The sequence below is a fragment of the Xanthomonas theicola genome (assembly GCF_014236795.1).
Classification (GTDB): Bacteria; Pseudomonadota; Gammaproteobacteria; order Xanthomonadales; family Xanthomonadaceae; genus Xanthomonas_A; species Xanthomonas_A theicola.
In genome coordinates this window covers 2,541,339-2,595,939 of the sequence record NZ_CP049017.1, presented here as the reverse complement: position 1 = coordinate 2,595,939, position 54,601 = coordinate 2,541,339, and the positions used below count along the sequence as shown (strand labels likewise).

Annotated in this window: 48 protein-coding genes, 14 pseudogenes and 2 other annotated features (2 of these 64 only partly in view); of the genes and pseudogenes, 30 read left to right on the top strand and 32 right to left on the bottom strand. The window is 69.1% G+C overall.

What is annotated here, in order from left to right:
* A protein-coding gene (rph, locus tag G4Q83_RS12180) for a ribonuclease PH (RefSeq protein WP_128421576.1) crosses the window boundary here: on the bottom strand, positions 1-693 show its 5' portion. 33 nt of this gene lie to the left of the window's left edge; the window shows 693 of its 726 coding nt (coding positions 1-693); it begins with the start codon at positions 691-693; the stop codon falls past the left edge of the window.
* Between the two features lie 104 nt (positions 694-797).
* Here rph and G4Q83_RS12175 point away from each other — a divergent pair, with 104 nt between their 5' ends.
* Positions 798-1,658 (top strand): YicC/YloC family endoribonuclease, encoded by an 861-nt coding sequence (locus tag G4Q83_RS12175; RefSeq protein ID WP_128421577.1) that lies wholly within the window; start codon positions 798-800, stop codon positions 1,656-1,658.
* A gap of 685 nt (positions 1,659-2,343) precedes the next feature.
* Here G4Q83_RS12175 and G4Q83_RS12170 read toward each other — a convergent pair.
* Positions 2,344-2,586, bottom strand: a pseudogene (locus G4Q83_RS12170) (transposase); the annotation flags it as partial.
* 151 nt (positions 2,587-2,737) lie between these two features.
* On the opposite strand from G4Q83_RS12170, the gene G4Q83_RS12165 reads away from it, so the two are divergent.
* The 3 genes and pseudogenes from G4Q83_RS12165 to G4Q83_RS12155 all read left to right on the top strand — a co-directional run.
* A complete protein-coding gene (locus G4Q83_RS12165) occupies positions 2,738-3,793 on the top strand; it encodes a glycosylasparaginase (RefSeq protein ID WP_128421578.1) in 1,056 nt (351 codons plus the stop codon).
* A 14-nt stretch (positions 3,794-3,807) separates the two neighbouring features.
* Positions 3,808-4,530, top strand: coding sequence for a copper homeostasis protein CutC (locus G4Q83_RS12160; protein ID WP_128421579.1), 723 nt, complete (start codon positions 3,808-3,810; stop codon positions 4,528-4,530).
* Between the two features lie 103 nt (positions 4,531-4,633).
* Positions 4,634-5,424 (top strand): annotated as a pseudogene (locus G4Q83_RS12155) (transposase); the annotation flags it as partial.
* Positions 4,919-5,039, top strand: a sequence feature (AL1L pseudoknot). Its footprint overlaps the pseudogene before it by 121 nt.
* Before the next feature lie 111 nt (positions 5,425-5,535).
* Here G4Q83_RS12155 and G4Q83_RS12150 read toward each other — a convergent pair.
* Positions 5,536-6,417 (bottom strand): leucine-rich repeat domain-containing protein, encoded by an 882-nt coding sequence (locus G4Q83_RS12150; RefSeq protein ID WP_128420883.1) that lies wholly within the window; start codon positions 6,415-6,417, stop codon positions 5,536-5,538.
* A 144-nt stretch (positions 6,418-6,561) separates the two neighbouring features.
* Positions 6,562-7,650: a sialidase family protein gene (locus G4Q83_RS12145; protein WP_128420884.1), complete on the bottom strand. Its 1,089-nt coding sequence runs from the start codon at positions 7,648-7,650 to the stop codon at positions 6,562-6,564.
* Positions 7,651-7,761: 111 nt separating this feature from the next.
* Here G4Q83_RS12145 and G4Q83_RS12140 point away from each other — a divergent pair, with 111 nt between their 5' ends.
* From G4Q83_RS12140 to G4Q83_RS12095, 10 genes are all read left to right on the top strand, one after another.
* Positions 7,762-9,144 (top strand): alpha-L-fucosidase, encoded by a 1,383-nt coding sequence (locus tag G4Q83_RS12140; RefSeq protein WP_128420885.1) that lies wholly within the window; start codon positions 7,762-7,764, stop codon positions 9,142-9,144.
* Positions 9,145-9,716: 572 nt separating this feature from the next.
* A complete protein-coding gene (locus G4Q83_RS12135; protein ID WP_128420886.1) occupies positions 9,717-11,933 on the top strand; it encodes a hypothetical protein in 2,217 nt (738 codons plus the stop codon).
* Positions 11,930-12,166 (top strand): hypothetical protein, encoded by a 237-nt coding sequence (locus tag G4Q83_RS12130; protein ID WP_128420887.1) that lies wholly within the window; start codon positions 11,930-11,932, stop codon positions 12,164-12,166. Before G4Q83_RS12135 ends, G4Q83_RS12130 begins: the two co-directional genes overlap by 4 nt.
* A gap of 332 nt (positions 12,167-12,498) precedes the next feature.
* Positions 12,499-13,002 carry an RNA polymerase sigma factor gene (locus G4Q83_RS12125; RefSeq protein WP_211288315.1) on the top strand — a complete coding sequence of 168 codons (504 nt, stop codon included), beginning with the start codon at positions 12,499-12,501 and terminating at the stop codon, positions 13,000-13,002.
* A gap of 158 nt (positions 13,003-13,160) precedes the next feature.
* The gene (locus tag G4Q83_RS12120) at positions 13,161-13,394 is read left to right on the top strand and encodes a RebB family R body protein (protein WP_128420889.1); all 234 of its coding nucleotides are present in this window, start codon (positions 13,161-13,163) and stop codon (positions 13,392-13,394) included.
* A 415-nt stretch (positions 13,395-13,809) separates the two neighbouring features.
* On the top strand, positions 13,810-14,283 hold the full coding sequence (locus G4Q83_RS12115) for a hypothetical protein (RefSeq protein ID WP_128420890.1): 474 nt from the start codon (positions 13,810-13,812) through the stop codon (positions 14,281-14,283).
* A gap of 43 nt (positions 14,284-14,326) precedes the next feature.
* Positions 14,327-14,896 (top strand): hypothetical protein, encoded by a 570-nt coding sequence (locus G4Q83_RS12110; RefSeq protein ID WP_128420891.1) that lies wholly within the window; start codon positions 14,327-14,329, stop codon positions 14,894-14,896.
* Positions 14,897-15,209: 313 nt separating this feature from the next.
* Positions 15,210-15,530 carry a RebB family R body protein gene (locus tag G4Q83_RS12105; RefSeq protein ID WP_128420892.1) on the top strand — a complete coding sequence of 107 codons (321 nt, stop codon included), beginning with the start codon at positions 15,210-15,212 and terminating at the stop codon, positions 15,528-15,530.
* An 86-nt stretch (positions 15,531-15,616) separates the two neighbouring features.
* Positions 15,617-15,967, top strand: coding sequence for a RebB family R body protein (locus tag G4Q83_RS12100; RefSeq protein WP_128420893.1), 351 nt, complete (start codon positions 15,617-15,619; stop codon positions 15,965-15,967).
* Positions 15,968-16,177: 210 nt separating this feature from the next.
* Positions 16,178-17,041, top strand: coding sequence for a Crp/Fnr family transcriptional regulator (locus G4Q83_RS12095; RefSeq protein ID WP_128420894.1), 864 nt, complete (start codon positions 16,178-16,180; stop codon positions 17,039-17,041).
* Between the two features lie 286 nt (positions 17,042-17,327).
* On the opposite strand, the pseudogene G4Q83_RS12090 reads toward G4Q83_RS12095, so the two are convergent.
* The 3 genes and pseudogenes from G4Q83_RS12090 to G4Q83_RS12080 form a co-directional block, all read right to left on the bottom strand.
* Positions 17,328-17,571: pseudogene (locus tag G4Q83_RS12090) on the bottom strand (glycoside hydrolase family 15 protein); the annotation flags it as partial.
* Positions 17,572-17,614: 43 nt separating this feature from the next.
* On the bottom strand, positions 17,615-18,517 hold the full coding sequence (locus G4Q83_RS12085; RefSeq protein ID WP_128420896.1) for an SDR family oxidoreductase: 903 nt from the start codon (positions 18,515-18,517) through the stop codon (positions 17,615-17,617).
* 473 nt (positions 18,518-18,990) lie between these two features.
* A complete protein-coding gene (locus G4Q83_RS12080) occupies positions 18,991-19,287 on the bottom strand; it encodes a hypothetical protein (RefSeq protein WP_128420897.1) in 297 nt (98 codons plus the stop codon).
* Between the two features lie 177 nt (positions 19,288-19,464).
* On the opposite strand from G4Q83_RS12080, the pseudogene G4Q83_RS12075 reads away from it, so the two are divergent.
* The 3 pseudogenes from G4Q83_RS12075 to G4Q83_RS12065 form a co-directional block, all read left to right on the top strand.
* Positions 19,465-19,971, top strand: a pseudogene (locus tag G4Q83_RS12075) (alpha-ketoglutarate-dependent dioxygenase AlkB); the annotation flags it as partial.
* Positions 19,972-20,020: 49 nt separating this feature from the next.
* Positions 20,021-21,247, top strand: a pseudogene (locus G4Q83_RS12070) (IS3 family transposase).
* Positions 20,299-20,415, top strand: a sequence feature (AL1L pseudoknot). (Overlaps the previous pseudogene by 117 nt.)
* Positions 21,248-21,419: 172 nt before the next feature.
* Positions 21,420-22,046, top strand: a pseudogene (locus G4Q83_RS12065) (HD domain-containing protein).
* Positions 22,047-22,238: 192 nt separating this feature from the next.
* Here G4Q83_RS12065 and G4Q83_RS12060 read toward each other — a convergent pair.
* From G4Q83_RS12060 to G4Q83_RS12045, 4 genes are all read right to left on the bottom strand, one after another.
* Positions 22,239-23,339 carry a Glu/Leu/Phe/Val dehydrogenase dimerization domain-containing protein gene (locus tag G4Q83_RS12060; RefSeq protein ID WP_128420898.1) on the bottom strand — a complete coding sequence of 367 codons (1,101 nt, stop codon included), beginning with the start codon at positions 23,337-23,339 and terminating at the stop codon, positions 22,239-22,241.
* 248 nt (positions 23,340-23,587) lie between these two features.
* A complete protein-coding gene (locus tag G4Q83_RS12055) occupies positions 23,588-25,180 on the bottom strand; it encodes a S53 family peptidase (protein WP_128420899.1) in 1,593 nt (530 codons plus the stop codon).
* A 164-nt stretch (positions 25,181-25,344) separates the two neighbouring features.
* Positions 25,345-25,896 (bottom strand): hypothetical protein, encoded by a 552-nt coding sequence (locus G4Q83_RS12050; protein WP_128420900.1) that lies wholly within the window; start codon positions 25,894-25,896, stop codon positions 25,345-25,347.
* A 130-nt stretch (positions 25,897-26,026) separates the two neighbouring features.
* Positions 26,027-26,482 carry a hypothetical protein gene (locus G4Q83_RS12045; protein WP_246432077.1) on the bottom strand — a complete coding sequence of 152 codons (456 nt, stop codon included), beginning with the start codon at positions 26,480-26,482 and terminating at the stop codon, positions 26,027-26,029.
* 214 nt (positions 26,483-26,696) lie between these two features.
* Between G4Q83_RS12045 and G4Q83_RS12040 the strand changes: the two are divergent.
* The 4 genes and pseudogenes from G4Q83_RS12040 to G4Q83_RS12025 form a co-directional block, all read left to right on the top strand.
* Positions 26,697-28,385 (top strand): annotated as a pseudogene (locus tag G4Q83_RS12040) (cobalamin-dependent protein); the annotation flags it as partial.
* Between the two features lie 22 nt (positions 28,386-28,407).
* Positions 28,408-29,391 carry an IS5 family transposase gene (locus G4Q83_RS12035; RefSeq protein ID WP_185817191.1) on the top strand — a complete coding sequence of 328 codons (984 nt, stop codon included), beginning with the start codon at positions 28,408-28,410 and terminating at the stop codon, positions 29,389-29,391.
* A gap of 106 nt (positions 29,392-29,497) precedes the next feature.
* Positions 29,498-31,486, top strand: a pseudogene (locus G4Q83_RS12030) (methylmalonyl-CoA mutase family protein); the annotation flags it as partial.
* Positions 31,487-31,671: 185 nt separating this feature from the next.
* Positions 31,672-32,724 carry an HDOD domain-containing protein gene (locus G4Q83_RS12025; protein ID WP_128421064.1) on the top strand — a complete coding sequence of 351 codons (1,053 nt, stop codon included), beginning with the start codon at positions 31,672-31,674 and terminating at the stop codon, positions 32,722-32,724.
* 328 nt (positions 32,725-33,052) lie between these two features.
* On the opposite strand, the gene G4Q83_RS12020 is transcribed toward G4Q83_RS12025, so the two are convergent.
* Positions 33,053-33,604: a pyridoxamine 5'-phosphate oxidase family protein gene (locus G4Q83_RS12020; RefSeq protein ID WP_386273234.1), complete on the bottom strand. Its 552-nt coding sequence runs from the start codon at positions 33,602-33,604 to the stop codon at positions 33,053-33,055.
* A gap of 333 nt (positions 33,605-33,937) precedes the next feature.
* Here G4Q83_RS12020 and G4Q83_RS12015 point away from each other — a divergent pair, with 333 nt between their 5' ends.
* Both G4Q83_RS12015 and G4Q83_RS12010 read left to right on the top strand, forming a co-directional pair.
* The gene (locus tag G4Q83_RS12015; RefSeq protein WP_128421066.1) at positions 33,938-34,513 is read left to right on the top strand and encodes a glycoside hydrolase family 108 protein; all 576 of its coding nucleotides are present in this window, start codon (positions 33,938-33,940) and stop codon (positions 34,511-34,513) included.
* A gap of 147 nt (positions 34,514-34,660) precedes the next feature.
* The gene (locus tag G4Q83_RS12010) at positions 34,661-34,834 is read left to right on the top strand and encodes a DUF1328 family protein (RefSeq protein WP_128421067.1); all 174 of its coding nucleotides are present in this window, start codon (positions 34,661-34,663) and stop codon (positions 34,832-34,834) included.
* A gap of 282 nt (positions 34,835-35,116) precedes the next feature.
* Here the strand turns inward: G4Q83_RS12010 and G4Q83_RS12005 are convergent, their stop codons facing one another.
* The 3 genes and pseudogenes from G4Q83_RS12005 to G4Q83_RS11995 all read right to left on the bottom strand — a co-directional run bounded on the left by G4Q83_RS12005 (position 35,117) and on the right by G4Q83_RS11995 (position 37,702).
* Positions 35,117-35,269: a hypothetical protein gene (locus G4Q83_RS12005; RefSeq protein ID WP_170069187.1), complete on the bottom strand. Its 153-nt coding sequence runs from the start codon at positions 35,267-35,269 to the stop codon at positions 35,117-35,119.
* 245 nt (positions 35,270-35,514) lie between these two features.
* Positions 35,515-35,820: pseudogene (locus G4Q83_RS12000) on the bottom strand (trypsin-like serine peptidase); the annotation flags it as partial.
* Positions 35,821-35,932: 112 nt separating this feature from the next.
* Positions 35,933-37,702 carry an outer membrane protein assembly factor BamB family protein gene (locus G4Q83_RS11995; RefSeq protein ID WP_128421068.1) on the bottom strand — a complete coding sequence of 590 codons (1,770 nt, stop codon included), beginning with the start codon at positions 37,700-37,702 and terminating at the stop codon, positions 35,933-35,935.
* A gap of 506 nt (positions 37,703-38,208) precedes the next feature.
* Here G4Q83_RS11995 and G4Q83_RS11990 point away from each other — a divergent pair.
* A pseudogene (locus G4Q83_RS11990) lies at positions 38,209-39,011 on the top strand (GDSL-type esterase/lipase family protein).
* Between the two features lie 31 nt (positions 39,012-39,042).
* Here the strand turns inward: G4Q83_RS11990 and G4Q83_RS11985 are convergent.
* Complete coding sequence (locus G4Q83_RS11985; RefSeq protein WP_128421069.1) at positions 39,043-39,753, bottom strand: rRNA pseudouridine synthase; 711 nt, start codon at positions 39,751-39,753, stop codon at positions 39,043-39,045.
* 132 nt (positions 39,754-39,885) lie between these two features.
* Here G4Q83_RS11985 and G4Q83_RS11980 point away from each other — a divergent pair, with 132 nt between their 5' ends.
* From G4Q83_RS11980 to G4Q83_RS11970, 3 genes are all read left to right on the top strand, one after another.
* Entirely contained in the window at positions 39,886-40,419 is a 534-nt protein-coding gene (locus G4Q83_RS11980) for a DUF2058 domain-containing protein (protein ID WP_128421070.1), read from the top strand.
* Between the two features lie 76 nt (positions 40,420-40,495).
* Positions 40,496-41,509 (top strand): DUF2268 domain-containing putative Zn-dependent protease, encoded by a 1,014-nt coding sequence (locus G4Q83_RS11975; RefSeq protein ID WP_128421071.1) that lies wholly within the window; start codon positions 40,496-40,498, stop codon positions 41,507-41,509.
* 113 nt (positions 41,510-41,622) lie between these two features.
* Complete coding sequence (locus tag G4Q83_RS11970) at positions 41,623-41,889, top strand: DksA/TraR family C4-type zinc finger protein (protein ID WP_128421072.1); 267 nt, start codon at positions 41,623-41,625, stop codon at positions 41,887-41,889.
* Between the two features lie 5 nt (positions 41,890-41,894).
* On the opposite strand, the gene G4Q83_RS11965 is transcribed toward G4Q83_RS11970, so the two are convergent.
* The 9 genes and pseudogenes from G4Q83_RS11965 to G4Q83_RS11925 all read right to left on the bottom strand — a co-directional run.
* Complete coding sequence (locus G4Q83_RS11965) at positions 41,895-42,167, bottom strand: DUF2789 domain-containing protein (protein ID WP_128421073.1); 273 nt, start codon at positions 42,165-42,167, stop codon at positions 41,895-41,897.
* A 110-nt stretch (positions 42,168-42,277) separates the two neighbouring features.
* Positions 42,278-42,856 carry a mechanosensitive ion channel domain-containing protein gene (locus G4Q83_RS11960; protein ID WP_128421074.1) on the bottom strand — a complete coding sequence of 193 codons (579 nt, stop codon included), beginning with the start codon at positions 42,854-42,856 and terminating at the stop codon, positions 42,278-42,280.
* Positions 42,857-42,991: 135 nt separating this feature from the next.
* Complete coding sequence (locus G4Q83_RS11955; protein ID WP_185817205.1) at positions 42,992-43,486, bottom strand: hypothetical protein; 495 nt, start codon at positions 43,484-43,486, stop codon at positions 42,992-42,994.
* Between the two features lie 100 nt (positions 43,487-43,586).
* The gene (locus G4Q83_RS11950; protein WP_128421076.1) at positions 43,587-44,381 is read right to left on the bottom strand and encodes an EAL domain-containing protein; all 795 of its coding nucleotides are present in this window, start codon (positions 44,379-44,381) and stop codon (positions 43,587-43,589) included.
* 94 nt (positions 44,382-44,475) lie between these two features.
* On the bottom strand, positions 44,476-44,673 hold the full coding sequence (locus G4Q83_RS11945) for a hypothetical protein (protein ID WP_128421077.1): 198 nt from the start codon (positions 44,671-44,673) through the stop codon (positions 44,476-44,478).
* Positions 44,674-44,689: 16 nt separating this feature from the next.
* Positions 44,690-45,022 carry a YkgJ family cysteine cluster protein gene (locus tag G4Q83_RS11940; RefSeq protein ID WP_128421078.1) on the bottom strand — a complete coding sequence of 111 codons (333 nt, stop codon included), beginning with the start codon at positions 45,020-45,022 and terminating at the stop codon, positions 44,690-44,692.
* A complete protein-coding gene (locus G4Q83_RS11935) occupies positions 45,019-45,699 on the bottom strand; it encodes a class I SAM-dependent methyltransferase (protein ID WP_128421079.1) in 681 nt (226 codons plus the stop codon). The genes G4Q83_RS11940 and G4Q83_RS11935 overlap by 4 nt, the downstream gene beginning before the upstream one ends.
* 233 nt (positions 45,700-45,932) lie before the next feature.
* The gene (locus G4Q83_RS11930) at positions 45,933-47,291 is read right to left on the bottom strand and encodes an Hsp70 family protein (protein WP_128421080.1); all 1,359 of its coding nucleotides are present in this window, start codon (positions 47,289-47,291) and stop codon (positions 45,933-45,935) included.
* Between the two features lie 148 nt (positions 47,292-47,439).
* Positions 47,440-47,706: pseudogene (locus G4Q83_RS11925) on the bottom strand (FKBP-type peptidyl-prolyl cis-trans isomerase); the annotation flags it as partial.
* 1 nt (position 47,707) lies between these two features.
* On the opposite strand from G4Q83_RS11925, the gene G4Q83_RS11920 reads away from it, so the two are divergent.
* Positions 47,708-47,941, top strand: coding sequence for a hypothetical protein (locus tag G4Q83_RS11920; protein ID WP_185817455.1), 234 nt, complete (start codon positions 47,708-47,710; stop codon positions 47,939-47,941).
* Here the strand turns inward: G4Q83_RS11920 and G4Q83_RS24640 are convergent.
* Positions 47,891-48,151 (bottom strand): annotated as a pseudogene (locus G4Q83_RS24640) (methyltransferase domain-containing protein); the annotation flags it as partial. The gene G4Q83_RS11920 and the pseudogene G4Q83_RS24640 sit on opposite strands and share 51 nt — an antisense overlap.
* Before the next feature lie 198 nt (positions 48,152-48,349).
* Here G4Q83_RS24640 and G4Q83_RS11910 point away from each other — a divergent pair.
* Complete coding sequence (locus G4Q83_RS11910; protein ID WP_185817191.1) at positions 48,350-49,333, top strand: IS5 family transposase; 984 nt, start codon at positions 48,350-48,352, stop codon at positions 49,331-49,333.
* 193 nt (positions 49,334-49,526) lie between these two features.
* Here the strand turns inward: G4Q83_RS11910 and G4Q83_RS11905 are convergent, their stop codons facing one another.
* The 5 genes and pseudogenes from G4Q83_RS11905 to G4Q83_RS11885 all read right to left on the bottom strand — a co-directional run bounded on the left by G4Q83_RS11905 (position 49,527) and on the right by G4Q83_RS11885 (position 52,880).
* Positions 49,527-49,883: a DUF1801 domain-containing protein gene (locus G4Q83_RS11905; protein WP_128422001.1), complete on the bottom strand. Its 357-nt coding sequence runs from the start codon at positions 49,881-49,883 to the stop codon at positions 49,527-49,529.
* A 36-nt stretch (positions 49,884-49,919) separates the two neighbouring features.
* Positions 49,920-50,312, bottom strand: coding sequence for a VOC family protein (locus G4Q83_RS11900; RefSeq protein WP_128422002.1), 393 nt, complete (start codon positions 50,310-50,312; stop codon positions 49,920-49,922).
* Between the two features lie 129 nt (positions 50,313-50,441).
* Positions 50,442-51,425 carry an IS5 family transposase gene (locus tag G4Q83_RS11895; RefSeq protein WP_185817191.1) on the bottom strand — a complete coding sequence of 328 codons (984 nt, stop codon included), beginning with the start codon at positions 51,423-51,425 and terminating at the stop codon, positions 50,442-50,444.
* A gap of 163 nt (positions 51,426-51,588) precedes the next feature.
* Positions 51,589-51,792: pseudogene (locus tag G4Q83_RS11890) on the bottom strand (FKBP-type peptidyl-prolyl cis-trans isomerase); the annotation flags it as partial.
* 129 nt (positions 51,793-51,921) lie between these two features.
* Positions 51,922-52,880 (bottom strand): annotated as a pseudogene (locus tag G4Q83_RS11885) (cation diffusion facilitator family transporter).
* Between the two features lie 92 nt (positions 52,881-52,972).
* On the opposite strand from G4Q83_RS11885, the gene G4Q83_RS11880 reads away from it, so the two are divergent.
* Positions 52,973-53,311, top strand: a complete 339-nt coding sequence (locus G4Q83_RS11880; protein WP_128421278.1) for a zinc ribbon domain-containing protein YjdM — start codon at positions 52,973-52,975, stop codon at positions 53,309-53,311.
* Between the two features lie 154 nt (positions 53,312-53,465).
* Here G4Q83_RS11880 and G4Q83_RS11875 read toward each other — a convergent pair whose 3' ends face one another.
* Positions 53,466-54,601 carry the 3' portion of a serine hydrolase domain-containing protein gene (locus tag G4Q83_RS11875; protein ID WP_343068351.1) on the bottom strand. The gene runs 79 nt beyond the window's last position, so only the last 1,136 of its 1,215 coding nucleotides appear in the window; its start codon lies beyond the right edge, outside the window; its stop codon occupies positions 53,466-53,468.

Below are 54,601 nucleotides of genomic sequence, written 5' to 3'. Positions count from 1 at the left end.
CAGCTCGGCGATGCCGCGCTCGGCCAGGCCGAGCAGCGCATCCAGTTCGTCGCGGCGGAACGCATGGCCCTCGGCGGTGCCCTGCACCTCGATGAAACCGCCGCCATCGTTCATCACCACGTTCATGTCGGTGTCGCAGTCGCTGTCCTCGGCGTAGTCCAGGTCCAGCACCGGGGCGCCGCGGTAGACGCCGACCGAGACCGCGGCGACCGCGCCGAGCACCACCGGCTTCTTCAGGTCGCCGCGCTGCTGCAGCCAGCTCACCGCATCCATCAGCGCCACGTAGGCGCCGGTGATGGCGGCGGTGCGGGTGCCGCCGTCGGCCTGCAGCACGTCGCAGTCCAGGGTGATGGTGCGCTCGCCGAGCGCGTTGCGGTTCACGCAGGCGCGCAGCGCGCGGCCGATCAGGCGCTGGATCTCCAGCGTGCGCCCGCCTTGCTTGCCGCGCGACGCCTCGCGGTCGGAGCGCGAATGGGTGGCGCGCGGTAGCATGCCGTACTCGGCGGTGACCCAGCCTTCGCCCTTGCCGCGCAGGAAACCCGGCACGCGGTTCTCGACGCTGGCGTTGCACAGCACGCGGGTGTCGCCGAAGCTGACCAGAACCGAACCTTCGGCATGACGGGTGAAGGCGCGCTCGATGCGCACCGGGCGCAACTGATCGGCCGTGCGGCCACTGGGACGGGAAAAGGACATGGGGGTCGATCCGGAAGTGTGGTGAGGGCCGGCGCGGCATCGGGCAGGCCGGGCCGGCGGAGCGCTAGGTTACCATTCGCGTTTGGCAGGCATCGGAACACCGCATGATCCGCAGCATGACCGCTTTCGCCGGTGCCGAGCGCATCACTCCCTGGGGCACGCTGGGCTGCGAACTGCGCTCGGTCAACCACCGCTTTCTGGAAATGGGGGTGCGGCTGCCGGAGGAACTGCGCGCGCTGGAACCGCAGTTGCGCGAACGTCTGGCCGCGCGCATCAGCCGCGGCAAGCTGGACCTGATGCTGCGCCTGCGCGCGCCGGAGGCCGCGCAGGCGCTGGCGGTGAACGAGTCGCTGGTCGAACAACTGGCCGTGCTCGCGCAGCGGCTCGGCGCGCGCTTCCCGCAGTTGCAGGTGCAGTTCGCCGACCTGCTGCAGCTGCCCGGCGTGCTGCAGGGGCAGGCGGTCGATCCAGCCGCGCTGCAGGCGCAGGCACTGGAACTGCTGGACGAGGTGGTGGCCGAACTGGTCGCCGCGCGCGAGCGCGAGGGCGGCAAGCTCGCCGCGGCCATCGTCGAGCGGATCGATGCGGTCGAGCGCATCGCCGCCGAGGTGAAGGCACTGATCCCTGCCATCCGCGAAGGCCAGCGCGCCAAGCTGGCCGCGCGCCTGGCCGACCTGCCGCATCCGGTCGATCCGGGTCGCGCCGAGCAGGAACTGGTGCTGTGGCTGCAGAAACTGGACGTTGACGAGGAACTGGACCGGCTCGGCAGCCACATCAAGGAAATCCGTCGTGTGCTGCGCCAGCCCGAGCCGGCTGGCCGGCGGCTGGATTTCCTGCTGCAGGAATTCAACCGCGAAGCCAATACGCTGGGGTCCAAGTCGGTGGATAGCCGCACCTCCAGCGCGGCGGTGGAGCTGAAGGTGCTGATCGACCAGATCCGCGAGCAGGTGCAGAACCTTGAATAGGCGCCTAACAGGCTGTTGAAATACTTATTTCTGGGGTGAATTTTGATACTTTGTCCTGCCTAAAACGACGCACGTCAAACGAAAAGATCAACTCTGATTCCCCACCAGATCCAGTCGCACCACGCCTACCGGGGCGGCGAGCGTCGCGGCCGGGCCAGTCCGGGCAAGACGCCCTTCGTGACCGCCGTGCAGTGCAGCCCTGAAGGCCATCCGATCGCCATGCGCATGGACCGGCTGGCCGGTTTCCGCACAACCCACCTGGCCGCTTGGGCCAATCGCGCGCTGCTGCCCGGTAGCCGCGGGGCGTCCGACCGGCTGCGCAGCGTTGCGGCGATTACCCAGGCCCGCTGCCTGCGCACGGCCATCGTCACCGGCAGCGGGGGGGCCGACCGAGCCGGCCTTGGCCTGGGTCAATACCTTAGCTGGGCAACGTCAAAAGCGCCTTGCATGGCACCTATCATGCACGGCGGCCCAAGGACCTGCAGCGCTGCCTGTCCGAATTGTGCTGCCGCTTCAACCGGCCCTTGGACTTGGCCGCCATGGTGCGGCGATGGATCTTCGCGGCGGGGCCTACGCCACCGCTGCCGTATCCAAGGGCAACGCTGGATGCATGATGTGGGGAATCAGGAATTCATTTCATCTATCTGGCATTCCTGACGCTGCTGCTCAAAAGATCGTGAACAGGCTCTTGGATCAGGTCGTTCTCGAAGAACTGTTCGGCCAGCAGCTTCTTCCGCCGTGCGTTATCGGCCTCCAATTCCTTGAGCCGCTTGGCATCGGGCACGCTCATCCCGCTTAGCTTGCTGCGCCGCAGGGAGTACGAGACCTCGCTGACGCCATGGCGCCGGCACAGGTCCTCGATCGCCACCCCGGCTTCGGCCTCGCGCAGGAAGCCGAGGATCTGCTCTTCGGTAAAACGCTTTTCCACGTCTGATCTCCTTCTCGTGGGGCATTGGCCTCCAAACCGCTGCGCTACTCAAAACCGGGGGGACGTCGATTCAATCCCATCCCACTCTGCCGCATGATGCGAGGCTCGGCGCGCGCTGTCCTGTGCGCGCTTCCAACGCCGGAGTCTCCCCATGCCCCAACGCCGCCATTTCCTGAAAACCGCCGCCTTTGGCGCCCTGGCCGCCGGGTTGGGCGGGATGTTGCCGGGGGCGCGTGCCGCGTCCGGGGTCAAGTCCGGGGTGGCGCCGCTGCCGCGTGGCGCGGCGCGGGTGGTCTCGACCTGGGATTTCGGGATCGCGGCGAACCAAGCGGCGTGGCAGGTGCTGTCGCGCGGCGGCGCGGCGCTGGATGCGGTGGAGGCAGGGGTGAAGGTGCCGGAGGCCGATCCGAACAATCCCACAGTCGGGCTGGGTGGCTATCCCGATCGCGATGGGCGGGTCACGCTCGATGCCTGCATCATGGATCATACCGGCGGCTGCGGGTCGGTGGCGGCGCTGGAGGACATCGTGCATGCGATCTCGGTGGCGCGGCGGGTGATGGAGAAGACGCCGCACGTGATGCTGGTCGGCGACGGAGCGCTACAGTTCGCGCTGGCGCAGGGCTTCGAGCGCACCAACCTGCTCACGCCGTCGTCGGAGAAAGCGTGGAAGGAGTGGCTGAAGAAATCCGAGTACAAGCCGGAAGCGAACATCGAGAACCGCGCCTACCAGCAGGGCGCGCTGCCCGGCGGCAAGGACAACCACGACACCATCGGCATGCTGGCGCTGGACGCGCACGGCAATCTGTCCGGGGCGTGCACCACCAGCGGGATGGCGTGGAAGATGCACGGGCGGGTCGGCGACAGTCCGATCATCGGTGCCGGGCTGTACGTGGACAACGAGGTGGGCGGTGCGACATCCACCGGCGTCGGCGAGGAGGTAATCCGCAATGTCGGCAGTTTCGCGGTGGTGGAGATGATGCGCCAGGGCAAGCGTCCGGCCGAGGCGTGCCGCGAGGTGGTGATGCGCATCGTGCGGCGCAAGCCGCAGCTGACCCGCGACCTGCAGGTGGGGTTCCTGGCGATGAACCGGCGCGGCGAGGTCGGCGCGTTCGCGATCCAGCCCGGTTTCAGTTATGCAGTCTGCGATGCCCAGCGACAGGACCTGTTGCTGCAGGGGCCGAGCCATTTCGCGGGGCCGGCGGCATGAGCGGGGCGGCGCCGATGGGACTGGAAGTGGCGGCCGGTTCGATCGGCTCGGCGCTGGCGGCGCAGGCCGGCGGGGCGATGCGGGTGGAGTTGTGCGGCGGCCTGGACGGCGGTGGGTTGACGCCTTCGTTCGGTACGCTGGCGGTGTTGCGCGATCGCGTGACCATTCCGCTGTACGTGCTGATCCGCCCGCGGGTCGGCGATTTCGTGTTCGACGAGGCGGACGTGGAGGCGATGCGCCGCGATGTGGAGCAGTGCGTGCGGCTGGGCTGCGACGGGGTAGTGCTCGGTGCACTGGACCCGGCCGGCGAGGTCGACATGGCGACGATGCGCGTGCTGATCGCCGCCGCCGCATCGCTCGGCGTCACCTTCCACCGTGCGATCGATGTCAGCGCCGATCCGTCGCGGGCGCTGGAGGATGCCATTGCGCTGGGCTGCGAACGCGTCCTGACCTCGGGTGGGCGGGCAACGGCACTGGAAGGCATCGACACCATCGCGGCGCTGGTGCGCCAGGCCGGTGGGCGCATCGGCGTGATGCCGGGAGCCGGCATATCCGAGCAGAATGCGCACGCATTGCGCGTGCGCACCGGGGCGCGCGAGTTCCATGCCTCGGCGCGCGGTCCGGTCGTCGCGCAGGTGCATGCGCCGCATCCGTCTATTCGCGACCTGGGCGGCGACTATCAGCGGACCGACGTTGCGCGCGTGCGCCGCATCGTCGCGGTGTTGCAGGAGTCCTAGCGCCCTGGCAGCGTGCTGTGGTCGGTCTGCACAACAGCGCCCGATCTGCGGGCTGAACCGCCGCGGGATTCCAGGAGGCTCCAACTGTTGAGAGGATGGCGTCATGAGCAAGCCAGTGAAGTATTCCCCCGGACGTGCGGGGGCGGTCGGCGCCGATGGTGCTGGAGCGCCAGGACAGGCACGGCTCGCCGTGGGCGGCGATCGAATCGATGGCCGGGAAGATCGGTTGCACGGCCGAGACGTTGCGCTGGTGGGTGCGCCGAGCCGAGCGTGACCAAGGCCAAGGGCTGCGGCCTGGCCTGACGGCGCAGGCGCGGGCGCGGATGAAGGCGCTGGAGCGCCAGGTCCAGGAGCTGCGGCAGGCCAACGGGATCCTGCGCAAGGCATCGGCGTCTTTCGCCCAGGCGGAGCTGGACCGCCGCTTCACGCCATGACCGGGTTCGTCGCCGCGCATCGCGATGCCGACGGGGTCGAGCCGATCTGCCGGGGACTTCGTGCTCGATGCGCTGGAGCAGGCCGCGCAGGCCCGGGCGCGGGTCGGAAACCAGGCACTGATCCATCACCGCGACCGCGGCGTGCAATACGTCGGCATTGGCGACAGCGAACGGCCGACCGAGGCCAGGATCGCGCCGTCGGTGGGCCGCGTCGGTGACAGCTGCGAGCGCGAAGCCTGCCCTGGGGCACACCGCGCTGGCCGAGACGATCAACGGTCTGTACAAGGCCGGGGTGATCCACCGCAGGACGTGGGGCAACCGCGAGCAGGTGGAACCGGCCGCGCTGGATGGGGTGCACGGGTACAACCACAAACGACGGCTGGGGCCGATCGGGCACAGCCGGCCGGCAGAAGCCGAAGCGGCTTACCCTCGGCAGCAAGCCGGTCGGGCCGAGGCGGCCGGACTCAAACCGAACGGCCTCCAGAAAAGCCGGGGCGGTTCAGTTCTGCACAGCGCCAGCGTCAGACGGTCAGGCCCTGTGTCCCAGAGAGAAGCGTCGAGGCGCGCGAGATTATCGGGAAGCGCTCAGTCCACTGTTGTTGGTAATGAAGAGCGTCTTCGGGTTGCCGAGGTCGCACAGCGACTCAGGCAGGGCCGTCAGCAGGCTGTTGCAGAGTTGCAGGTGGCGAAGATTGCGCAGGTCCCCGATCGATTCCGGAAGCGACTGCAGGCAAGCGGTGTTGATGTATATGTTCGTCAGGTGAGCGAGAGGCGATATGTCCCGGGGGAACTGTGGAAGCGGACTGAGCTCCACCTTCAAGGAAGGGTGGTCTGGTCTTGACGCTGTTGCGAGGATGCGTGCCGTCTCCTGCAGCACCGTGGGGATGTGCGCTTGGACGTCATTGATCTGTCCAGCCATCCGTTCCCAATGTGGACCCCATGAGGCGAGATTCCGTTCGCACGCGTGCTGCCATTGCTGCAGGTGCTCCCGCAACGGAACGGCCCCGCTGTCCGTGGTGCGCTGTTGACCTGCACTCTGGACCTGCGGCGATGCGGTGGCGACGCGCGGCAACAGCTGCGGCGAATCGACAGCGTCGAGGTGGAATCGCCTGCGCTCGGTGTCGTTCAGGCGTGGCGGCCCGCGGCTGTCAACTGGCTCTGGGGCCGGCCTCGCGGATGCAGGGAGGGACGGGTTCCTTGCCAACTGATTCAGCCTGCGCAGCGTTCGCGTGGCCGGTGGTGCGGCCGAGGACGAAGCGCCGGAGTGCGGCTGGCGCTGCTGCCGGTCCGGCACACGCAGGGAAAAACCCGCGTGCTCCATCGCTGCGGCAGCCCCAAAATCGGGCGGCGAGCCTGCGCCAGGCGCAGGCGTTCGTGCCGGCGCATCCGCTCGCCAAGGATCGGCACTGCTGTGCCGGCTCGAGGATGCGCTGGGGCGGTCGATGCGGTGCATGGACGGCCCTCACTGTGCCGGTTGTGCGGTCAGCGAGTGGCCTGCTTCGATGGGTCGTGTCCACGCCGGGGGACGAGGCATTGATGCTCGAGGCGAACTGTCCACGCGTCGATCGGTGCGGACAGCGCCAGCCCGTCGCGGCGGTCAGTGCGCGGCGGGCGTGATCGCGCGGCCGCCAAGCCGTGCCGGATCCAGCGCCACGTGGCGGATGCGCTGGCGTTTCCAGGTGTAGCTGATGTGCACCAGGCCGTCGCGGGTCTGGATCACCGCCGGATAGGAGAATTCGTCCTTGGGGCTGTCCTCCAGGGTCAGCACGCGGGTCCAATGCGTGCCGTCGTCGGACAGCGCCACCGCCAGCGTGCCGCGGCCGTCCCACCAGTCCTTGCCGGCCTGGGTGGGGTTGTAGACCAGCAGCGCGCGGCCATCGGCCAGCATCACCGCATCGGTGCCGGCATTGGGATTGGCCAGGTCGAGCAGGGTCATCGGTTCCCAGCTGCGGCCGTGGTCGCGCGACCAGACGCTGAACACGTGGTTCTGCCGGCTGCGGCCGATCGCCTGCACGCTGCCGTCCGCATGCACCAGCACGCTGGGCTGGATCGCGCCGATCCGCTCGGGGGCGTTCAACGCCGGGCCGCGGGTCCAGTGCGCGCCGTCGTCGTCGGACCATTCCATGTGCGCGACCCAGCCGGCGTCCTCGCTGCTGCTGGGGCTGAGGATGCGGCCGTCGGCCAGTTGCACCGGCTTGTTCTTGATCGGGCCGAGGATGCCGTCGGGCAGGCGAGAGGGCGCGGACCAGTGCGCGCCGCCATCGGCGGAGGTGGTCTGCATGCCCCACCAGCGCTTCGGGTCCGGGCCGACCTTGTAGAACAGCCGCAGCGGCCCTTGCGCAGGCTGGAACAGCACCGGATTCCACGCCGGCAGCGACTTGCCCTGCGGCTGCGCGCCGTCGGCCACGCGCTGCGCCGGCTGCCAGCCGTGCGCGTCGCGTCGCGCGACCCAGATGCCGACGTCGTCGGCGCCTTCGTGGCGTCCGCCGAACCAGGCGGCGAGCAGCCCGTCGCGGGTTTCCACCAGCGTCGAGGCGTGGCATTGCGCGGTCGGCGGGTGGGCGTCGACGAATTCGCTATAGACGATCGGCGACGGCAGGCCAGGCGACGGCATGGCCGGCGCAGGGGCGGCGATCGCGCGCACGGCGAACAGCCACAGCAACGGGAGTCGCGAGGGGGGCAGCATGGTGGTCCGGTCCTGCGTCGATTTGGAAGATACCTATTTATCATCAATTAAATACCATATGCTGTTTGTGCCGGCAGCAACGGCTGCCCCCGACGACTGCGAGGACCCGCGATGCCGAACCGCCCGCTCTCTCCGATCCGCTGGCTGGCCGCCCTTGGCCTGACCGCGCTGGCCGCGCTGGCCGCGCCGAATGCGCTGGCGGACAGTTTCTCCGAGGTGAAACCGTCGCCGCAGCAGGTCGCCTGGCAGGACCTGGAGTTCGGCGTGATCGTGCACTTCGGCACCAATACCTTTCTGGACCGCGAGTGGGGCGACGGCACCGCCAGCCCGGCGGTGTTCAATCCGGACCAGGTGGATCCCGCGCAATGGGCGCGCGCGTCCAAGGCGGCCGGCGCCAAGTACCTGATCCTGGTCGCCAAGCACCACGACGGCTTTTCGCTGTGGCCGACCAGCGAGAGCGAGTACTCGGTGAAGAACAGCCCGTGGCTGGGCGGCAAGGGCGACCTGGTGAAGATGACCAGCGAGGCGGTGCGCAAGCAGGGCATGGGCTTCGGCATCTACCTGTCGCCGTGGGATCGCCACGAGCCCAGGTACGCCGATCCCAAGGCCTACGACAAGTACTACGCCGCGCAACTGGTGGACCTGGCCTCGCACTACGGCCCGCTGACCGAATGGTGGCTGGACGGCGCCGGCAGCGCCGGCCATGTCTACGACTTCGACAAGTACCTGGAAGAGCTGCGCACCTACCAGCCCAACGCGATGGTGTTCGCCGACACCGCGTTGTTCGAATACGGCGACGTGCGCTGGGTCGGCAACGAGGCCGGGGTGATCGAAGGCGAGAACTGGAACGTGATCGATCGCCACGGCTACCTGCGCTGGCGCCCGGTGGAAGTGGACACGCCGCTGCACAAGCTGCAGTGGTTCTGGCACCCTAACAGCGCCGCGACGCTGAAGAGCGTGGACGAATTGGTGCAGATCTGGGAAGACAGCGTCGGCCGCGGCGGCCAGTTGGTGCTCGGCATCGCCCCGGACAAGCGCGGCCTGCTGCCCGATGCCGACGTCAAGCGGCTGGAGGAGATGGGCCAGGCGCTGCAGGCGCGCTACGGCGCCGAGCGCAACCTGGTGCGCGGCCGGCTCAAGGCCGACGCCGCGATCGCCGCGGCGGTGGACGGCGACCGCGACACCTTCTGGAGCGCACCGGCCGGTTCGCACCACGCCACGCTGGAACTGCAGTTCAAGCAACCGGTGACCTTCGACAGCGCGATGTCGATGGAATGGCTCAACGCCGGCCAACTGGTGCAGAAGTACGCGGTAGAAGTGTTCCGCGACGGCGCATGGGTCAAGGTGGCGCAGGCCGAGGCGATCGGGCACATGAAGATCGACCGCTTCCCGGCGGTCACCGCCTCGCGCGTGCGCCTGAACATCCTGTCCAGTGCCGATGCGGCGCACATCCGCGAGTTCCAGCTGTTCGATGTGGGCGCCGCCGCGCGCTGACCGCACCCGACCGCGACACCTCCAGGCCGTACCCGGTGCCAAGCCGGGTGCGGCTTTTTTTTCACATCGCGCCCGCGGCAGCGTTTGGGAAGGTGTCGCCGAGCACTGCGATTGCCCGCCGCCGCGCACCGCGCGGGAGCGGCATGCGCATGATCGAAGCGATCCCTTCCCCTGCGGAGGAGTGCCATGCTCGATACCAACGGTGGCCGCCGATCCCGTGCCCGATCGGCATGGACGCGCGCCAGGCGCCTGCGCCGTATGCGCCTGCGCCAGGCCTGCTGCGTGACGCTGGCCTGCATCGCGGTGGTGCTGGCGCCGTCCTGGGATGGGCGTGCGCGGGCACCGCCGCCGCCCGCGATCCACGGCGCGCCGCCCGATAGCGGCGAACGCCGCGGCGATCGCGCGCCGCTTCCCCGGGTGCCGCCATGGCCGTCGCCGCTGTGTCGCGCCGCCCCATGCCTGCCTCCGGATTCCCGCATCGCCGCGCTGCCGGAGGCGCCAGCCAACCGGGTTGCGGCCCTGTCCCGCGGCGGTGGGTGCCGCTGCCGTTCTCTTCCTTCCAAGGATCCGCCATGGCCTATTTCAAGCTCGCCGAACAGACCCAGCTGAACCGCTACGTCTGCGATTTCCACAGCCACTTCACCGGCATCCTGCCGACGCAGCGCAAGCGTCCCGACGACGCGCGGCCGTCGCTGGCGCAGTTGCTGGCGCAGCGCTTCTACGCCAACGATGCACACGCGCAGGTCAAGGGCGAACTGCGGCTGTTCGGCTATGCGCTGATGCTGATGATCGAGCGCACCGGCAACTCGTTCGCGCGGCTGTTGCACAGGCCCGACCGCGCCGAGTACGAACGCGCAGAATGCGTGGCGGAGAACGTGTACATCGCATGCCAGGTGATGGCGGCCGACGCTGGCTACGTGCGCGATGAACTGGCGCTCCCGCCGCAGGCGCCGACGCTCTACGAACTGGTCGACCACGAGATCATCGCGCCTGCGCTGGCCTCGGCGCAAGGCCCTGCCGACAGTCTGCGCACGCTGGTGCGCTACTTCAACAACAAGATCTACGGCGCCAGCAAGTACACCCCGTTCGACGATGCCTACAAGTTGCGCGGTCATTTCGTGAAGCAACTGTGCCAGGGCGATCCCGCCAAGTACGACAGCTGGAGCGAATCGCAGAAGGCCGACTACCGCATGTGGGTGCGGGCGACCTTCGACTTCCTGCGCGAGGACGGCGTGCTGTTGATCCAGGCCGCCGCCGCCGAGGACGAGATCCCGCAGCTGGCGCAGCTGGCGCAGGGATATAACGAAGACTACGGCACCGACTACCGCCTGCTGGTGCACTCGCCCCATCACTACATGCGCGACGGCGCGTTGAGCGCGCACCTGACCGAGAAGGTCGCGCCGCTGCTCACCGGGCAGGGAAACGGCCATGCGACCATCGTCGGGCTGGATCTGCTGGGCGCGGAGAACAAGGTCGGCAATTACGCTGAGCTGTTCGCGTGGTTGCAGGCGAACGCCGGCGCGCTGGGCGGCAACTTCGGCGCCGGCGCCGGCGCCGGCGCCGGCAAGCGCGCCTTGCGCGCGATCGTGCACATCCACTGCGGCGAGGGCAGCGGCTTCGGCACCGAGAACCGCTCGGTGGTGGGCTACTACATGCACCAGGTGGGCGACCCGGATCGGCGGTTTTACGCCGCGCTGTCCGCGTACGTCCTCGATGCGTGGTCCGCGGCACAGGCCAGGCGCCGCGACAGCCGGCGCGGTAGCCGCGGGACCGCGGTCCCGCAGGGCCTGTTCGAGGAGCTGTTCGCCAATACCGCCTTCAGCCACGGCGGGCATGTGCTGCGCCGCTTCGACGTCAATGCGCCGCTGTCGCGCGAGCTGGCCGGGTACCACGCCAAGCGCAACGTGATGGCGCTGAGCCAGACGCTGGACCAGCCATCGGCAACTCCCGGGACCGATTGCTACCACGCGCTGGTGCACGGCAACGCGCTGTTCGCGTTCCGTCTGGGCCACGATTACTACTACCGCAGCTACATGGCCGCGCGCTATCCGTGGCTGGCTTTCGACACCAACCTGGGCAGCAATGTGATCACCGGTGCGTCGGGGGTGTTCGACTCGGTGCAGGGCTACCGGCTCAACCGCGGATACCGGCAGTTGGACGGGTACATCGATACCGATGTGCTGGAGGCGGTCGGCAATGCCGTGCTCAGCATGGAGTCGCAGGGCCTGGATCGTGCACAGATCGCCAGGTTCCTCGCCCTCGGCCAGGCGCAGGGCGACCTGGCGACCACGCTGCAGCAGAACCGGCAGTGGTTGCAAGAGCAACTGCGGGCGGCGCTGGGGCCGATCTACGAGCCGGCGCAGGGCGATTTCCTGTTCGATACCTACTGCAAACTGGCGCTGTACTGCGCCGGCGACGCGCCCGCCGCGGCGCTGCGCTATCAAGCGATGGTGCGCGTCCTGCTGGTGTTCCAGAACTGGCGCTCCTACCTGCTCGGCGCCGATGGCCAGGGCGTGGAGCATACCGGCATACAGCACGAGTACCTGCGCATGCTGGTGCTGTTGGTCTACAAGCTGCTGCCGAACAACCAGAACGAACTGCAGGTGGATCTGCTGCAAACCCTGTCGGCGCTGTTGCGCAGGCTGGCGCTGGGCTACTGGCGGGTCACCATCGGCCAGCCCGCCACGCTGGAAAGCAAGGGCGGCCCGCTCGGGCTGGAATCGCTGGACGGCTTCAAGGGCCCGGCTTCGGTGGTGGTGGTGCGGCGCGCGCCGCCGGCCAAGCCATGATGGCCGCGCACGCGGCGGCGATGGACGAGATCGCCGAGTACCTGTGGCAAGCGCCGTTGGCGCCGCCACCGTCCACCGCCGCCGCACCGCCGCCGGTGGACGTGGTGGACGCGGCGGCGCCGGCAGCCGCACCGCCAGTGCAGCCCTGTTCGCCGAAGCTGGATCAGCTGCTGCATGCACTGAGCGATCCCAACGTCCTCGACGCCCTGATCAAGCTGCTGCGACCGCGCTGATCCGCGCCACGCCACGCCTGCACGCCAGACATGCCGATCCGGGCCTGATTGCATCCGCAGCAGGCCCTGTTTTTTTGCTTGCGCGCGCAGCAGCGGCACCGCCGCCGGCGTGCACCGGCGTATGCATGCGTAGACAAAACGGCGCCGCATGGCGCGCGCGACGCGATCGCCGGCCGCCGCGGCGTGGCGTTGTCACCCAGGGAACAGCTATCGCCCGCACCCGCCGCGGAGACTCGATGCACAGGGGATTTTGTGGGGAGTGTGCGATGGATGTGGCAAAGGGGAAGGGAAAGGGGAATGCGGATGGCGGCCGTTTCGCCAGGGCCGACGAGATGTTCACGCATGCGTGGCGCACCGCCTTGCCGGATCTGCGCAGGCGTGCGTTGCGGCTGGTGAACGGGCGCCTGGATGCGGCCGAGGACCTGCTGTCCGATACCGCGGTGAAGGCGCTGCTGTTCATACGCCGCTCGCCGGACGCGATGACCGATCCGCAGGGCTTCCTGTTCGTGGTGTTGCGGCATGTGTTCCTGGATGCGGTCAGGCGCCGCCGCAGCGGCGCCGGGCCGCTGGACCAGCAGCAGGCCAAGGACGTGGACACCGTGGCCGATCGGGCGATGACGGCGTTGCAGCGTGCCGAACTGGACGACCAACTGCAGCGGGTGGTCGCCGCGGTGGCGGCGCTGACCCGCGCGCAACGCCGCCTGTTCGCCTACCGCTTCGTCGACGAGTTGCCGTACCCGATGATCGCCACGCTGCTCAGCATCAACCAGCCGCTGGTGCGCAAGCGCGTGGAATTGCTGCGCAAGCGCCTGCGCCTGGCGCTGGTGGCGGAATGAGCGCAGCGACCGCGGTTTCACAAGCCGCCCATGGCGGCGTTTCATTCAACGCCGGGCCGGCTAGGGCCGCGGCAACGCGGGCGCCGCGTCCGACCCACGGCATGGCGCCGTGATCGCCGCGGCGCTTCCCGGCATGCGACTTACGAAGGAACAGGTTCATGGCAGACAACACGCTCGTCAATTCGCAGATCACCGACGCGGTCACCCAGACCAACGTCAAGGTGGTGGCCGAAGCGCCCGCTCAGGCGATCGCGTCGCTGTACCAGGTCGCCAGCCACTCCACCGGGCTGGCGTTGCAGAACGCGGTGCACAGCCAGCAGGCGTTGAATCAGGTGTCCAACGCGGTGGTGTCCAAGGCCGTGGCACTGATCATGGCGATCGGCGAGAAGTGACGCGGCGGCGCCGTTCGCGTGGGGTCCGGTGAAGATACGGCGTCGATCCATCCTCCAGGAGAGTGGTATGTGGCCTTTCGGAAGCAAGCAGACCCCGCCGTCGTCGCCCACGGCCGCCGTGGCGTTGCCGGCGCCGGCCGCCCAGGCGCCTGCGCCCGCCGCGCCAGGTGCAGCGCCTGCGCCGAGCGCCGCGTCGGCAGGCGTCGCGCCAGCGGCCGCATCCGCGGCGCCGTCTCCCGCGGATGCGGCGCCCGCCGCGCCTGCCGCCACGGACAGGTCCGCCGCCGCGCCGACCGGCACGGGCGGGGGCGGGGACAGCAGCGACGCGGCTGCCGCGTCCGCGGCCGCCGGCGGCGCCCCGCCGCCGCCAGTGGCACCGGCCGCTCCGTCGCCATCGCCATCGCCGTCGCCGTCGATGCTCAAGACGCTCAACGCGCGCATGCTCGCTCAGGCCGCGGCGCCGACCCCGGCCAGCGATGCGCTCAACGGCAAGATCGTGCAGGCGGTGCAGCTCAGCAACGCCGAGACGATGGCCTACGCGCCATCGCAGATCGTGGTCGGTCCGAACATGCTGGTCAGCCAGGCGGCCGGCCTGATCGCGCAGTCGGCGGCGGTGTACTTCGACGGCGTCAGCAAGATGGCGTTGGCCAGCCAGGGCGTGCTGATCAAGCAGATGACCGAGAATCTGGCCGAGAACAAGCTCGAGCAGGCGGCCGAGGATGCGCTGGGCGTGCTGGCGACCGACGTGCTGGTCGGCGCGGCTGCCGCGGTGGCCGCCGCGGCCGGGGCGCTGGAAGCCGAATCGGCCGGCTTGGCCATCGACAAGATCGACGCGAGCATCGCCAAGTACGCCGACCTGATGCGCGCGCGCAAGCAGGCGGCGCTGTGAACGCCGTGCCCCCTCCACGCCTCCACGTCCGCCGGGAACCGCCATGCAGCACAACCAAGAACCCGCAATCGATCCGCTGTACAGCTTCGCCCAGCGCTGGCTGGGGCGCGACCTGAGCGATAGCGAACGTGCCCAGTTGCAAGCCTTCGCGCTGTCCACCGGCGGCGCGCAGGGCAAGCCCCCGCCCAAGGCGCGGGAGATGTCGAGATCGCTGATCGACGCCGAACGCCAGCGCGTGGACGGCCTGATCGCGCACATGCTGCACGGTATGCAGGACGCCGCGCGCGGTGTCGAGCTGGCCGGCGGCGCCAGCGGCCAGGCCGTGCTGGATGCGGTCTCGTCCGCCCAGTCGCTCGACGCGCTGCGTCCGGGCCGGTTGCGGCAACCGCACAGCGGCGAGACCAGCGGCAACCAGTTGCTGGTGGCGCAGATCGCCGATCGCCTGGGCAACCTGGTGCGCAGCGAGGTGCAGGCCTGTTTCGAACGCGAGTTCGGCAGCCTGGCGCAGCAGATGCAGTCGGTGGTGGAAGCGGCGCGTGCGAACGGGCTGGTCGGTTCGCCGCCCGCGGCCGATGCCGGCCAGCAGCTGCCGGTTGCCCCGCCATCGGCCTGATGTGCCGATACGCGTATGGCCGCACATGTCCGTCCGATGGCGGACGTGCACGGCCGTGCGTGCAGTCGTACGCCTGTGGCGGGCGCTGTCCAAGGATGCGCACGCCTGCGTGCGGCCCACGCCAATCGCGCCTGCGGCAGCGGCACGGGCGGCGTGCGGCGCAACGCCGCCTCCGCATCGCCCTGCACGACGGCGCGGGGAGACCGGACGACGGGCGGCGAGACAAGTGCGGCGTCCGGTTTCACAGGGTGTGCAGTGTCTCGTTTTCAGTGATCGTACGGCATGCGCCGTACCCCAACCCAGGAGCGAACACATGGCATTTCCCACCGCCGTCAACGACCAGATCACCGATGCGGTCACCCAGTCCAACGTCAAGGTGATCGGCGAAGCGCCGGCCTTTGCGATGGCGTCGATCTACCAGAGCATGGCGCACTCGACCGGCATCCTGTTCGAGAACGCCGTCTCCGCGCAGCAGCAGCAGAACACGCTGGCGCAGGCCGCGGCCAACCAGGGCGTGATGCAGATCTACAGCCTGGATACCGCCGCCGCCGCCGGCGCCACCGAGAAGATCGCCCAGACCGGCGTCTCCGACAACCTGACCAGCCTGCTGACCGTGCTCAACGCGTTCAAGTAAGCGCCGGCGCGCACGCCGTCGCCGCAGCGCGGCGACGTTAGCGCAGCACCGGTTCCCGCTGTTCCTTTCCCAACGAGGATCGTTTCATGGCATTTCCCACCGCAGTCAACAATCAGATCACCGATGCCGTCACCCAGTCCAACGTCAAGGTCATCGGCGAGGCGCCGGCGTTCGCGATGGGCTCGATCTACCAGAGCCTGGCGCATTCCAGCGGCATCCTGTACCAGAACGCGGTCGCGTCGCAGCAGCAGCAGAACACGCTGGCGCAGGCGGCCAACAACCAGGGCGTCATGCAGATCTACAGCCTGGACACCACCGCGGCCGCGGGCGCGTCGGAGAAGATCGCGCAGACCGGCGTGTCTGACAACCTGACCAGTCTGATGACCGTGCTGCAGGCGTTCAAGGGCAGCAGCGGCGTCCCGGGCCTGGGCACCTGACGGCAGCGCGTGCGCACGACGCGCGTTCCGGCCGCGCCGTGCTTTGCCGGCTTCGCCCCCTTCGGTCCGCAGGCGTGCGGGCCGCCGCGGCGCGGACAGCGCCGCTTCCCATCGCCACTTGCCCGCCACCGGCATGCGCCTTGCTGCCTGCCGCAGCAGGATGCGCTCGACGCCAAGCGCCGCGCACTGCGGCGCTTCAGAAGAGGGAGTATGGACTTTCCTATAGTCGCCAAGCCCGAAGCCGTAGACACTGGCGCTGTGGCCCATCCCGGCAGCGACCTGCAGACGCGCACGGCGCGCGATCGGCATCGGCGGCTGCTGGAGCGGTCGGCGCTGTTCCATGGACTGCCTGCCGCATTGCTCGAACATCTGCTCGCGCATGCCAGCCAATGCGAACTGGCGCCGGGCAGCGTGCTGTTCTTCAAGCACGACCCGAGCAGCTTCGTCGGCGTGCTGGTGCGCGGGCGCCTGTACAAGGTGCTGTACGGCCCGGACGGGCAGGAACTGATCGTCGGCACGATCGAACCGGGCGGACTGGTGGACGAGGCCGCGCTGCTCGAACCGCACGGACGCAGCTTCACCGTGATCGCGTTCGATGCCAGCACCGTGCTCAAGCTGTCGCGCCGCCATTTCGCCACGCTGATGGACTCGCCGTTGCTGCAGCAACGCATCGACGCGCTGTTGCGGATGCGCCTGCGGCAGGCCCTGGACAGCCTGGAGAGCATGTGCCTGCACCGCCTGGAAGTGCGTCTGGCGCGCTACGTGCTGCGCCAGCTGGAACTGCACGACTGGCAGCGCGGCGGCAGTTGCGCGATCGCGTTGCCGCCGACCCAGAGCATCCTGGCGGCGATGCTCAACGTCAGCCGTTCCAAGCTCAATGCGCAGTTGCAAGCGTGGAAGCGCAGCGGCCTGGTCAGCCGCCGCCGCAACCTGCTGCGCATCCACGACCTGGATGCGCTGTGCGCCAAGGCCTATCTGCATACCAAGGCGCCGCCGCCCACCGTGGTGTGGCACGGCGAGGAGGGCGCGCGGTCTGCGCCGTACCTGCCGCTGCTGCCTTACAACGCCGGATAGCGCATCGTCGATCCCACGATGCCCTGCAGGAGCGACTCCGGCTGGCCTCGGGCCATCAGCCGCGACAGGTTTTCCTCGGGGCGCAGATCGCACCGATCTTGCGCGCGCCAATTGCTTGCCAAGGCAAGGACTCGGCAATGCCTAGCAATCGTGCTTGGATCCGATCGCCGCGTATGTGGCCGTGTTTCCTCGCTGATCGGGATCGGTGCGGTGGGCTGGCGGCGTAGCCGCCCGGCGCGGCTTCTCCTGGCAGCGGTCCGGTACGCTGCATCCGGCGCCGCCGCTAATGGCGCAGCATCGCCATCACCGGGCCGACGTGGAACACGCGGCCGTTGGGAGTGTCGCTCAGCCAGGGCGCGGCCTTGCCGGCGTGGGTGCCGGGACGGAACTGCACGTTGAATTCGACGCTGTGCCGTCCGGCCTTCCAGCCGCCGCGCCAACTCCGACCACGGCAGGCGCCCGGCCTGGCCGCTGTTGAGCGATTCGGTCAGGCGCGCGCAGCCGCTGTTGGTGCGGACGGTGGTCTCCAGTCGGCGTCGCGTTGCGCGGCGCGCGCAGGCGAGGTGCGCTTGCTCAAGACAGCAACAGGCCACCGGTGGCACCGATGATCTCGCCGGTGACGTAGCTCGATTCCTGCGAAGCCAGCAGCACGTACAACGGCGCCATCTCCACCGGCTGCCCGGCGCGCTTGAGCGGCGTTTCCGAGCCGAACGCGGGGATCTTTTCCGACGGCTGCCCGCCGCTGGGCTGCAGCGGCGTCCACACCGGCCCCGGCGCGACCGCGTTGACGCGGACGCCCTTGTCGGCCAGCTGCTGCGCCAGCGCCTGGGTGAAGTTGGCGATGGCCGCCTTGGTCGGGGCGTAGTCGATCAGCATCGGCGAGGGCTGGTAGGCCTGGATCGAGGTGGTGTTGATGATCGTGGCGCCCGGCGGCAGGTGCGGCACCGCCGCCTTGCACAGCCAGAACATCGCGAACACGTTGGTGCGGAAGGTGGCCTCGAACTGCGCGCTGCTCAGGTCGGCGATGTCCTTCACCGCGGTCTGCTTGCCGGCCACGTTGACCAGGATGTCCAGGCCGCCGAGCGCTTCCACGCTCTTGGTCACCAGGTCCTGGCAGAACGCCTCGTCCTGCAGGTCGCCGGGCAGGCTCACCGCCTTGCGGCCCTCGGCTTCGATCAGCGCCACCACCGCGGCGGCATCCTGGGCTTCCTCGGGTAGGTAGTTGAGGACGATGTCGGCGCCTTCGCGTGCGTAGGCGATCGCCGTGGCGCGGCCGATGCCGGAATCGGCGCCGGTGATCAGCGCCTTGCGGCCGGCCAGGCGGCCGCAGCCCTGGTAGGTCTGTTCGCCATGGTCGGCGGCCGGCTGCAGGGCGCGCACGGTGCCAGGCGGCGACTGGGTTTGTGCGGGGAATTCCGGCTGCGGGAACTGGGTCAGCGGGTTCTGCATGGTGAACTGGTTCTTGGCGGCAGACATGCAAGATCTCCTTGCGATGGGGGAAGTGGAGAGGCGCAGACCGAGGTGGGATGTACTGGGCAGGCAATGCAGTCGAGTATCGAAAGCGCGCGGCCGCAGCAGCGTGAACGGAATGGGCACGACGCGTGAAAATGCCACGTGGCGCGACGCTCCGGCCGGATGCGGCCGCTGCCTGCACGGCGGACGACGCGCGACGAATCTTGCGTTCGCCGGCGATGCGGTCGGCGCCGCATGCTGCGCGCAGGCGGATCCGAATCGGCGCAACAGATCCGGATGCCGCGCAGCGGCTATGTGCGCACGGGCGCGCGGCGGCAGGCGTCGCGCCGGTGTCGCAACAGGCGCCAGCACGCGCCGCCGTCGTGGCGCGCGCGCCATCGGCGGGTTGGCGGGCGCGGTGCTTGTTGCAGGCGATGGGCGCTTGCGCTACCGCGACGCCGCTGCAGCGACGCCCCGGCGGACGCTGCGCGGGCAGCTCAGCGGCGTGTACGCCGCCACGCGATCAACGCGACCGCGGCCAGCGCGGCGGCGGCACCGAGCGCGACGATCTGCGCCATACGCTGCCTGCGCTCGTGCCTGCGCTCGTGCCTGCGCAGGCGATCATCCGTGCCGCCTGCGGATAACGGCGGCCGGAACACGTTGCGGGCGGTGGCATGCGCCACGCCATTCGCCACGCCATGGGCTGCCGCCGCGGCCGCCGACGCCCGCGTGGCAGCGCCAACGGCGCCGGGGACGGTGGTACTGCCTGCGGTGGTGCTGGCCGCTGCTGTCATGCGTGCGTATCGCCTGTGCTGGAGGTGCGTTTCATGTTCCCAAGCGCGACGTTAACGCAGTGCAGGCGAGAAGTAAGAATGCGGTCCACCGCCGCTTGCACAGGCTCGCGTCGCAGCCGCTGAGCCGTTCACCTGCTCGGATGGCGCTCTCTTCGCCGCATCCCCATCTTTCCGCCCATGGACCTGTTCGCCTGCGCCGACGACGCCCCGCACTGCCTGTTGCACGACGCCCAGGGTGGCATCCGCTATTGGCCGCGGTTGCTTGATCCGGCCGTGGCGCAGGCCTGGTTCGAGGCGTTGCGCGATGGCGCGCACTGGCGGCGCCTGCGCCGGCCGATGTACGACCGGGCGGTGGACGTACCGCGGCTGCTGGCCTCGTACCAGTTGCCGGCCCTGCCCGAGACCCTGCCGTTGCGCGAATTGCATGCCGCGGTGTCGGCGCGCGTGCCGACCCCGTACATCGCCGTGGGCTTGAACCTGTACCGCGATGGCCGCGACAGCGTGGCGATGCACAACGATGCGCCGCATCCGATCGCGCTGGTGTCGCTGGGCGCGCCGCGGCGCATGAGCATCCGCGCCAAGGCCGGCGATCGCCGCGGCATCGGCGTGGAGCTGGCGCCGGGCAGCCTGCTGGTGATGAGCCACGCGTCGCCGCTCAGTCACGAGCACGGCATCCCCAAGTCTGAACCGCCCCGGGATTCCTGGAGTCTCCAACCTTTGAGAGGATGGAGTCATGAACAAGCAAGTGAAGTACTACCGGGAAGTCCCGGAACGTGCCGTGCGGATGGTGCTGGAGCGCCAGGACGAGCACGGTTCGCAGTGGGCGGCGATCGCTTCGATTGCCGGGGAGATCGGGTGCACGGCCGAGACGTTGCGCTGGTGGGTGCGCCGGGCCGAGCGTGACCAGGGGGTGGGCCCGGGCCTGACGACGGACGAGCGGTCGCGGATGAAGGCGCTGGAGCGGGAGGTGCGCGAGTTGCGGCAGGCCGACGAGATCCTGCGCAAGGCGTCGGCGTCTTTCGCCCAGGCGGAGCTGGACCGCCGCTTCACGCCATGATCGGGTTCGTCGCGGAGCATCGCGATGCCGACGGAGTCGAGCCGATCTGCCGGGTGCCGGAGATCGCTCCGTCGACCTATTACCACCACGCGGCCCGCCATGCTGATCCCGACGCCCGCCCGGATCGCTGGTGGCGGGAAGTGGAAGTGCGCCGGATCTGGGGCGGGAACAAGCAAGTGTACGGCGCCAAGAAGGTCTGGAAGCAGTTGCTGCGGGAAGGCTGGCAGGTGGCGCGGTGCACGGTGGAGCGGCTGATGCGTCGGCTTGGCCTGCGTGGTGTGATCCGGGGCAAGGGAGTGAAGACCACGGTGGTCGACCCGACGCGGCCGTGCCCGCTGGATCGGGTGAACCGGCAGTTCCATGCCGACTGGCCGAATGCACTGTGGGTGAGCGACTTCACCGACGTCTCGACCTGGCAGGGCATGGTGTACGTGGCGTTGGTGATCGACGTGTCCGCGCGGCGGATCGTGGGCTGGAAGGCGTCGAGCTCGATGACGACGGACTTCGTGCTCGATGCCCTGGAGCTGGCCTTGCACGCCCGGCAGCGGGAAGGCGAACTGATCCATCACTCCGACAGGGGCTCGCAAGACGTGAGCATCCGCTACAGCGAACGCCTGGCCGAAGCCGTGATTGAGCCGCCGGTGGGCAGCGTAGGCGGCAGTGACGAGCGCGAAGCCTGCCCTTGGGGCACAATGCGCTGGCCAAGACGATCAACGGGCTGTACGAGGCCGAGGTAATCCACCGCAAATCGTGGCGCAACCGCGAGCAAGTGGAACTGGCCACGCTGGACTGGGTGCACGGTTCAACCACAAACGACGGCCGGGACCGATCGGGCACATCCGGCCAGCGGAAGCCGAAGCGGCTTACCCTCGGCAACAAGCCGGTCAGACCAAGGTGGCCTGACTCAAACCAAACGGACTCCAAGAAAGTCGGGGCGGTTCAAGACCGCCAGGCCGGTGGCGCCGCGGATGAGCGTGGTGTTCCGGGCGCGGCCGCTGCCGCAGTGAAGCGGGCGTGGCCGGCGCTTGCGGCGGGTTTCCGCGATAATGCGCGCCTGTCCCGTCAGCAAGGCGGCATGACCGCTCTCACCGAACGCTACGCGCGCGCCGCCGACTACGCCGCACCGGCCATGCCGGCCAGTTCCGCAAGGGTGGCACGGTTGCGTATCTCAACCATGTGCTGGGTGTGTCGACATTGGTGCTGGGGGCGGGCGGCGACGAGGACAAGACGATCGCGGCTCTGCCGCACGACGTGGTCGAGGACTGTGGCGCTGGCCACGCGGCGGTGATCCGCGCGCAGTTCGGCGAAGCGGTGGCGGCGACCGTGATGGGCTGCACCGACGCCAGTGCCGAGAAGGCGTCGCACGAGGACATGCCGGCCAGGCGCCGGGATTGGCGCATGCGCAAGCAGGCTTATCTGGCGCACCTGAGCCAAGCGCCGGCCGCGGTGCTGCTGGTGTCGGCTGCGACAAGCTGTACAACGCGCGCGGCATCGTCGCCGATCTGGACGCTCCCGGCGTGGGCGCGGACGTGTTCGCGCGCTTCACCGCCGGCCGCGACGGCACGTTGTGGTACGCCGCCGCGCTGCACGCGATCTTCGCCGAGCCTTGCGTGCCTTCTCGGCCGTGGAGGTGCGCATGCATGCGCTGGCGGGCGCGGTGTTCGCTGCGCCCGCGGCGAGCGGGAGCGCGGTGCCGGGCTAGCGGGTTTGCGCTTTCGCGGATTGCGGGTGTGGGTGATGCTAGAGCGGGGGGCCTCGCTGTCGCGGCTGAAGCCGCTCCTGCAATGGCTTGGGTGTCTGGTGGTGCGCTGCAGGAGGGGCTTGAGTTCCGACGCCGGCCGGGGCCGGCAGTCGCTGGTCTTCGTCGCGGCGGGGTTCGTGGGGGCGACGTGGCCTATTCGCCGCGCAGGTGTCCCATCGAGCGCGGGGCGGTGCGGCCCAGCGGCAGCTTGAGCTTGCCGATCGCGTGCATGCGCGCTTCGGCGATGCGGTCGGCGGACTGCTGCGGCGGGATGTTCTCGCGCTCGGACAGGTCGAAGATCTTGCCGAGGTTGTGGTACAGGCTGCGGATCAAACGCATCGCGCGTTCGCGGTTGTAGCCGTCGATCTCCAGCGACACGTTCATCACCCCGCCGGCGTTGACCGCGTAGTCCGGTGCGTAGAGGATGCCGCGGCGATGCAGTTCCTCGCCGACCACGGCGCTGGCCAGCTGGTTGTTGGCGGTGCCGCAGATGATCTTCGCCCGCAGCCGCGGCAACATGGCCTCGTCGATCGCGCTCTCCAGCGCGCATGGCGCCAGCACGTCGGCGTCCACGTCGTAGATCTCGTCCGGCTCGACCGCCTCGGCGCCGTACTCGGCGACCGCGCGCTCGACCAGCGCCGGGTCCAGGTCGGTGACGTACAGCTTGGCGCCGCGCTCCTTCAGCAGCTTCACCAGTTCCATGCCGATGTGGCCCAGGCCCTGCACGGCGATGCTGGCCTTGCCGATCTCCTCGTGGCCTAGCTTGCGCTGCAGCGAGGCCATCAACGCCTGCAACGCGCCATAGGCGGTGAACGGCGCCGGATCGCCGGAGCCGCCGTGCGCCTGGTGCACGCCGGTGACGTATTCGGTCTCCAGATAGATCTGTTCCATGTCGTTGACGTCGGTGCCCACGTCCTCGGCGGTGATGTAGCGCCCACCCAGCGAATCCACGTAGCGGCCGAACGCGCGGAACAGCGCTTCGGACTTGTCGGCCTTCGGGTCGCCGATGATCACCGCCTTGCCGCCGCCGATGTTCAGCCCGGCCAGCGCGTTCTTGTAGGTCATCGTGCGGCTCAGCCGCAGCGCGTCGTGCAGCGCGGCCTCGCTGTCGGCATAGGGGCGCATGCGCACGCCGCCCAGCGCGGGACCGAGCACGGTGTTGTGGATGGCGATGATTGCCTGCAGGCCCACGTCGCGGTTGTGGCAGAAGACGACCTGTTCGTGGCCGGTGGCGGCTAGCGTTTCGAAAAGCATGGGGGCTCCGTTGGCGTTGCAGGTGTGGGGACACCTTGGTTCCAGGAACGTCCTAGTGAGGTGCGCAAAACGAAAAACGCGACGGTTCCGGAACGGGTCCCGATCGTCGCGATACCCGCATTTTAAAGCAACTGCCCGCCAACCGGGCAGCGCTTGCGGCACCGGTGCCCGCCCCTGCGGCACAAGCATCTCGGCACTATCTGCGACACTGGCCGGGCGCCGCGCGAGGCGCCGGAGGCGACGCTGGCTCAGTCGGCAACCTTCGCCACCGCCGTGGCCGCGCCCGGCCCGGCGCCGAGCAGGGCGGCGATGCGCGCGCCGTCGGGGACGCCCAGGCCGGTGCAGGCGTCCCAGCCCGGGCCGGCGCGGAAGCCGCCGTTGCTGCCGTCGACGATGTCGCGGCAGGCATCGGCCGCCGCGTACAGCCGTGGCGGCAGGAATACCCGGCGGCCGCCGTTCAGGCCATAGATGCGTGCCAGCAGCGCCGCCCACAGCGGCGCGGCGGCGCTGGTGCCCCCCATCACCGCAGGGCGGCCATCGATATGCACGTAGTAGCCGGTTTCGGCATCGGCGTTGGCGGCCACGTCCGGCACGCCGCGCATGCTCAGCGGTTGCGCCGCCGCCTGCGTAGCGTGCAGCGCCAGGCCCTGTTGCCAGCGCGGCCGGGCGAACACCCGGCTCTGGCCGCCGCCGGTGCCGGGCCAGGCTTGCTCGTGTGTCGCCTGCGCGTCGACCTGCAGGCGGGTACCGCCGCAGGCCAGCACGAACGGGCTGGACGCGGGGAAGCACACGTTCAGGCCGGGCTGGCCGTCGCTGGCGCCGTCGTCGCCGGAGGCCATGCACACGGTGATGCCCATCAGTGCGGCCGCCTGCAGAGCGCGGTTGTAGGCCTCGCGCGACTGCGCCGTCCACAGCGTCTCGGTGAAGCCCCAGCTGATCGCGATGACGTCCGGCGCATGCACGCGATCGTGGATGGCGCTGACGATGGCTTCGAGGAAGCCGTTGTCGGTATTGGGCGCGAAGTACACCACGATCTTGGCGCCTGGGGCGATGGCGCCGGCGATCTGCAGGTCCATCTGCACCTCGATGTCGGCCTTGTGCGTCTGCCCGGTGGGCTGGTTGCGCGCACCGGCCAGCAGCACGTCGACGATCTGCGGCAGCGGCAGCCCCAGCTCGGCGAAGTAGGCGGCCAGCTGCGCGCGCGCGTAGCCGCCGCCCAGCGCGATGATGCCGATGCACTGGCCGGCGCCGTCGTGCTCGGGAAAGCCGTACAGCTCGGCCAGCTGCGGCGGCGTGTACTGGGCGACCGGAGCGGCGGCGGCGGGTGGTGGTGCGTCCTGCGCCCGCGCGCGCGGCAGCGTGCGCGGCAGCGTGCGCGCCTGCGGACGGTCGTCCAGGCCCAGCACCGCGGTCACCACGCCGTGCAGGGCGGCGGGGATCGACACTGCGCCGGTACGCCCGCGGTAGCGCAGGTCGTCATTGCGGTAGTCGCGCAGGTCCACCTGGAACGCGCGGTCGAACTGTTGCACGCTGCCTTCCAGGATCACCGCGCCGCCCTGTGCCAGCGCTTGTTCCACGTGCAGGCCATGGTGCGCGGCGAAGGCTTCGATTGCGCGCACGTCGTCCGCACCGGCAGCGAAACGCGCGGCGAACGCGGTGCGCGACAGCGGCGTCGGCAGGCCGTCGGCGGCGCTGTCGAGCAACTGCGCCGCGGCCGCATCCAGTTCCGGCTGGCGCAGCGCCAGCAGTACGCGCAGGCGATGCGTGGCCGGGAGCTTGCCGGCGTCGACGCAGCCGGGCAGGGGTGTGCGTTCGCTGCCGCAAAGAATCTGGTAGGACATGTGTTGTTCCTGTTGGGGAGGCCGAGGCGAGTATAGGAAGCGCCGCTCTCGGCGGACGAGACGCATGGCGGTGCGTTCGCTGCGCTTCAGGTCGGCCGGCAACGTCGGTTCATGTGTGGTGTGGCATGGCGACGCGAATGCCTGTGCGCCGTCTGTGTGGCCGATCAGCGCGCGGCGTCCTCGTCGGCGAAGAAGGCCGCGGCCGCTTGCGCTCCGAGCAGGCGTTCGCGCATCTCACGCGAGTGCTGCATCTGTCGTCCCGGGTCGGCAGCGTGCGACGAGCGCTCGCCCTCGGCCTGCAGATAGGCGGTGTAGCGGTCGAACCAGGCAAGGACCTGCTGCGCCTGTGCGGCGGGCATCGCTGCGGCGAGATCGCGGTCCAGGCGCACTGCCGCCGGCTGCTGTGCGTCACGCGACGCCAGATGGCGGTCCAGGTAGCGTCGCAATGCCAGGTCCGGCACCAGTTGGCCTTGCCGGTCGAAGTGGAGTTCGCTGCTGGCCTGCGCGCCGTCGGCTGCGGTCGGCGCGTTGGCTGCGGCTGGCGCGGCGTGCTGGCGTGCCGCCACGGCACTGGCAGTGTCGCCGATGGCTTCACCGAGCCCGCGGCGCGAGGCCGCGTCGGTAGGCCGTTCGCGCCACGCGGCTACGCTGGCGATCGCCACCGCCAGCACGGTGATGGCGATCGCGTAGGTCCCGGGCGGTACTCTCGACGGCATCGCTACGGCCCCTTGCGCAGCAGGCGCCGGACCTGGCCGAGGGTGGGAGTCCGGGCCGGGCCGCGGACGGCGCACTCCGGCGACAGCGGCAAGGTCGCACGCGACAGCGAATGCCTGGACATGTGTTTTCTCATGAGCCGCCCGGTGGCGATGGTGCGCGCACTCTCTCAAAGCGGGTGCTGGCGGTCACGTCGCCGCGCAGCATCGTGGCCGCGCCCGGCGTCGCTGCGGCCGGGCGCCGCCATCGACTGGCGGTGCACCCAGTAGCCGTCGCGGAAGCGGTAGCCGTGGCCGCGGTGTTCCCGGCGCGGGCCGACGTAGACGTGTAGGCCGGGCGCGCGACCATGTAGCGGCCGCCGACCCAGACGTGGCGGCGATCGTTGCAGTGCCAGTCGCCGCGCGTGCACACGTCGCCCGGCCGCATCACCGCGCGTTCCAGCCGTGGCGGCGGCGGTGCGGTGCGCGCCGACAGCCCCACGCGCGGGCGCGCCTGTGCGGGCGCGGCGATCATGCCGCCGGCGAGCACGCTCCCCAGCACGCAGGCCAGCGACAAGCGACGAACGAACCTGCGATTCTCCAGGGACATCGGCGGTGCGCCGATGCAAGGGCAAACGCGGCGCACGGCATCGCTGTCGACGCGCCGCGCGGCCGCCCTCATGCAGCGGATAGCGGGCGCATGCGGCGGGTTCGCCGGCATGCCGCGCCGTGGCCCGGGCCGGCGCCGCATGTTGCAGCGCAACCTGCCTGCGCCGCGGGGGACGCCTAGAATCACCGCCTTCCTCTCCCCGATCGCCCCCACGATGAGCATTCCCGCCTCCCGCGTCCCACTGCCGCAAGCGCACGCCAGTCCGCTGCGCTTCGTCACCGCCGCCAGCCTATTCGACGGCCACGACGCGGCGATCAACATCATGCGCCGGCTGATCCAGGCGCAAGGGGCGGAGGTGATCCACCTCGGCCACAACCGCAGCGTCGAGGACGTGGTGCGCGCGGCGCTGCAGGAGGACGCCGATGCGATCGCGCTGTCTTCCTACCAGGGTGGCCATGTCGAGTACTTCAAGTACATGGTGGACATGCTGCGCGAACGCGGTGCCGGCCACGTGCGCGTGTTCGGCGGCGGCGGCGGCACCATCAGCCCGGAGGAGATCGCCGAGCTGCAGGCCTATGGCGTGGAACGCATCTACCACCCCAACGACGGCATGAAGATGGGGCTGCTGGAAATGATCGAGGACGTGGTGGCGCGTGCGGCGCTTGGGCGGGACTCGGGACTGGGGACTCGGGACCCGGAGCGGGCCGGTGCGCCGTTGCCGCACATCGACGACGAGATCGGCATCGGCAGGGTGCTGTCGGCGCTCGAGGATGGCGTGTTCTCCGAAGCGGAGCTGGCGCTGCTGCGCAAGCAGTGGCAATCCGGCCTGCCGGGCACCTCCGAGTCCCGAGTTCCCGGTCCCGAGTCCCGCGAGCGGCGCGCAGCGCCGGTCATCGGCTTGACCGGCACCGGCGGCGCCGGCAAGTCCTCGGTCACCGACGAACTGCTCAACCGTTTCCTGGCCGGCTTCCCGCAGATGCGCATCGCGGTGGTGTCGGTGGATCCGAGCCGGCGCCGCACCGGCGGCGCGCTGCTCGGCGACCGCATCCGCATGAACGCCTTGCGCAGCCCGCGCGCGTACATGCGCTCGATGGCCACGCGCCGCCAGCATGCGGCCACCAACCGCGTGCTGAAGGACTGCATCGCGTTCCTGAAAGGCATCGGCTACGACCTGGTGATCGTGGAGACCGCCGGCATCGGCCAGAGCGATTCGGAGATCGTCGACCTGGTCGATTTGCCGGTGTACGTGATGACCAGCGACTACGGCGCGCCCAGCCAGCTGGAGAAGATCGACATGCTCGACTTCGCCGAACTGGTGGTGCTGAACAAGTACGACCGGCGCGGTGCCGAGGACGCGCTGCGCGACGTGCGCAAGCAGTGGCGGCGCAACCGCGCGGCATTCCAACTGGAGGACGAGGCGGTGCCGGTGTATCCGGCCATCGCCAGCCAGTTCAACGATCCCGGCGTCAGCTGGATGTTCGTCAACCTGTGCCGGTTGCTGCGCGACAAGCTGGGACTGGAGGCAACGCATCCCGCGGCCGCCGCCGACCCCGGCACGCTGCGCTGCGACTTCCGGCCACACCTGGACACCGTGCTCAAGGAGCCGCGCGCCGCGGTGCTGATCCCCGGCGCCCGCGTGCGCTACCTGGCCGAGATCGCCGAGCAGGGCCGTGCGCTCAATGCCGGCATCGAGCGCCAGGCCGAGGCGGCCGACCGCGCGCAATCGTTGTGGCGATCGCTGCGCGAGCTGGACGATCCGCCGTTGCCGAGGCAACTGGAACTGTATGCGGCGGACGAGCTGCTGCAGCCGGCCGTGCGCTCCGCCGTCGCGCCGGGCGCCGCCGCGGCCGATGCGACCTTGGGATGGTCTGAACAACTCCCTCTGATCCTGCGACAATCGTACAAAGCCCAACAGGACAACGACGATGCAATTGTCTTTCGGCGACGCGGAGTACAACGGCAAGCGCAAGCAGACGCGGCGCGAAAGGTTGCTGGCCGAGATGGATCAGGTGGTGCCGTGGAAAGACCTGCTGGCGCTGATCGCGCCGCACTATCCGAAGTCGGGCCATCCGGGCCGTCAGCCGTACCCGCTGGAGACAATGCTGCGCATCCACTTTCTGCAGCAGTGGTACGCACTGAGCGACCCGGGCGCGGAAGAAGCCTTGTACGACACGGCGTCGATGCGCCGTTTCGCCAGGATCGGCGGGTTGGATGAGGTGCCGGACGAGACCACGATCCTCAACTTCCGCCGGTTGCTGGAGACGCACGATCTGGCGCGCACGCTGTTCAACCGGGTCAACGCGCACCTATCGCGCAAGGGCCAGAGCCTGCGCGGCGGCACCATCGTGGACGCCACGATCATTGCCGCGCCCAGCTCGACCAAGAACAAGAACGGCGAGCGCGACCCGGAAATGCACCAGACCAAGAAGGGCAATCAGTACTACTTCGGGATGAAAGCGCACATCGGCGTGGACGATGAGTCCGGGCTGGTGCACCACTTGGAATGCACGGCGGCCAACGCCGCAGATATCACCCAGGCGCACAAGCTGCTGCACGGCAAGGAAGACACGGTATGCGGCGACAGCGGCTACACCGGGCTGGCCAAGCGCGAGGAGATGGCGAGCAAGCGCAAGCTGCGCTATCTGATCGCGGAGAAGCCCTCGAAGCTGAAGCAGATCAAGAGCAAGCGCGAATTGAAGTGGGCACAGCGCTGGGAGCACGCCAAGGCCAGCCTGAGGGCGAAGGTGGAGCATCCGTTCCGGGTGATCAAGCGCCAGTTTGGCTACGTCAAGGTGCGCTATCGCGGCCTGGCGAAGAACACGGCGCAAGTGCTGACGCTGTTTGCGCTGTCGAACCTGTGGCTGAAGCGAAAGCAGTTGCTGCCTGTCGTGGGGAGGGTGTGCCTGTAATCCGGGAAATACCCCGGAAATGCGCCGGAAACGGCGAAAAACCGAGGGTCTGAGCGCCGTGGGCGTGGTCGATATGGCTTGCCTCATCCTCCGACCGCGTTGATCAGACTATCCCTTGCTGCTGTTGCGCCAACGCTACAACGATGCGCTGCAGGCGCTGTCCAGCGCGTCGCTGAAGTCGCTGCGCGCGTGGCCGCAGCGGCTCAAGTCGATCACCGACGCGGTCACCGAGTACGAAGTCCGCGGCAAGGCGATCGGCGTGGAGAACTACCGCCAGTCGCTGAGCCACCAGCCGATCCCGAAGATCGCTGCGCCGCGCTACAAGGGCTGGGGCGAGCTGCTGACCTTCCTCGGCAAGGAAAACCTGCCCGGCAGCTATCCGTACACCGGCGGCGTCTATCCCTACCGCCGTGCCGGCGAGGATCCGATCCGCATGTTTGCCGGCGAAGGCACGCCGGAGCGCACCAACCGACGCTTCCATTATCTGAGCGTGGGCCAGCCGGCCGCGCGCCTGTCCACTGCCTTCGACAGCGTCACCCTGTACGGCGAGGACCCGGCGCCGCGCCCGGACATCTACGGCAAGATCGGCAATTCCGGGGTCAATGTCCCCACCCTGGACGACATGAAGAAGCTGTACTCCGGCTTCGACCTGTGCGCGCCGAGCACCAGCGTGTCGATGACCATCAACGGCCCGGCGCCGATGATCCTGGCGATGTTCATGAATACCGCCATCGACCAGCAGGTGGAGAAATACCTCAAGGCCGATGCGCAGCGCTGGGCGCAGGCCGAACGGACCCTGGCAGAGCTGTTCGCGGGCAGGGAACGTCCGTCCTACCGTGGCGCGCTGCCGTCGACCAACGACGGCCTGGGCCTGGGCCTGCTCGGCGTCAGCGGCGACCAGTTGCTGGATGCGCAGACCTATGCGCGGATCAAGGGCGACACGCTGTGCAGCGTGCGCGGCACGGTGCAGGCCGACATCCTCAAGGAGGACCAGGCGCAGAACACCTGCATCTTCAGCACCGAATTCGCGCTGCGCATGATGGGCGACATCCAGCAGTACTTCGTCGAGCACAAGGTGCGCAACTTCTATTCGGTATCGATCTCCGGCTACCACATCGCCGAGGCCGGCGCCAACCCGATCAGCCAGTTGGCCTTCACCCTGAGCAACGGCTTCACCATCGTCGAGTACTACCTGGCGCGCGGCATGCGCATCGACGATTTCGCGCCCAACCTCAGCTTCTTCTTCAGCAACGGCATGGACCCGGAGTACACCGTGATCGGGCGCGTGGCGCGGCGCATCTGGGCGCGGGCGATGCGCGAGCGCTATGGCGGCAACGAGCGCAGCCAGATGCTGAAGTATCACATCCAGACCTCCGGCCGCTCGCTGCATGCGCAGGAGATCCAGTTCAACGACATCCGCACCACGCTGCAGGCGCTGTACGCGCTGTTCGACAACTGCAACAGCCTGCATACCAACGCCTACGACGAAGCGATCACCACCCCGACCGAGGAGAGCGTGCGCCGCGCGGTGGCGATCCAGATGATCATCAACAAGGAGCTGGGACTGAACTTCTGCGAGAACCCGTGGCAGGGCAGTTTCATCGTCGAGCAGCTCACCGATCTCGTGGAGGAGGCGGTGTACAAGGAATTCGAGGCGATCAGCGAACGCGGCGGCGTGCTCGGCGCGATGGACACCATGTACCAGCGCGGCAAGATCCAGGAGGAAAGCCTGTACTACGAGCACAAGAAGCACGACGGCAGCCTGCCGCTGGTCGGGGTCAACACCTTCCTGCCCAAGCAGCACGCCGGCGAGACCGCGGCGCAGGTCGAGCTGATCCGCTCCACCGAAGACGAGAAGGACCAGCAGATCGGCAACGTGCAGGACTGGCAGCGTCGCCGCAACGGCATTGCGCTGGCGCCGGCCCGGCCGCCGGCCGCAGCGGGCGACGCCGCCGGCCTCGGCGACCTGCAACGCGCCGCGCGCGCGCGCGGCAACGTCTTCGCCGCGCTGATGGAGGCGGTGAAGACCCACAGCCTGGGGCAGATCAGCCACGCCCTGTACGCGGTGGGCGGCGAGTACCGGCGCAACATGTAGGGCGGCCTGGCGCTGCGCCGTCGCAGTGGACGCGGCGCCGCGCGCCCGGCACTGTCGTTGCGCCGCCGCCGCGCGCGGACGCAGGCAACGGCGTTCGGGCAGGAACCGGCGCAGCGTGCTTGAATAGCCGGCGCGTCGTCGCGACGCGCTTCGGGCCGGATGGGAGACCTGGTGACTTGCGGATGATGAGCGTGCCGTCGATTTGGATTGCAGGCCTGGCCGTGCTGCTGCTGGGCGTCGGCAGTTGGATGCTGCGCCGCGGACGCCGCGGCGGGCCCGTGGCGCGGATCGACGTCGCGCGCCACGGGCAGGCCGCGGCCGTACCTCGCGCCGAACCCGATGCCGGCCGCCAGGCCGCGGGCGCGGCGCAGGCCGAGCATGACGCTGCCGGACAGGACGCCGACCTCGCGCCCGGGCAGGAGGTCGCCCTGCTGGCGCGCCTGTACGCGCTGGCGTTCGCCGCGGTATCGGCGCCCGCGCCGAGCGCGGCATCCCGCGCCGCCCACGCCGGGGTCGGCGCCGCGGCCGCCGCGGTGCTGGCGCGTATCGACGCGTACCCGCGCTACACCCCGCGCCGCCCGCATCTGTTGCCGCAGCTGACCCGCGCCATCAACGATCCTGGCGCCAGCGCCCAGGCCATCGTCGCGATCCTGGGCCAGGATCCGACATTGGCCGGCAACCTGCTGCGCGTCGCCAACAGCACCGCCTACCGCCGCCGCGCCGAGCCGATCGAGAACCTGGAGCGCGCGGTGGCCCTGCTCGGCACCGAAGGCCTGCGCCAGATCGTGCTGGCGGCGTTGCTGCAGCCGGTCATCGCCGACGACGGCAGCGTCTTCGGCCGCTGCGCGGCACTGCTGTGGGAGCACACCTTGCTGTCGGCCAGGGCCACCGCGCTCCATGCAGCGCGCGCGGAGCGCGACGATCCCTGTGCGGCGCAGCTGCTGGCGTTGCTGTACGGCCTGGGCGCGGTGGCGGTGGTGCAGGTCGTGCGCGATGCGTATGCGCGGCAGCCGCAACTCGTGCCGGATGCAGCGACCTTGGCCGAGTCGCTGCAGGCCTGGTCGGCGCCGGTCGCGCAGGCGGTCTCACGGAGTTGGGCACTGTCCGAGCGGATGCAACGGGCGCTGCACGAACAGCGGACGGATGGCGGGCTCGCCGCGCTGAGCTTGCTGGGACGCTCATTGCGTCTCGGCCGCCGCGAGGCGGCGGTGGCGTTGCTGGACGCCGACCGGCGCTGAACATCTGCGCAGTCCACGCGCGGCAGCCTGGCGCCGTGCGGTTCGGCCGCGCCGGCTTCGCTTCGGTCGCTGCCAGGACAACCGATCCGATGACAGGCATGCGTGCAGCGCGTTGCAGTCTTGGGTGGCAGCCGGACCATGGCGTTGCGTGCCGCCACGCGCGCGCGTGGCCCGCGCGCGCGCCGTCGCGAACCCAGGAATGCGCGCAGGCCCATGTCGATCCCGATGTCGGCGGGTCTGGGTGCCAGTGTGGGCCGCACGCCGCGGCGGCGCCGCCATGGCGCGCCAGGGAACGCGGAGCGCCCGGCTGCTGTCGGCCGGGGCCGGCTCAGCGCAGCGGCACGTCCGCGACCTTGTCCTGATAGTCGCGTTTGGGATCGATGCCCAGCAACACTTTGATTCCGGCCATCAGGCTGGAGCCGTTGAGCCAGATCTGCGCGTGGTCGGGGTCCAGGCGCAGCAGCGCCAGCTTGGGATCGTCTTTGCCTTTCTCGTACCAGGCGCTGATGAAGCTGTTCCACAGGCGTTCGACCACTGCCCGGTCGGTGTCCACGCTGAGCGTGCCGCTGATGCTGGCGAACAGGTCGTGATCCTTGGCGCTGAACGCGGCGATCACCCGCTGGCTCTGGGTCAGCTTCTGCACCAGCGCGTTGTCGTTGGAGGTGAAGAACCAGATCGGGCCGCCGCGGTCGCCTTCGAACTGCGCCGTCATCGGCCGCGCGTGGCCGTCTTCCACGCCGTCCAGGCCGAGCATGACCGTGCGGTCGGACTTCAATGCCTTCCAGAATTTCTCTTCCAGTTCTTGCGGGCTGGCCATGCGGATCTCCGAATTGCGGCGCGAATGCCTGCCGTCACTGTGCCGGGAGACGCGCGCGCGCATCGTGACGGATGCGTCGACGAGGCGTGTAGGTGCCCGCCAGCGTACGCCGGCGGTGCATGCGCAACTGTGCTGCGGCGCGCGGTGTGGGGCGCGGCTGCCGCAATCGGAGCTGGCGCAATTGCCGCTGGATGCGGCCGCGCCGGCGTGGGGTGCTGTCTGTGGAGCGGGCCATGCGCCGATCCGAGCCACTGCCGATGCCGCCGCAGACCAACCTGGGGGCGGCCTCCAGCGCGGGACAGGCGGCGACCTTGTTCCCTGCGGCACAGCATGGCCGCCGCTGTTGCGCCACACTGTAGGCCGTCAGTCCCGTTCTTTTTCGAGGAGTGCACCGCGATGGCATCGTTCGATCTGTACCTGCCGCAGTTGCTGACGTTCGAGGGAGGTTTCGTCGACGACCCGGCCGATCCCGGCGGCGCCACCAATCACGGCATCACCATGGCCACGTTCGAGCGCTATGCGCAGCCCTTGCTGGGCGAGGCGCCGACCCTGGACGCGCTGCGCGCGCTGACTCCGGAGCAGGCCGGCGTCATCTACAAGCAGGCGTATTGGGACGGGGTGGACGGCGACCAGATCGCGTCGCAGCCGCTGGCCGAAATCCTGTTCGATTTCTATGTCAATGCCGGCGGCGAAGCGATCGTGTCGTTGCAGCGGGTCCTGTCGCAGCTGGGCGCATCGGGCCTGGCCGCGGACGGCGAAATGGGGCCGGCCACGCTGGCCGCGGTGCAAGCCGCTGATCAGGCGCAGGTCTATGCGCTCTACCGCCAGGACCGGATCGACTACTACGAGCGGCTGGCGGCGGAGCGCCCGGTGGACGAGAAGTTCCTGCAAGGGTGGCTGGCGCGCGCGCAATGGTTTCCCGCCAGCCTGCCGTCCGGTTCCGCCGCGCCGCCCGCCACCGGCGTCGCCTGAGCGCGGGCGCGGCGCTGGCGGCGCGACGCTTCACATGCGGCGCATGGGAGGCTGGCTAGCATTCCCAACGATACGGTCGCAGGGTGCGGCCGCGGCGATGCGCCGAGTCGGCGTGTCGCCCCGCATCGGATAACGGGAAGACGCAACATGATCAAGTGGGCCATCATCATCGCCATCATCGGACTCATCGCCGGCGCGCTCGGTTTCACCGGTGCGGCGGGCGCGGCCATGGGCATCGCCAAGTTCTTGTTCTGGGCCGGCATCGTCATTGCCGTGGTGCTGTTCCTGCTGGGCACCGCGCTGGCCAAGAAGGTCAGCTGAGCGTCGCCTGGCGGCCTGGGCGGCGCGCGGCGCCGTCCAGGCCGCATTGATCGCCGGGGATCGGGACCGCTTGCTTGCGTAGGTCGCGGGAATGGGTTGCGGTCAGACGTACAGGGCACATGCGTCCGGACGAGCCACACGTGCCGGAACCTGGCGGCCGTGCATGGCCGCCGAGCGCGTCGGCGTCGTGTCCGGCTTCCACTACTGCAGGACGCCGGCCACGTCCGGGTATGGGCATGCGCTGGTCGACGCCGGCGCGGCGCCACGTTCTGCCGGCGGCGCTCAGCTGCCGCTGTCGGGCGTCTTCGCCTCGGCGTCCACTGCGGCCTTGGCCGCCTCGCGCGCCTCGCGCTTGCGCGCGTCCTTCTCGTCCTGCTGTTTCTTCTTGGCGATTTCGCGCTGACGTTTTTCGAAGGAATAGTTGGGCTTTGCCAAGTGGATGCCTGCCGTATGGGAGATGGGAGCCGCAGTGTACCCGTTGCGCGCCGGGGTAGCGGCAAGCCGGCGTTGCGGACCGGCCACGCGTGCGCGGCGTGGCCCGTCCCGGCGCGGGAGGGCGTTCCTCCCCGGCGCCGCTTACGGGCTCAGGCGGGGCTGGATGGTCGTGTACACGTCGACGAAGCACGAACCGTAGTCCGGATTGCTGGGCGTGCAAGGAGGTGCCGCCGTATAGGCCGCCCCAGCAACGCGGTGTCGCCGGTGGTATTGGCATGGCGCAGGCAGACGCCGCCCTGAGCATGGTGTACGCCGAATTGACCGTCGAGCCGTTGCAGGTGGTGGCGTCGTAGAACCGGTAGGTCTGCACGGTGTTGGCCACGGTCCGGATGCTGATGCAGAGTGGCGGCGATCCTGAACAGGTACTTCTTCGGTGAGCTGCCGTTGTTGAGCAGGGTGCCGGTGCACAGGAAAGCGCCGCTGCAGGTGCTGAACACCATGCGCGCCATCGACTTGGCGGCCGAGGTGAAGCCGGTGCTGGGACTGGCGCGGCGCGGCGGCATGATTCGCCGTCCGCGGCCGCGATGGCGCGCGCACGAAGGAGCCTCCCCTGCGTGCGCAGGAGAGGCCGTGGTGTGCAGTCCGTTGCGGCGTGCGGTGCGGTCAGCGGCCTTGCGGCGCGGCCGGGACGAACTTGTAGAGATTGTTCGCGCCGGTGCCAAAATTGAAGCGTCTGTAGCCTGCGCCCCAGTACACCGCGCCATCCACGATGGACGGTGCGCTGGACACCGAGCCGCCGGCGTTGAAGCTCCACAGTGTGGCGCCGGTCTCGGCGTTCAACACCACCATCGCGCCGGACATCGAGCCTGCATAGACCAGTCCGGGCGAGGACGCGAGCGGGCCGCGGCCGCCCGCGCCGAAGCTGGTCTGGATCGGGTCGATGCCGGGCACCTTCACCTGCCACAGGATCTTGCCGGTCGCCGCGTCCAGCGCCGCCCACGAGCCGGCGTTCCAGGTCTCGGTATTGCCGGGGGCGAGGGTGTAGCTGGTGTGGTGGTTGTTGTTGATGGCGACATAGACGCGCGACTTGAACGGATCGACCGACGAGCCCCACTCGATGCCGCCGGCGTTGCCGCCGGGACCGACCTGGGTGGACCACACGGTGCGCCCGCTGTCGGCGTCGAACGCCCAGTACACGCCGCTCTTCTGCCCGGCACCGACCAGCGCCTGCGGCTTGCCCTCGCGGACTACGGTGAACAGATTGGCGCCGCCGCCGCTGAAGTCGTAATCCGGCCCCTGCGGCTTCTGGCAGATGCCGGCGGTCGGCGCGACCAGGCACGACAGCGACCATGCGTCGGCGCCCTGCAGGCGACGCGTCCACACCGGCTTGCCGCTGCGCATGTCCAGCGCCAGCACCGAGTCCACGTAGTTGTCGGGCGCCAGGCACGCCAGCTGCGCGGTCTTGTCGCCGTTGGCGTTCTCGACGCAGGTGGCCACGTCGAGCGGCACCGAGTAATTGTTGCCGGTGGTGGCATAGATGCGCTTGCGTTGCGGGTCGATCGCCAGCGTGCCCCACACCGAGGCGCCGGTGTAGCCTTCCGGCGCGGTGCGGAAGCTCCACAGCACTTTGCCGGTCTTCAGGTCCAGCGCGGCCACGCTGCCGCGGAAGGAGAATTTGTGGCCCGGGCTCAGCCCACCCCAGTCGCCGGAGGACACGCCGACATAGACGCGATCGCCGTAGACCACCGGCGAGGCGGTGATGCGTGCCTGCGCGTTGCTTTCGACCAGGGTCTTCCACCGCAGCTTGCCGGTGCGCTTGTCCACCGCCACGACCGTGCCGCTGGCCTGGTCGCCGACCAGGATGCTGTCGCGCGCGACCGCCGGGCTGTTGCGCGACACCGAATTGGCGTTGCCGGTGTAGTCGGACAGCTTGACCTGCCACACCGCCTTGCCCAGTGCGGTGTCGATGCGATACAGCTGGCCGCCCCAGTCGGGTACGTACAGCGCGCTGCCCTGCACGGTCGGCGTGGCGGACACGTCGCCCCGCGTAGTGAAGGTCCAGGCGGTCTTCAGCCGCGCCGCATTGAGCGGATTGAGCTGCCATTCGGCGGGGGCGAAGCGGGTATTGAGGTAGCCGCCGCCGGCGTTTTCCCAGCCGTTGCGCGTGGCGAACGGCGCGCCGTAGCCGGATGCGGCGCCATAGCCGCCCGCCGTGCTGGTGCCCTGGGCGCCGTAACTCGGGAGTTCGGTGGTGGAAGCGTTGCTGGAGCCGTCGCGATGGCGGCTGGGGAAGACTGCGTTGCTGTTCGGATCTTGCGCCGGGGCCGTGCTCGTCGTTGCAGACTGCGCCGGCACCGATGCGCTGAGCATCAATCCGGGAATCAGCGCCAGCCAGAGCAGGGAGAGTTTCTGCTGTGCGTAATGCCTGTTCATGCGGTGTCCTTTGGGGCTTGGAGTGGGGACCCCCCCTTGCACTTCCGGCGCCATGGTAGGAAGGAAAACCTTCGTGCGTCATGTAAGCACAAATTAAGGTTAGGGCACGCAAAAAGGCCGCATAACCGTCACAAAACACGCGGCCGCGCCGCGCCGCGCCGAGCCGAGCACGCACTGCACTTTTCGCGGCCGGTGTACCGCGGTGTATGTCCGGTGCGGCGACTGCCGCTTCCTTTGCGGCCAACGGCTTACGCGCGTTGCCGCGGCGCGCCGATTGCGGCAACGGTCGCCGGCGCAGCCCGCTCCGCAGCGCATGAGTGGTGGCTGAATCTGAGAGTTGCAGCGTGTCTTCGCCGCTGGCCGGCAGGTGCAGCGCATGATCCTGCGCGTGGGCATGACGCTTTGGTGACGCATTGCGCCGAACCGATGCGGACAGGGCGCCGGGCCGGCGCGCGCGTTCGCGCGATTCGGATCAGGTTGGCGCGTCGTCTTGGACCGGGAGGTGCATGGTGAAACGGTCGTTGTTTGCCGTGCTGTTGGCGCTGTCCCCGAGTGTCGTCCCTCCTGCGTTCGCGCAGGCCACGTCCCCGGCCGCCGATGCGCTGCAAGGCAAGGTGGACGCGCTGTACGCGCGCCGCAGACGCTGCCGGGCAAGGACGTGGCCCAATTGCAGCAGCGCCTGCTGGACTGGGCGCAGTTGGCGCGCTGCCGGGCCGACAACAACGCCGCGCTGGCGCCGCCGGCGGCGGGCGAGCGGCGCGTGGGTTCTACGGGGATTCGATCGCCGAGCTGTGGGGGCGCAGCCAGGGCGCCGCGTTCTTCCCCGGCAAGCCCTACGGCAATCGCGGCATATCTCCGGGCAGACCACCGCGCAGAGGCTGGTGCGCTTCCGCCAGGACGTGATCGACCTAAAGCCGGCGGTGGTGATCCTCGCCGGCAGCAACGACTTGGCCGGCAACGCCGGCCTGGCCACGCAGCGCATGATCGAGGACAACCTGCGCCGATGGCCGAACTGGCACAGGCCAACCACATCAAGCTGGTGCTGGCGTCGGTGCTGCCGGTCAGCGACTACCCGTGGCGGCCGGGCTTGCAGCCGGCGGACAAGATCCGCGCGCTCAACGCCTGGATCGAGCGGCACGCGCACAGCCATGGCGCGGTGTACCTGGACTATCACGGCAAGATGCGCAATCGGCAAGGCGGCCAGGATTGGGCCCTGGTCTACGATGGCGTGCATCCCACCGCAGCCGGCTATGCGCTGATGGCGCCGCTGGCGCAGCAGACGCTGGAGCGCGCGCTGGCGCAGCCGTGATGGCCATGCCGCCGCAGTGCCGGCGTCGCGATCAGAAGCGCTCGCCGCCAGGCAGATAGCGCCATGCGCCCGGCGCCAGCTTGCCCAGCGGGATCCGGCCCACGCGCAGGCGCCGCAGGCCGATCGCCTCCAGCCCGACCTCGGCGCACATGGCCTGCAACTGGCCCGGCTGCACGTGCTTGAGCGCGAAGCGCAGGCGGTCCTCGTTCTGCCAGCTGACCTTGCACGACGGCAGGTTGCGCTGCCGGTACGCCAGGCCGTGCGCGAGCCGCCGCATGCCGTAGGGGCGCAGTTCGCCGCGCACCTGGACCACGAATTCCTGTTCGATCGATGCCGCGTCCTCGCTCAGGCGGCGCAGCACGCGGCGGTCCTGGCTCAGCACCAGTAGGCCGCTGGCCGCAGCCTCCAGCGGCAGCGGCGCGCCCAGGCGCAGGAAGTGGCGCTTCAGCACGCGCATCGCGGCCGTGTCCTGCGCGCTGCGCGCCGCCGGTGTGACCAGCGCCAGGGCGGCGTCGAGCGCCAGGCCCGCGGGTTTGTGCAACAGCAAGGTGACCGGCTCGGCCACGCCCAGTTGTGCGTCGGCGGACAGGGCGACCTGCTCGGTGGTCACCGCCGCCTGCGGTTCCTCGACCACCACGCCGTCCACGCTGACCCAGCCGCCTTCGATGTATTGCTGCGCTTGGCTGCGCGAGCACGGCAGCATGGCGGCGACGCGTTTGTCGAGGCGAATGGGGGCGGACATCGAAGCGCTCGGCGGTCGGGGCAGCGCAGTGTACGTGCTGCCGTCGCCGCGCTGCCATGCGCGGATCCGCTCGGGCCGCGGCCGCAGCGGGTATGATGCCGGCCGACGTCCTGGAGCGACTGGATTTTCCCGATGCGCAATCCCTTGCAGGAGCAACTGCTCAAGGCCGGCCTGGTGAAGAAGAGCCAGGTGGCGCAGGTCGCGCGCGAGCAGGCCAAGGCGCGCCACGGCAAGGCGCCGCCGCCGCCCAGCGCCGAACAGGTGGAGATCGAGCGGCTGCGGCTGCAGCGGGTGGAGCGCGACCGCGCGCTGGCCGCCGAGCGCAACGCACAGGCGCGCGCGCAGGAGCAGCGGGCGCAGGCGCGGCAACTGGTGGACAGCCACAAGCTCAAGGCCGATGGCGAGATCGACTACCACTTCACCGATGCCGGCAAGATCCAGCGGCTGCGGGTGGACGCGGCGCTGCGCGCGCAGCTGGCCAGCGGCGCGGTGGTGGTCGCGCGGCTGGACGCCGGTTACGTGCCGATCCCGCGCGCGGTGTTGGAGAAAGTGAGCAGCCGCGATCCCGCGGCGATCGTGTTCGATGCGCTGAACGTCCCGCCCGCCAGCGGCGAGGACGATCCGTACTACAGCCGCTTCCAGGTGCCGGATGATCTGATCTGGTAGCACCGCCGCCGTGGCTGCCGGCCGCCGCGCCGGCGGCCGATCCCGTCATCCGCTGTCGCGTCATGGAGTGCTGCCGATGCCGTCCCGACGTTCTGCCCTGCCGCGCGTCGCCCGCACCGCCTCGTCGCTGTTGCTGGCCGCGCTGGCGTCCGCGGCGGCGGCCGCCGCGCCGCTGGATCCGCTGAGCGCACGCGTGGACACCGACGCCGCCGCGCGCTTCGTGCAGGTGTTCGAGGCCGCGCACGGCCGGCCGAGCGCGCGCCAACTTCAGGATGGCTACCTGGCGCCCGGCGGGATCGGCGTGCAGGTATTCACCCCGGACCGGATCGTCGATGCCGAACACCTGGCGCAAGCCGTCGCCGCCGACCCGGACAAGTATCGGCATGCGATCGCGCTGTGCCTGCCGCAGGCACGCCGTGCCGATGCCGACCTGCGCGCGATCTACCTCGCCTATGCCGGGCTGTGGCCACGGCTGCGTCTGCCGCCGGTGGTGGCGCTGTTCGGCGCCGGTAATTCCGCCGGCAGCGCCGATGCGCATGGGCAGGTGATCGGCCTGGAGGCGGCCTGCGTCGGCATCGAACAGCCCGAGGCGTTCCGCGCGCGCCTGCGCCATCTGTTCGCGCACGAAACCCTGCATACGCTGCAGCCGCCGCTGGGCGACGACGACCCGGCCCGCCGCGATCTGCTGGTGTGGGCGTTGCGCGAGGGCGCGGCCAATTTCGTCGCCGCGCTGGTCACCGGTGGCGATCCGGGCGGCTCCGACAACACTTGGGCGATGCCGCAGGAGGCGGCGTTATGGCGGCAGTTCCGCGCCGACCGGCAGACCTTGCTGGCGCATTGGCCCGCGCACGCCGATCCCGATGCGCAAGGCCAGCAGGCGGCACTGCGCTGGTTCTGGAACAACGGCAGCGCGCCGCCGGGCTGGCCGTCCGAACTGGGCTACTGGATCGGCCAGCGCGTGCTGCTGGCCTACTACCAGCGGCAGCCGGACAAGCGTGCGGCGCTAGAGGCGTTGCTGGAGTTGCGCGATCCCGACGCGATCCTGCGCGACAGCGGCTACGACGGGAAGGTTCCTGCGCCGGGCGAGTGAGCGCGGACTGGCCGCCGCGGCCATGAACCGGTGTGCGAAGGTGAAGTCCACGTGCATTGCAATCGCCGGCCGCGACCGCATCATCGTGGCATGGCGACTGTTTGGAGACGACCATGGCCACAGGTTGGGCAGGCGACGGCGCGGTGCAGGAACAGATCGACGCGACCGTGGAGGATGCGATCAAGCGTGCACGCAGCCAGTTGCCGCAAGGGCCGAGCCTGAGCCATTGCGACGCCTGCGCCGCGCCGATCCCCGAGGCGCGGCGCAAGGCCGTGCCGGGCGTGCGCCTGTGCGTGGCGTGCCAGCAAGCGCAGGACCGCGAGCAGCACGAGCACAGCGGCTACAACCGCCGCGCCAGCAAGGACAGCCAACTGCGCTGAGCCGCTCAATCGTCGTTGGCGGCGCTGCTGACCGGCGGCACCGGGCGCGAGTGGAGGGCGATGTTGAGCTGGTCGACCACCATCGCCCAGTCGGCGTCGTCCATGCGTTCCTCGCGCAGCAGCTGCGCCTGCGCCGGCGTCCAGAACGGCGCTTCCTCCAGCCGCATGGTGTCAGGCAGCGGCGAGTGGCGGCCGATGAACCGGCGGATCTCGGTTTCGGTATTGGGCAGGCCCAACTGGGCGAACAGTTCGGCAAACGGATGGACGGTTGGTTCCATGGGACACCTTGGCGACGGGAGGGGGCGCGTGACGATGCGACGGCGGGCGACCGCTCACCATACCGGGCGCCCGGTCAGCGTCCTGTTAGGACGCGTCTGCGCCGACCGCCCTAGCCGAGCCCCGGCGGCACCGGATGGTCGCGCCAGCGTCGGGTGCTGCGCTGGAAGAACAGGCTGTTGGGGATCTGCAGCACGCTCTCGCGCGCGTCGCCGCGATGCTCGTGCAGCGTCGTGTAGATCAGGTTGATGTCGATCACCTGGCCCTTGAGCCCGGGCTTTTCGCCGTTCTCGAGCAATTCGATGTGGTCGTGCAGGCGGAACGGCCGCGTGGTGAAGATCAGCAGCGCGCAGAAGATGTTCGACAGCACGCTCCAGGCCGCGAAGAACGCCACCGCGGCGACGGCGGCGAAGCCGGTGAACGCGGTCCACAGCACCGTGGCGGAAACGCCGAGCCGATCCAGGATCAGCAGCAGCGCGGCGGCATAGATCACAAAGCCGCTGCCGCGGCGCGCCATCATCACCAACTCCGGCGGCAACGCGTAGTGCTCGCCCAGGCGCCGGATCAGCCGCCGCAGCAGCGTGCGCAGCAGCCATGCGGCGAACACGATCAGCGCGATCTGCGCGCCCGGCACGATCAGGTCGAGCCAGCGGTGGGCCCAGGGCGGCAGCATGGCGTGGAGCGAAGACATCGGCGGCGTCGGCGTGGCGGGGGAGGCGCGATGGTCGCAATCGCAGCTGCGCCGATCAAGTGCGGTGCAGCTGCCGACGGATGCGGATGCCGTGCCCGCACGCGGTGCGCGGCGGCGGGGCGCGGCGCACGCCGGTCAGGGCGAGTAGCTGCTGGTGACGGTGACCGCGGACTGCACTGTACTGAAGGCCATGTCGTTGGGCGTATCGGTATGCGAGGTCCAACGGTCGGTCGCGTAGATATAGCTGGCGCGCAGATACACCGTGCCGTCCACGCCGAATCTGATCGTGGTATCGCCGGACAGGCTAAGCGTGAACGACTTGCGCTGCTGACCGACGGTGTAGCTTTCGTTGATCACACCTTCGGCGTACACCGTCCACTCCTGATCATGACGGGTGTCGTTGTAGAGGAATAGCGTCTTGTTGCGGGCCATGGTCCAGCTCCTGAAGGAAAGTGGGTCGACGTGCTCGGCGCGGCAGCGGCGGTGCGGCCATGCCGCGGCGGACGGCATCTCCAGGAACGAGCGGCGATGAGGTTTGTGAGCGCGGCGGGCAGTGCAGGTGGTGGTGGCAACCGATCCTAAAGCGGCGCGCGAGTGGTTGGCCGCGTGCATTGCAGACGGATCTTGCATCCGACGGCGTCCGCAGCCGGAAAGTTCGCCATGCATGCGTTGCGATTGCAGCCGCTCTTCAGCAAGGCGTACAAGGCGTAGCCGTTCACCGCCGCGCTGCTCAGCTTGCGTGTTCCAGGCTTTCCCAGCGTTCGGCGGGAATCTCGGGCAGCGCTTCCAGTGCCGGCATCGCGAACAGGAAACCCTGGTACAGGCCGATGCCCAGCGCGCGCAGCGCGCGATATTCGGCGGGGGTCTCCACACCTTCGGCGAGCACCCTGCACCCCAGCGCATGGGCCATGCCGACGATGCCGGCGACGATGTGCCGGCGCGGCGCGCTGGCGTCGATGCCGCGGATCATGGCCATGTCCAGCTTGAGCAGATGCGGCTGGAAATCGGCGAGCAGGCTGAGCCCGGAGTGGCCGGCGCCGAAGTCGTCGATCGCGGTCAGGAAACCGCGGTGTGCATAGTCCCGCAGAATCCGCACCACTTTGGCGAGGTCGCGGATGGGTTCGGATTCGCTCAGTTCGAAGATCAGGTCGCCGGTCGGCACGCCGTAGCGTTCGGCCGCGGCCAGAGTCAGGCGGATGCAGGCCGCCGGCTCGTGCATCGCATTGGGGATGACGTTGATCGACAGCCGGGTACGCAGGCCCAGCCGCGCAGCGCTGGCGATCGCCTGCACCCGGCAGGTCTGGTCGAAGCGGTACAACTGCTGCGGACGCACCTGCGCCAGTACCGCTGCCGCGCCGCTGCCGTCCTCGCCGCGGACCAGCGCCTCGTAGGCGTAGATCGCGCGCGCATCGGCGTCGACGATCGGCTGGAACGCCATGCGGATGCCGAAGTCGAGCAATTCGCCGTCGCGGCAGTTGGCGCAGGCCGGTTGGCCCAGTTCGGCCGACAGGGATCGCAGGAACATGCCGGGCGGTTGCCGCAGGGAGATATGCGTGGATTATCGGCGGACGCCGTTAAGACGGCGCGCACGTCGCGTGGCGCTGCCGTGGCGCGCGGATTCAGCCGGCTTCGGCTTCGTCGACCTTCTTCAGCACGCGGGTGGTGCCGAGCACCTCGACGCGGCCGCCGGCCTTGCGGAATGCGGCCATGTCGGCCTCGATGCGCTCGCGGCTGAGGCCTTTCTGCGCCTTGTCGCCGCCGCCGCTGCGTGCGGTCTTTGCGGTCGGTGGTGGGGTCTTGCTGGTGGAACGTGCCATGGTGGATCTCCTGGAGTCAGTACATCGTCAGGGGAATGCCGCGCGCCAACTGGTCGTCGTGGATGCGGCGGATGTCGCGGCAATACGGGCCGGCCATCGTGAACTTGCGGCAGATCGCCGGGCGCTGTGCGTAGATCGAGCAGCACATGCGCTTGCTGTCCACCGCCACGCACCAGCCGTCCTCGTCGCGCGCCATCACGTGCAGGCCCTCGGCGGTGCGTTCGGTGAGATGGTCGGGCACCTCGTCCTCGGGCATCAGCAGCACGGTCAGGCGGCAGCAGATCGCGTCGCAGCGGTCGCAGGCGACGTTTTTCTCGGCCGCGGCGCGCGCTGCAGGCTGCGCGCTCAAGCGTTGCCGCCGGTCGGCACGGCGTCGCGCCGATAGCGCAGGACGCGGCCGCGGTAGGGCGGCAGGTCGGCGGGACCCAGCTGCAGTTCGCGCTGTTCGCTGAGTGTGTAGCCCTGCGCGGCCAGCGCGCGGGTCAGCGCGGCGCTGTTGCCGCGGCCCGGATCGGCGATCAGCACTTCCGCGCTCGTCGCGGCGTGTCGCGCCAGCAGTGCGGCCAGCAGCCTCGGATGCTGGTGCTCGTACAGCACGTCGCTGCCGATGATCACGTCGAACCGGCCCAGGCCGTCGTTGGGCTGGGCCCAGTCGAGGCGACGGTACGGCACCGCCGGCATTTCGTTGAGCGCGGCGTTGTAGGCCAGGAACACCTCGGTCAGCGGATGGCGGTCGCTGGCGAGGATGTCGGCGCCGCGCCGGCGCAGCACCAGGCTGGCCAGGCCGAGCCCGCAGCCGATCTCGAGGATGCGCTTGCCGGCGCTGTCGAACAGCGCCATCGCTTCGGCGAGCAGGCGGCCGGCCGGCCACACGTTGCCGAACAGGCTCCACTGCGCCGACGAGATGCCGGCGCCGGCGGCCAGCGCGTCGGGATCGGAGAACTGTTGGGTATCGAGCAGCGAACGGATGCGATAGTCCTGGCCGCCCAGGTTGAGCATGTGGATCTGGGTGGCGTAGCCGGACACAGGCGCTCCCGATGGGCCGGCCCGAAGCGGGACACGGAGGCTGGCGCGAGAAGAGGAGCGAGTCGGGCGGCAGAAACGGCCGGACGAGACGCGCATGGGGAAACGTGACGCCGAAGCGTGGCAGGGCATGTTACGCCAGTCGCGCCGCTTGCGTATGAACGGCTCCTGCGCTAGCGGCTGCGTGCGCTGCCCGCGCAGCCGTCCGCATCGCTGCCCGCGCCTGGAGCGCGCGGTCAGCGATGCGCGGCGGCCAGGGCCAGGCCCTGGACCACGCCGAAGGAGGGGTCGCCATGCACCAGGCGCGCCTGTGGGAACGCGCCGGCGACCACCTGGCGGATGTAGCCGGCGCGCGACATGCCGCCGGTCAGGAAGATCGCCGCCGGGTCGCGGCCGATGTCGCTGCGGACCTGCGCGAGCAGTTCGCCCAGGGCTTCCAGGTAGCTGCGTGCGGCATGCGCCAGGGCCTCGGCGCGCACTTGCACCTGCAGCCCGGCCTCGATGTAGTCCAGCGCCTCGTCGTGCCGTTCGCTGTCGCTGAGGCGGATCTTGCTGCGTTCCACCGCGCGGTACAGGCGCGCGGTGTTGCCGGTGTCCTGCAGCGCCTGCAGGCGCGTGTCGTACGGGCACGGCACCGCCTCGTAGCGATGCTGGCGGAAATCGCGCTGGCGGGTGGTGTCCTGCACCATCGCCGCCTCCACGTAGTGATGCGCCGGCACCCGGGTCGTGCCGCGGCCGAACAGCGGCATGTAGCTGGCCAGGCTCAGCGCCAGGTCGATGTCGGTGCCGCCGCGGGCGATGCCCCAGGCGCGGTGCACGTCCGGGGCGCCGTCGCCGCCGACGCTGGCATGGGCGATGTCGGTGGTGCCGCCGCCGATGTCCGCCACCACCGCGTCGTGGCGCTCGCGGCTGCCGGCGTGGTAGTGCATCGCCGCGGCGGCGGGTTCTTCCAGGAACGCGATGTCGTCGAAGCCGGCGGCGATCGCGGCGCTGTGCAGGATCTCCAGCGCCTGCGCGTTGCCGGCCTCGCCGATCGAGCTGCGGAACTGCACCGGACGCCCGAGCAGCGCGCGGCGGACCTGGGTGCCGAGCTGTTGCGAGGCGGTCAGGCGGATGTGCTCGAGGATGTGGCTGGCGATGCCGGTGATGGTCTGCCTGGCGCGCGGGTGCAGGTTGTAGCCGAGCATCGATTTCGGGCTCTGTACCAGGTTGCCTTCGCCTTCGGCGAAATACGCGTCCAGCGCCGCATCGCCGTAGACCGCGTTCTGCAGCAGCGCCGCGGAACTGCGCGGCTCGCGGATCTGCGTTTCCATCCATTGCCGGCGCACCACGCGGATCGCGTCGCGGCGCAGTTCGTCGCGGCTGCGCATGCGGCCGGCGGCGGCGGCATCGCGGCGGCCGGCATCGATCAGTTCGTCCACCTGCCGCTGCAGCGCCGCGGTCAGTTCGAAATCGGACGGGTCGCGCATCGCCTCGGGAAAATACACGGTGGTGCGGAACTGGTGCTGGTCGCCGAAGCCGATCGGCATCACGCGGCCATCGATCAGCGCCGCGGCGGCGGAGTTGCTGGTGCCGAAATCGATGCCGAGTCTCATGTCGCTGCGGGCCGGGCCGGGGCCGCGCACTGTGCGGCAAGCTGCAGCGCGGCGCAAGCCGCCAGCGCCGGCGTCGCCAGCGCTGCTGCCGGAATGCACTTGGCCCCCGATCGCGGGCCAAGTGCGGAGCCAGCGGCTGCGCCGAGCGCTACAGCGCCGCGCCGGCGTGGCCCTGGTTCTTTTCCTGCTCGGTGGCCTCGCGCACGCCTGCCACCTCCACCGCGAAATGCAGCACCTGCCCGGCCAGCGGATGGTTGCCGTCGATGGTCACCAGTTCGGGGCCGACCTCGACGGCGGTGACCAGCAACTGACCCTGGTCGGTCTGCGCCTGGAACTGCATGCCGGGCGCAAGTCCGTCGGCGTCGGGGAACGCGTGGCGCGGCACCTGCTGCCGCAGTTGCTCGTGGCGCGGGCCTTTGCATGCGGATGAAGCGGCAACTGACCCGCTGCTTGACCGCCTCATGCCGCGACGCTTCCAGGAGTACCTCGTTGCGTTCCAGCCCGCCGACGTACACCGACTGGTCCTTGCCATAGCGCGAAAGGTCCGGGAAGAACGTTTCGATCACCAGCCGCCCCTGCTCGCCCAGCTGCGCGCTGGTGGCCTGGAAGCAGCTGACCTGGGCTTCCTGGGGCAACAACAAAAACAGTGAGCTGAAGGTACAGAACGCCATCTGGAACGGGCCGCCCCGGACGACTTCCAAGGTCGCGAAATCCGCCAGCGTCACGGGGACTTCAGCACCTCCAGGCTTGGCCTTGAGCTTGTCGAGCATCGACTGCGAGGCGTCGACGCCATGCACATCTACACCGCGCTCGCGCATGGGCAGTGCGAATCGCCCGGTGCCTACGCCCAACTCCAGCACCGGACCGCCGCGATCGGCCAATGCCACCAAAGCATCAATCGCGTTCGCCGGTGCCTCTCCGTACAAGTCATCATAAATGTCGGCCAGGGTTTCACCGTACAAGTACTGGGATCGCTCATATCCACTTCCGTTAGGGATGGTCTGAACAACTCCCTCTGATCCTGCGACAATCGTACAAAGCCCAACAGGACAACGACGATGCAATTGTCTTTCGGCGACGCGGAGTACAACGGCAAGCGCAAGCAGACGCGGCGCGAAAGGTTGCTGGCCGAGATGGATCAGGTGGTGCCGTGGAAAGACCTGCTGGCGCTGATCGCGCCGCACTATCCGAAGTCGGGCCATCCGGGCCGTCAGCCGTACCCGCTGGAGACAATGCTGCGCATCCACTTTCTGCAGCAGTGGTACGCACTGAGCGACCCGGGCGCGGAAGAAGCCTTGTACGACACGGCGTCGATGCGCCGTTTCGCCAGGATCGGCGGGTTGGATGAGGTGCCGGACGAGACCACGATCCTCAACTTCCGCCGGTTGCTGGAGACGCACGATCTGGCGCGCACGCTGTTCAACCGGGTCAACGCGCACCTATCGCGCAAGGGCCAGAGCCTGCGCGGCGGCACCATCGTGGACGCCACGATCATTGCCGCGCCCAGCTCGACCAAGAACAAGAACGGCGAGCGCGACCCGGAAATGCACCAGACCAAGAAGGGCAATCAGTACTACTTCGGGATGAAAGCGCACATCGGCGTGGACGATGAGTCCGGGCTGGTGCACCACTTGGAATGCACGGCGGCCAACGCCGCAGATATCACCCAGGCGCACAAGCTGCTGCACGGCAAGGAAGACACGGTATGCGGCGACAGCGGCTACACCGGGCTGGCCAAGCGCGAGGAGATGGCGAGCAAGCGCAAGCTGCGCTATCTGATCGCGGAGAAGCCCTCGAAGCTGAAGCAGATCAAGAGCAAGCGCGAATTGAAGTGGGCACAGCGCTGGGAGCACGCCAAGGCCAGCCTGAGGGCGAAGGTGGAGCATCCGTTCCGGGTGATCAAGCGCCAGTTTGGCTACGTCAAGGTGCGCTATCGCGGCCTGGCGAAGAACACGGCGCAAGTGCTGACGCTGTTTGCGCTGTCGAACCTGTGGCTGAAGCGAAAGCAGTTGCTGCCTGTCGTGGGGAGGGTGTGCCTGTAATCCGGGAAATACCCCGGAAATGCGCCGGAAACGGCGAAAAACCGAGGGTCTGAGCGCCGTGGGCGTGGTCGATATGGCTTGCCTCATCCTCCGACCGCGTTGATCAGACTATCCTTAGTTATTTTATTCAGGGCAATACTTCCCCATGCGGGGGAAAGACCCCACAGGAAAAAAATTTAAATACTCAGCTGGATCAATTAGCCAAGGCTTGCCTTACATACTCCGCAAGGTGCTTATCTTGCACATCCGACACACTGAACAACTTGATATGGCGACGAAACTTTCCGCTGCCTTCCAGTACATGATGAGGATCGTCAAACTTATAACCCTGACCAAATTCCACCGACACGTGACCGGTATAGGCGTAGACCCCGCAAAACGGCGCAAGCCGCGAAAACAGGATGCCCCCGTACTTGACCGTTTCGGTCACGCCGCCACCGGTCTTGGCCACCACCTGCCGCACCTTCTGGACCACTTCCAGCAGGGCGCCATGGGTGCTGCCAATGTCTTCAAGTAATGCCGCAACGGCATCGTCGCTTTTACCTGCCACGCTGTCCTCCTTGGATGCTTGCCTGCAACGTGAAGGTCATTGACCGACCGGGGTACAGAGTTCCACTAGGGTGCCTGCCGGGCAGCGCACGTAGGACACCACCTGCCCCCACGGTTTTTTCTGCACAGCAGCATGTTCGCTCGCGCCGGCCGCCAACGCTTTGGCATGCGCGGTGGGCACATCATCGGTGACCAGGGCTATTTCAATGCCCAAGGGCTTTTGGTGCGGGCTGCAAAACTCGTAGCCGCCATCGCAGTTCGACTCGGCAAGGCCGCGACTGGCGAACGCGAGTGTGGTGCCACCGGTTTCAAGCTCGCCGTAGTCACCCGACTCATCCAGAAAGCGCCGCTTGAACCCAAAGGCTTGCTCGAAGAACGCAAGGGTGGCTTCGACCTGGGGTACATAAACAATCGTGTATCCAAATTTCACGGTGCTTCTCCTTAGGGATAGTCTGATCAACGCGGTCGGAGGATGAGGCAAGCCATATCGACCACGCCCACGGCGCTCAGACCCTCGGTTTTTCGCCGTTTCCGGCGCATTTCCGGGGTATTTCCCGGATTACAGGCACACCCTCCCCACGACAGGCAGCAACTGCTTTCGCTTCAGCCACAGGTTCGACAGCGCAAACAGCGTCAGCACTTGCGCCGTGTTCTTCGCCAGGCCGCGATAGCGCACCTTGACGTAGCCAAACTGGCGCTTGATCACCCGGAACGGATGCTCCACCTTCGCCCTCAGGCTGGCCTTGGCGTGCTCCCAGCGCTGTGCCCACTTCAATTCGCGCTTGCTCTTGATCTGCTTCAGCTTCGAGGGCTTCTCCGCGATCAGATAGCGCAGCTTGCGCTTGCTCGCCATCTCCTCGCGCTTGGCCAGCCCGGTGTAGCCGCTGTCGCCGCATACCGTGTCTTCCTTGCCGTGCAGCAGCTTGTGCGCCTGGGTGATATCTGCGGCGTTGGCCGCCGTGCATTCCAAGTGGTGCACCAGCCCGGACTCATCGTCCACGCCGATGTGCGCTTTCATCCCGAAGTAGTACTGATTGCCCTTCTTGGTCTGGTGCATTTCCGGGTCGCGCTCGCCGTTCTTGTTCTTGGTCGAGCTGGGCGCGGCAATGATCGTGGCGTCCACGATGGTGCCGCCGCGCAGGCTCTGGCCCTTGCGCGATAGGTGCGCGTTGACCCGGTTGAACAGCGTGCGCGCCAGATCGTGCGTCTCCAGCAACCGGCGGAAGTTGAGGATCGTGGTCTCGTCCGGCACCTCATCCAACCCGCCGATCCTGGCGAAACGGCGCATCGACGCCGTGTCGTACAAGGCTTCTTCCGCGCCCGGGTCGCTCAGTGCGTACCACTGCTGCAGAAAGTGGATGCGCAGCATTGTCTCCAGCGGGTACGGCTGACGGCCCGGATGGCCCGACTTCGGATAGTGCGGCGCGATCAGCGCCAGCAGGTCTTTCCACGGCACCACCTGATCCATCTCGGCCAGCAACCTTTCGCGCCGCGTCTGCTTGCGCTTGCCGTTGTACTCCGCGTCGCCGAAAGACAATTGCATCGTCGTTGTCCTGTTGGGCTTTGTACGATTGTCGCAGGATCAGAGGGAGTTGTTCAGACCATCCTTAGATTTTGCTGTTTATGAGGCTCGTGCCGTAAGAACGGCGATAGTGTTCGAGCCAATGCAAATTTTCACGGCACAGGCCCGATTGCGCCAGTGCAGAGTAGCCTTCGGCGGGAACCACGTCGACCTGCACGCTTTCGCCGGGGCGCTTGCCGGCCAGCGCCTTTTCCAGCCCGGGCACGATGTTGCCGGCGCCGTGCAGGTAGCTCAGCGGATTGTCCGGCGACGATTGGTCGATCACCTCGCCGGCGTCGTCGGTCAGGGTGTAGTGGATGGTGGCGACAAGCCCATTGGCGATCTCCATGGGAAACCTCGTCTCAAGTAGGGAGTGCGATACGCCGGCACAGTCACAGCGCGATGACAGATGGTGCCCGGCAACCCTAACGAAAAGCGGCGGCCGGCCGCAAGTCGGCGCGGCGCCGCGCCGGTTCGTTCAGCCGCCCGGCGGCGTCCGCAGCGCGCTGCGCCGCGCCCGCCACGCCTGGGGCGTCTGCGGTTTGACGAACAGCGACTGCAATTGCGAATGTTCGGCGCGCGCGGCGCGTTCGATGCGCTCGATGCACGCCTCGATCTGCGTGGTGCTGCGCTGGTCCTCGAATTCGGCGCTGAGCGCGGCGACCACCTGGTCCGGCGCCATCTGCACGCTCAGCACGCCGTTGACCGCGCGCACGTCCGGATCGGCGCCGGCGATGCGGCGCAGCGCATCGCTCAGCGGCTGCGCCGCGGGCTCGCCGATCAGCAGGCCCTTGGTCTCGCGCGCCAGTACGAAGGCCGAACATGCCAGGACCGCGGCGATGCCGATGGAGGCGGCGCCGTCTAGCGCCGGCATCTGCAGCCACTGCGCGGCCAGCAGCCCCAGCAATGCGATGAGCAGGCCGACCAGCGCGGCGCTGTCTTCCAGCAGCACGGTCAACAGGCTCGGGTCCTTGCTCTCGCGAAACGCCTGCACGTAGCCCATGGCGCCCTTGCGCGCCCGGAACTCGCGCAGCGACACCCACCACGAGCCGCCTTCGAACAGCATCGACAGGCCCAGCACCGCGTAGGTGAGGGTGTGGTTGTTGGCCGGTTCCGGATCGCGGATATGCGCGATGCCTTCGTACAGCGACACGCCGGCGCCGAGCGCGAACACCAGCAGGGCGACGATGAAACTCCAGAAATACAGTTCGCGTCCGTAGCCGAACGGATGGGCGGCGTCGGCGGGTCGCGCGGCGCGGCGCGGCGCAGCCCGTACAGCAGCAGTTCGTTGACCGTGTCGACCAGCGAGTGCACGCCTTCGCTGAGCATCGCCGAGCTGCCGGACAGCGCGGCGGCGACGAACTTGGCGATGGCGATGGCCAGGTTGCCGGCGAGCGCAGCGTAGATCGCCAGGCGGGAGCCGGAAGCGGCGGGCATGGGAATTCCCGCGTGGAGAGCGGCCCGGGCCGGCGGCGCAGAACGAGCGGCTACAATAGCCGCCCCGCGTCGTCGCCGTATCAAGGAAGCCCATGTCCGCCGCACCCGCCTGTCCGCAATGCACTCTGCAGAACACCTATGTCGACGCGGCGGTGTGGATCTGCGCCGACTGCGGCTACGAATGGCCGCCGTCGGCGGCCGCCGCCGACGTGGCGGTGGCGGTGCGCGACAGCAACGGCAACCTGCTGCAGGCCGGCGATACGGTGGTGGTGATCAAGGACCTGAAGGTCAAGGGCTCGTCGATCCCGCTCAAGCAGGGCACGGTGATCCGCGGCATCCGCCTGGTCGAGGACGATGCCGAGCACATCGAAGGCAACTCGGACAGGATCAAGGGCCTGGTGCTGAAGACCTGCTTCCTGCGCAAGGCCTGACACCGCGCGGCGGCACCGGCATGGCGGTGCCGCCGGGGGGCGGGACGCCGCGCCGCGCCTCTCCGGCGCGCATGGCCGGCCGTCGTCGGCGCGATCGCAGCGCCCGTGCGTGCGGTGCCGCGTTCGCCGCCTGCGCGCGCGGCGCGGGCATGGTTCACGCCGCGGCCGCGCGCAGCGCGGCGTAGGCCGCGTCGCGCAGGTCGGTCACGAACGTGCCGGACATGCCTTCGTACAGGGTGTTGGTCAGCGCCACCACGCTCAGCTGTCGCGCCGGGTCGACGAACCAGCTGTGGCCGTAGGCGCCGCCCCAGCGCCAGGTGCCCGGCGCTTGCGGGGTCGCGCTCGGCAGCGGATCGCGCAGCACGGCCAAGCCCAGGCCATAGCCCCAGCCGGGCGGATCCGGCGGGCCGCGCTCGCCGGCCTGCGCACGGCCCAGCTCCGCGACCAGTGTCGCCGGCAGCAGCGGCGCGCCGCCGTGGCGCAGCGTCTCCAGCAGGCGCAGCACGTCGCCGGCGCTGCCGACCATGCCGGCGCCGGCCGACGCGAACGCGTGCGGGTCCAGCGCGCGCGATGGGTGGAACACGATGCCGGCGCAGTCCGGGATCGGCGCCACGCACTCGCCTTCGCCAAGCCGGTGCGGCGACGGGTCGCCATTGACGTAGGGCACCGCCAGCCGCGCCGGGTCCTCGGCATGGAAGCTGGTGGCGTGCATGCCCAGCGGCGCGGTGACCAGGTCGCGCACCAACTGGGGCAGCGCCTGGCCGCTGGCCGCCTGCAGCAGCGCACCGGCGACATCGATCGACAGCGAATAGGCCCAGCCCTCGCCAGGCGCATACTGCAGCGGCACCTGCGCGAAGCGGCGCAGGTTCTGCTCCAGGCTCAGACCGCTGTTGTCCATGCCGTCGGACACACCGGCGCGGGCGAGCGCGCCGTCCGCCGGTTCGAGGAAGCGGTAGCCGAGCCCGGCGCTGTGGCTGAGCAACTGGCGCAGGCTGATGTCCGGCACTCGCCCGTCGGGCAACGCCGGGCGGAACCAGGGCAGCCAGTGCGCGATCGGCGCGTCCAGCTGCAGCCGGCCCTGCGCGACCAGTGCCAGCGCCGCGCTGGCGGCGATCAGCTTGCTGATCGAGGCGAGCCGGAACCGGGTGTCCTCGCGCATCGGCTGGCGCGCTTCGCGGTCGGCCCAGCCGGCGGCGCGGCGGTAGACGCAATGCCCCGCATGCGCGCCAGCACCACCGCGCCGACCAGGCGCTGCTCGCTCAGGGCGGCATCGACCGCGGCATCCAGTGG

Bases quoted from the DNA above. Each gene is read 5' to 3' on its own strand.
- G4Q83_RS12050 (WP_128420900.1), bottom strand. From the start codon at position 25,896: ATGCCGTCGAGAGTACCGCCCGGGACCTACGCGATCGCCATCACCGTG.
- G4Q83_RS11975 (WP_128421071.1), top strand. From the start codon at position 40,496: ATGCCGTCCCGACGTTCTGCCCTGCCGCGCGTCGCCCGCACCGCCTCG.
- G4Q83_RS11880 (WP_128421278.1), top strand. From the start codon at position 52,973: ATGTCCGCCGCACCCGCCTGTCCGCAATGCACTCTGCAGAACACCTAT.
- G4Q83_RS12010 (WP_128421067.1), top strand. From the start codon at position 34,661: ATGATCAAGTGGGCCATCATCATCGCCATCATCGGACTCATCGCCGGC.
- G4Q83_RS12105 (WP_128420892.1), top strand. From the start codon at position 15,210: ATGGCATTTCCCACCGCCGTCAACGACCAGATCACCGATGCGGTCACC.
- G4Q83_RS11970 (WP_128421072.1), top strand. From the start codon at position 41,623: ATGGCCACAGGTTGGGCAGGCGACGGCGCGGTGCAGGAACAGATCGAC.
- G4Q83_RS12145 (WP_128420884.1), bottom strand. From the start codon at position 7,650: ATGCTGCCCCCCTCGCGACTCCCGTTGCTGTGGCTGTTCGCCGTGCGC.
- G4Q83_RS12175 (WP_128421577.1), top strand. From the start codon at position 798: ATGATCCGCAGCATGACCGCTTTCGCCGGTGCCGAGCGCATCACTCCC.
- G4Q83_RS12110 (WP_128420891.1), top strand. From the start codon at position 14,327: ATGCAGCACAACCAAGAACCCGCAATCGATCCGCTGTACAGCTTCGCC.
- G4Q83_RS12035 (WP_185817191.1), top strand. From the start codon at position 28,408: ATGCAATTGTCTTTCGGCGACGCGGAGTACAACGGCAAGCGCAAGCAG.
- G4Q83_RS12125 (WP_211288315.1), top strand. From the start codon at position 12,499: ATGTTCACGCATGCGTGGCGCACCGCCTTGCCGGATCTGCGCAGGCGT.
- G4Q83_RS12120 (WP_128420889.1), top strand. From the start codon at position 13,161: ATGGCAGACAACACGCTCGTCAATTCGCAGATCACCGACGCGGTCACC.
- G4Q83_RS11895 (WP_185817191.1), bottom strand. From the start codon at position 51,425: ATGCAATTGTCTTTCGGCGACGCGGAGTACAACGGCAAGCGCAAGCAG.
- G4Q83_RS12135 (WP_128420886.1), top strand. From the start codon at position 9,717: ATGGCCTATTTCAAGCTCGCCGAACAGACCCAGCTGAACCGCTACGTC.
- G4Q83_RS12045 (WP_246432077.1), bottom strand. From the start codon at position 26,482: ATGTCCCTGGAGAATCGCAGGTTCGTTCGTCGCTTGTCGCTGGCCTGC.
- G4Q83_RS11955 (WP_185817205.1), bottom strand. From the start codon at position 43,486: ATGCAAGATCCGTCTGCAATGCACGCGGCCAACCACTCGCGCGCCGCT.
- G4Q83_RS11995 (WP_128421068.1), bottom strand. From the start codon at position 37,702: ATGAACAGGCATTACGCACAGCAGAAACTCTCCCTGCTCTGGCTGGCG.
- G4Q83_RS12115 (WP_128420890.1), top strand. From the start codon at position 13,810: ATGCTCAAGACGCTCAACGCGCGCATGCTCGCTCAGGCCGCGGCGCCG.
- G4Q83_RS11930 (WP_128421080.1), bottom strand. From the start codon at position 47,291: ATGAGACTCGGCATCGATTTCGGCACCAGCAACTCCGCCGCCGCGGCG.
- G4Q83_RS12015 (WP_128421066.1), top strand. From the start codon at position 33,938: ATGGCATCGTTCGATCTGTACCTGCCGCAGTTGCTGACGTTCGAGGGA.
- G4Q83_RS12130 (WP_128420887.1), top strand. From the start codon at position 11,930: ATGATGGCCGCGCACGCGGCGGCGATGGACGAGATCGCCGAGTACCTG.
- G4Q83_RS12140 (WP_128420885.1), top strand. From the start codon at position 7,762: ATGCCGAACCGCCCGCTCTCTCCGATCCGCTGGCTGGCCGCCCTTGGC.
- G4Q83_RS11965 (WP_128421073.1), bottom strand. From the start codon at position 42,167: ATGGAACCAACCGTCCATCCGTTTGCCGAACTGTTCGCCCAGTTGGGC.
- G4Q83_RS11910 (WP_185817191.1), top strand. From the start codon at position 48,350: ATGCAATTGTCTTTCGGCGACGCGGAGTACAACGGCAAGCGCAAGCAG.
- G4Q83_RS12025 (WP_128421064.1), top strand. From the start codon at position 31,672: ATGAGCGTGCCGTCGATTTGGATTGCAGGCCTGGCCGTGCTGCTGCTG.
- G4Q83_RS12085 (WP_128420896.1), bottom strand. From the start codon at position 18,517: ATGTCTGCCGCCAAGAACCAGTTCACCATGCAGAACCCGCTGACCCAG.
- G4Q83_RS12060 (WP_128420898.1), bottom strand. From the start codon at position 23,339: ATGCTTTTCGAAACGCTAGCCGCCACCGGCCACGAACAGGTCGTCTTC.
- G4Q83_RS12080 (WP_128420897.1), bottom strand. From the start codon at position 19,287: ATGACAGCAGCGGCCAGCACCACCGCAGGCAGTACCACCGTCCCCGGC.
- G4Q83_RS11945 (WP_128421077.1), bottom strand. From the start codon at position 44,673: ATGGCACGTTCCACCAGCAAGACCCCACCACCGACCGCAAAGACCGCA.
- G4Q83_RS12095 (WP_128420894.1), top strand. From the start codon at position 16,178: ATGGACTTTCCTATAGTCGCCAAGCCCGAAGCCGTAGACACTGGCGCT.
- G4Q83_RS12100 (WP_128420893.1), top strand. From the start codon at position 15,617: ATGGCATTTCCCACCGCAGTCAACAATCAGATCACCGATGCCGTCACC.
- G4Q83_RS12165 (WP_128421578.1), top strand. From the start codon at position 2,738: ATGCCCCAACGCCGCCATTTCCTGAAAACCGCCGCCTTTGGCGCCCTG.
- G4Q83_RS11980 (WP_128421070.1), top strand. From the start codon at position 39,886: ATGCGCAATCCCTTGCAGGAGCAACTGCTCAAGGCCGGCCTGGTGAAG.
- G4Q83_RS11985 (WP_128421069.1), bottom strand. From the start codon at position 39,753: ATGTCCGCCCCCATTCGCCTCGACAAACGCGTCGCCGCCATGCTGCCG.
- G4Q83_RS12055 (WP_128420899.1), bottom strand. From the start codon at position 25,180: ATGTCCTACCAGATTCTTTGCGGCAGCGAACGCACACCCCTGCCCGGC.
- G4Q83_RS11950 (WP_128421076.1), bottom strand. From the start codon at position 44,381: ATGTTCCTGCGATCCCTGTCGGCCGAACTGGGCCAACCGGCCTGCGCC.
- G4Q83_RS12150 (WP_128420883.1), bottom strand. From the start codon at position 6,417: ATGCACCGCATCGACCGCCCCAGCGCATCCTCGAGCCGGCACAGCAGT.
- G4Q83_RS12020 (WP_386273234.1), bottom strand. From the start codon at position 33,604: ATGCGCGCGCGCGTCTCCCGGCACAGTGACGGCAGGCATTCGCGCCGC.
- G4Q83_RS11960 (WP_128421074.1), bottom strand. From the start codon at position 42,856: ATGTCTTCGCTCCACGCCATGCTGCCGCCCTGGGCCCACCGCTGGCTC.
- G4Q83_RS12160 (WP_128421579.1), top strand. From the start codon at position 3,808: ATGGGACTGGAAGTGGCGGCCGGTTCGATCGGCTCGGCGCTGGCGGCG.